Genomic DNA, 57671 nt, shown 5'->3' with positions numbered 1-57671 from the left:
CCGATCTACCTGGAGCAGACCCAGAAGATCCAGGCCGCGCTGGACGGCTTCACGGAGGTCTTCCTCGCACTCGCCGACGGCACGGTGAAGAACGCCAACGAGTACATCAACCGGCAGGAAGACGTCCTCTCCTCCATCCGGCAGGAACACAACGGGCAGTCGGGCCCCCGCGGATGAGCCCCGCGATCGACCCGGGAACCGGCCCGTGGCCGGAGTGGGCCGTCGTGCTGTGCAAGATCCTCATCGGTGAGACGCCGCCGAGCGGCATCCCGCAGATGGCCCAGGACGCCGGGCAGGTGCACGAGCGGCTCGCCCGCGATCTCGACGTCATGATGCAGATGGCGCGGGACGTCACCCTGAAGATCGGTGACGGGATGCCGGAGGAGGCCCGCAAGCAGTTCGACGAGACCGTCACCAGCTTCACCTCCGGCCGGGGCCGGACCTATCTGGACCAGTTCCAGCAGCAGTTGCGTGACGTACGGGTCGATCTGGACCAGAAGTCCCGTGATCTGTACGAGAGCTACTGGCAGATCATGGCCGCCCTGCTCCAGATGCTGGCGCTGCTCGCCTGGGTGGCGTTCCTCGCCGCGTTCGGCTTCGGCGGCCTGGGCGGCCTCCAGGGCGCCATCCTGAACCGTGCCCGGGTCACCGTCCTGGCCGCGATCATGCAGCTGATGCAGCGGATCAAGGTGCTGCCCGGAGTGTTCGAGGCGGTCGAGGAGGCGCTGCTCGCGTTCGCCGTCCAGCTCGCCAACATGGCCTTCGGCAACAAGAACTTCCGGCGCCAGGCCCTCGACTTCACGTCGATCGCCAAGGACGGCCTCTTCGGCTTCTTCGCGGGCGGGATCGGCGAGGTCTTCGGGCATGTGTTCAAGGGCGGCAAGGACTTCCTGACCAAGGTGGGCCGGAACGACAGGGATTTCGGCGACACCTGGGTGAACCCGCCGAACTGGAACCGGTTCACCAAGGAGACCTTCGGCAACGTCAACGACTTCGCGTCCGAAGGCTTCGGAGAGGGCCTCGCCGCCGGAGTGATGGCCGCCATCTTCGGCGGCCCCGGCTTCACCTGGTCCACCGTGCTCTCCGCCGGCGGCAGTTCCGTCGTCGAGCGGAACCTGGAGCAGGGCGTGGAGGGCGCGGCCCACTGGTTCAACAGGACCTGGGTGAACCCCCCGGGCGGGGTGAACAGCGGTTCCGGCGTCTGGCCGCCCCGCGGTGCCGACCGGACCGGCGATACGAACCCGACCGGTGGCGGCGGCACGGACCGGGACCCCGGCCGCGACGACCCGGGCACGCGCTCCGGGTCCGGCTCCGGCGGGACGCGCCGGCCGCCCCTCACGATCTCGTACCCCGACGGCGACAACGGCACGGGCCCGGGAAGCCCGGACCGGAACGGCGGCGGCGTCCGGGACGGCAACGGCGACCCGGGCACCAGGCCCGGCACCGTCACGCTCGGCGACCCCGGCACCCCCGCGAACGGGAGCCGGAACGGGAACGGCGACCCCGGCACCCCCGTGTACGGGAGCGGCGACGACAACCGTGGCGCGAACGGGACACCGAACGGAACGCCGGACGGCGGCGGGACCGGTCCCGGCATCCCGTCCCTCCTGTCCACCGACGTCCAGGGAGTACCCGACCCGTCCGCGTACCGACAGGGCGGTGACGCCGTCCCGGTGCCACCCGCCACCGTCCAGGACGGCCTGCGCGGCTCCACCGGCCAGGGGATGGGTCAACTCCCTTCCCAGCCACAGCAGTTCAGGTCCGACGCGATCGGCACCCCCGGGGGTACGACCACTCCCGCGGCGCAGGACGACCGCTCGGTCCCGGCGGGCCGCCCCGGACCGCAGCCCGTCGGGACCCCGCCGCCGCGGATGCCCGAGCCCACCGTCGGCGGCGACCCCGTGGACACGCCCGGCATCGCTCCCGGGACCACGCCCGGACCGGTCGCCATGCCGGAGCCCGACTACTTCCCCACCGGCGACCTCGACGTCGAGCTCCTGGACGCCCCGTCCGGGAACACCGGCACGCCCTTCCCCGGGACGCCCACGGCTGACGACACCACCGCCGGACCTTCCCTCCCCACCGTCACGACCGAGACCGTCCCCGGCACCACCACGACCGAGACCGTCCCCGGCGGCATCAGCGGTATCAGCGGCATCGACACCGGCACCGGCGCGACCGGTGTCGAGACACCCGGTCCCGCGCAAGAGGTTCCGGGCCAGCGCGAACTGACCGTCCGCCAGCAGGACGTGCTGATCGGGCAGGGCATGATCCCGCGCGTCTCCGCACCCGGTCAGGACAGCCTCGTCCTCGCGCTCGGCGCCGCCGCGCCCGATGTCGTCACCGGAACGCCGGGTGACATCCGGGCCCGACTGTCCGATGCCCTCGTGGCAGAGCTGGACGCGCCCGCCGACACCGGCAACCGCCCGCTCTGGGACGGCATCGACGCCCAGGCGCAGGCAGCGGTCGCCGAGGACCGCACGGCGGACCGGCTGCGGCAGGGGGAGACCCTGTCGTGGCGGGAGGTCTTCGCACAGGAGCTCGGGCGGGTCCACGACGCCTGGGGCGACGACGAACGGCGCTCGCTGGCGGAGGCCATGCGCACGTACACCACCGCGTCCGACGCCACGGACGACGTGCTGCCCCTGGTGGCCGGGCAGGTGTACGGACTGACCGTCAGCGTCGTCCAGCCGAACGGCGGCACCATCCTCGTGGGCGCCCAGGACGGGCATCCGGTGACGCTCGCCAGGCTGCCCAGGCCCACCGGCCGGGGCCGGAAGCGCGGGAGTGACCAAGACCGCGACCGGTGGCTCGGCGCTGCGGGCCCCGACACCGTGCCGGCGCCCCGCTCCACCGTCGAGCGGCTGTCCGACGAGGAGTTCCAGCGACACTGGGCGACACTCCCGACCGACACCCCGGGGTTCGTGCTGGCCCTCGAAGGGGCCCGGCGCGTGCTGGCCGAGCTCGGCCGGGACGCCGGCCCGCTCACCTCCACCCCGTACGCCCTGCTCAGCGCCGACGACAGGGCGTGGCGCCGCCTCGCCGTCCTGTTCTTCGAGGACCGGGGCCTGGCGGGACGCGAGGAGGAGGCGCGCGCCCACGCCCTCGACCTGCTCGGAGAGCCCGGTTCCGTACCCGGGTCCGCGCCCGCCCGCCCGGAGACGGAGTCCTCCGCGGCGCCCGGGAGAGCGGAGGGCCCCACCACGTCCAAGGTGTCCACGGTGTCCACGGTGTCCACGACGGGTCCGGACACCGCCACCGTCGTCGAGGACGAGCGGGACGACGTCGAGTCCGACGGCCGGCCCACCGCGCGCTCCGTCCAGCGCCGCTGGGACAAACTCAAGGCGGACACACCGGAGTTCGCGGCGGCGGCCGCCACCGCGCGGGCGCTGCTGGCCGATGTGGGCGCGGTCACCGACCCGCTCGCCGTCACCCCGTTCGCCGAGCTCGGGCGGGCGGACCAGGCGGCCCGCCGTCTCACCGCGATGTTCCTCGCAGACCCCGGTCTCCGTACCGACCCCACCCGACAGGGCGAAGCGCAGGCCTGGGCGTACCAGTTGCTCGACGATCCGCTGTTCCCGGTGCCGCGCCGGGACCGGACGGCAGACGGCTCCCTGGCGTACCGGGACGCCGGCGGCGACACCGTCTCCCCGACCGTCCGCTCCGCCCCGTCCGTCGTCTCCACGCTCTCCTCCGACGAGGGCTGGCAGCGGCACGACGACGACGAGGAGTCGGAGTCGGATACGGAGTCCGATACGGAGTCGGTCACGGACAGCGGCATCTCCGACGCGGAGTACGCGGAAGGGCTCGCCGCGGCGGGGACGAACCCGGCCCGCCAGGGACGTCCCGGCCGCTCGCCCGAGCTGGTCGCGGTCGTCTCCCGGCACCTGCGGACCGGCCGGGCACGCGTCGCCCGACTGCTCCGGTACGCGTGGTTCGACGTCAAGGCCACGGACCGGCTGCGCCGGGAGATCGGGCTGCGCAGGAGCACCGACATCCTCGTCCTCGCCGAGCACATCGGGCGCGTCCCCGACGACCTGCCGCGGGTCGCCGCCGACCTGGGGCTCACTCCGAAGGACCTGTTCACGATCGCCCGCCGGCTCGGCGCCGACCCGCGGCACGTGGCCGCCGTGCTCGGCCCGGCACTGCGGGACCGCGAGGCCGTCGACCCCCGCGATCTCATACTCCTCGCCCGCTGGAGCCCGGCCGACCGCGACTCCCGCGCCCAGCAGATCGCCGACGCCCGGCGCAGGGCGGGCTGGCTCATGGCGGTCGCCGCCCACCACCAGGTCGGCTGGCGGGAACTCACCGACCCCGATCGCGGACTCGCCCGCTACCTGGACGTGGAGGCCTCGCACGTACCCGGGCCGACCCGGGCCGACCACCCCGCCCTGACGGAGCTGGTGGAGGACTGGCGCGCCGAGCCGCGCTTCGAACCGAGGCGCGACGAGGCCGCGGAGCGGACGGCGCGGGCCACCCGCCAGGCCGGCCGGGTGGTGAGGGACCTCCTCGACACCCGGGGCGTCGACGTCACCCCGGCGCGGCGGCTCGTGCTCACCGAGACCGCGGCGGCCCGACTCCTGCGCGATCCGGCCGACTCGGCGGGGGCCAGGACGGCCGCCGCGCGGGTCCTCGACGCGGCGGACGCCGCGACCGAGGCCGCCCTGCGCCGCTCCGCCGCGCCCTTCGACCCGGTCGCGTTCGACACCTTGTGGGAGAGCGTCCGGCGCGAGGCCGTCGGCGGGGAACTGGCCGGGGCGCTGGCCGCCGCGCGCGGCACGGTCGGCCGGCTGCGTCGGCTCCCCACGTCGTTCGACCGGGACTCCGCGCCGTACACCCGGCTCACGCCCGAGGACCAGGTCGTACGCCGCGTGGCGCACCACATCTACGTGTGGCCCGGCGACACCGTCGGCGCCCAAACCCTGGCGGAGCACCTGGTCGGCGACCTGCCGAAGGAGATCCCGAACCCGCTCCGCCGCATCGGCGGAGCCCCGTCGAAGGGCAAGAAGAAGAAGCGGAACCCGGCCCAGAACCAGAACCCCCAGGACCGGAACGCCCCGACCCAGGACCCCCGAGGAGAGGCCTCGGCATCGGCCTCCGCCGCGACTCCCGACCCCACTTCCCCCCCGCCGTCCGGCCCGACCCCGGCCCCCGCCGCCCCGTTCCCGCGGATCACCGCCGAGGAGGCCCGGCGGTTCGCCGAGCGGGCCGTCACGCGCTGGACGGAGGAGCATCCGCCGACCGGCGACGAGGCCGGTGCCCTCCGGCGTCCCGTCGACGTGTTCGGCATCGCCGCCGCCCCCGAGCGGGCGATCACGCACGTCACCCGCCTGCTGCGGGCCCGGTCCGCGGTCGTCCCGCAGGAGGTGGGCGTCGAGACCGCCGACCTCCTCGTCGCCCTGCTGAGCACGGGGACGGCGGACGTCTCCGAGCCGACCCTGCGGGAGCTCGTCCGCCACCCGGAGGTGCTGGCGGCGGCCGCCGACTCCGGCCCGGCCGCCACCATGCTGATCTCCTTCCCGGACCTGGCGGAGCGGCTGTCGACCCGTCCCAAGCTCCTCGCCCACCTCACCGACGCGCAGGCCCCCGACGCCCCCCGCCACCTCGTCGAGGACCCGGCGGCGACCCGGCGGCTGCTGGCCGGTCCGGCCGTGCTCGACCTGCTGGAGACCGACGACGCCGTCCGCCGCCGCGTCGTGGACAACCTGTTCGTCGTGCCGGCCTTCGAGGGCCGGCTCGACATCCTGCGCGAGCTGGTCTCGGACACCAGGTCGACACCGCTGGCCGTCGCGCGGTCGGCACCGGCGTTCGGCGACTACCTGAAGACGCTGGACGACGACCTGCGACACGTGGTCCTCGCGGACATCGACGACAACATCGACCTGGTCGGCGCCATGCTCGACCACCGTGAGAACCTGCCGGACGCCGCCGCCTTCGGGACCCTCCTCGGCAATGTCGACCTCCTCAAGGAGCTGCGCGTCTTCCCGCGACAGAGCAAGACGGTCCTGGCGATCCCGGGCCTGCTCGACGCGGCGGCCGACGCCCCCGAACTCATCGGCACGCTGGACTCGAACCCTGACCTGTCCGACGTGCTGGTCGACAACCCGGCCCTGGCGATCACCCTGGCCCACTCGCCGCGGCTGCTCGAAGCGGCGTACGCGAACCCGCACCTGACAGAGGTGCTGTCAGCGGACCCGGCGGCCTTCGACAGCCTGCTGGACGACCCGGTGGGGCTGGAGGAGGCGCTGCGGGCGCGGGGCGCGTACCAGTGGCCGACGGCGGGCCGGGTCGGGGCGAACGCCGGGCCGATGCCCCGGGTGCTGGCCCACCCGCTGGCCCTCGCCGCCTACCCGACGCCGCGCGACCTCGTCGACCGGCTGGCGCGGGAGGGCGACTTCACCAGGGTGCTCGCCGACAACATGGGGGCCCTGCGCTATCCGCACGAGCTGCGCAGGCTGCTCGGCGACGCCTCCGCCGGCCTGCGTGCCGCCGTCGTGGCGGACCCGGACTTCCCGTTCGCCCTGACCGTGCGCGCCGCCGTCCGGCACGAGGCCCTGCGCGACGTGCTGCGGGACGACACGACCATGAGGCTGGCCGTGCGGCGGCTGGTCGTCGCCGGCCCGCGGACCGTCGACGTGCTCCGCGAGAACCCCGGCCTCGGCTACCTCTTCGCGGGCGGCGACGGGGTGGAGGGCGCGCTCGCCATGGCCCCGAACTCCCCGGCATGGGACGAGGCGCTGATCAACGCGCAGGTGCTCGCCGCGCTCGCCAAGGACCTGGACGCGGGCCGGCTCCTCGGGAAGCCCGACGCCCTCGCGCCGCTGCTGGCCGAGCACGGCGCCCTGCTGAGGCTGGTGCGGACCTTCCGGCACGTCGCCGTCGCGATGATCGCGAACCCGGAGACCCTGGCCGTCGCCCATGCGCACGGTGACGTCTTCCACGCCATGGCGGACGCCGCCGCGAGCGTGCGCCCGGACGAGAAGGCCGTCGGTGTCGACGTCTGGGAGCGCTTCCTGACCGACGGGGAACTGCTGGCGGCCCTCGGCGCCGACGAGACCGAGACCGTCTCGCGGGCGTTCGGAGCGGCGCCCGAACTGCTGGTCTCGGCCATGCGACGGGCCGCCTTCCGCGACGCCTTCATCGCCGACCCCCAACGATTCGTCCGGCACGACGACGACCGCGCGGCGCTCGGCGCCGAGATCGAGGGCACCGGGGAGTACACGTACACGGAGGAGGGCTGGGAGCTCGGTCCCGAGCAGCGCGAGGTGCTGAACCTCGTGCTCGCCCCGGCCGAGGAGGCCCTGGCGGAAACACACCGGAACTGGCCGGCCGACGAATGGCCCGAAAAGCACGCCCACTTGACCGACCGCATCGAGCGGGCCGCCCTCGCCTTCGCGGAGGTTCCCGGACTGCGCGAGGCCGCCGCGGAGAGCCTGTCGATCCGCATGATGCTGATGTCCCACCCCGAGTTCACCTCGACGCTGCGGATCCGGCCGGGCCTGCTGCCCCTGGTCCGCGCCGACGTCGACGTACGCAGGACCCTGGAGAACCACCCGGACTTCACGGCGGCCCTCGCGACCAACCCCCGGATGTACGAGGCGTACCTGCACGACCGGAACGTGCGCGAGCACGTGCACCGGGACGAGGCGGCCCGGCCGGGCGTGATCGGGAACCGGCACATGTGGCGGGCCGGGAGGGCGGACGAGGCCGCCCGCCGTGTCAACCACATCATGGCCCTCGTCGAGGACTCCATCCACGTGCTGGGCGCCAGCGAGCCGCTCGCCGAAGCCGCGTTCGACCTGCCCGGGGCGTCCGGGTTGCTCACCCGCGCGAACGAGGTGTTCGACCGGCTGCTCGCCCTCCTCCACGACGGTCTGGCGGAACCGGTGGCACAGCTGGGCACCGAGGGACCGGACCCGGTGGCACGGCTGGACACCGTGGTCAGGGCCGTGCTGACGCTCGGCGTCGACTCGCTCGGGGCGGCCGTCGACGACCCGAGCATCGTCACCGCCCTGTCGGCCGCGCCCACCGTGGCCGCGGCGTTGGGGGACCAGCCGGGGGTCCTGCCCTCGGCCGAGTCCTTCCGCAGGGTGCTGACCGATCTGACGCTGCTGGCCTCCCTGGAACTCGACGAGCGGACGACCCGCCAGGTCCTGGGCCGTACGGAGCTGGCCCGGGCCGCCGTCGACCACCCGCCGCTGATCTTCGCCCTGGTGGAACTGCCGGCCCTCGCGGAGCTGATCGACCACAACCCGGACGTCGTGGCGCTGCTCGCGGCGCACCCGGGCCTGCTCGACGCCCTCCGCACCCACCCGTCGGCCGTGCCCACGCTGCGCGGCCGGCCGGACCTGGTCGCCGCGCTGCTGGCGGCCCCCGCACTGGTCACCGAGATGACCGCCCGGCCCGCGCTCTGGGACCTGCTGCGTACCGTTCGCGCGCTGGTGCGGGACGCCGCGGAGCAGGCGGAGACCTGGCGGACGCTCGTGACGCAACCCGGCCTGGTGCGGGCCCTGACCGACGCCCCGCGCCGCCTGGGCCGGTTCGACCGCAGGCCGGCGCTCTGGCGGACGCTGACGGCCACCGGGACCGAGCTCACCACCGGGCAGGCCCACGACCTCCTCGCGTCCGACGGCCTCATGGCGGTCCTCGACGCCGATCCGGCCCTGGCCGCACTCGTCCTCGGCGACGCCACGCTCCTGGCGGACGCCCTCGGCGCACCCGGGTTCACCGCCGCGCTCCAGGAGCTCAGCACCCGGCGCGAGGACATCGGGCAGCTGGTCGCACGGGGCGCGGACGCCTTGCGGGAGCGGATCACCGCCCGGCTCGCGGCCGCCCCCCGTCCGACGAACGGGGCGGACGACGCCCCGGCGGCCCAGGACACGGCGGCCTTCCCGGCTCCGACCGGGCCGACGACCGGAGCCGCGGCCGATCGGACACCCGTGCGGGAGGCATCTGATCAGACACCCGGTCAGGCCGCCGAGGCCGGGCAGGACGAGGAGATCACGCGGTGGATCGAGGAGCACCCCGAGGCCGCGGCCGCCCTCACCGAGCACCCGGAACTCCGCGCCCTGCTCTTCTCCTCGCACGGACTGTTCGACGCGGTGCGCCGGCAGCCCGCGACCCTGACCTCGTACGCGCTGGCCACGTTCGCCGGGTCGGAGAGCCTGTCCTGGGACTTCGAGGCCGACTTCCGGGCGTACCAGGACGCGCTCGACCTGATGCCGACCGGCCCCGAGGGACACCGGGCCGTGAAGGACGCGGCTCAGCTGGCCTGGCGGCGCCTCGCGTCCGCCCGGCGGGAGGCCGAGGCCGCGCGGCTCTCGGAGGTGCGTGCCCGGCTCGACGGGTTCTCCCCGGTGGACCCGTCGACGTGGACGTACAGCGAGCGGGTGGTGTACGGACACCGCAAGGGCGCCGAGTACTTCGCGGACTTCGAGGGGGAGCTCGCGGCCGTCGCGGGCGGCTCGGGTGGGCGCGAGGGCGCGGTGGCGCTGCACACGGCCCTGGACGCACACGGCCTCGGCGGCTTGGGCGGCGTCTCGTTCAGCTACGTCCTCAACCCCGAGGACGGCGGGGTCGACGCGCTCGTCTACGCCCGCAGCACCCGGCGCAACCGGAACACCTACCGGTGGGACGGGCACGGGGGCACCCCTCTGCGGGGCCCGCTGCCGGTCACACAGGCCGAGGATCTGGCCGCCTTCCAGGCCTCGGTACGCCTCGTCGAGACACTGCGGGCGCCGGACGCCGTCACGACCGTGGTGGAGGGCCTGCGGCGGGTCCCGGCCGACGACGTGGCCGAGACCGCCCCCGTGCCGGATCCTCGGCCGCCCGTCGCCGAGGCCCCGGCCAAGAAGCGAAAGGGCAGGAAGAAGCGCACCCAGGCCGCTCAGCCCACCGATCCGGTCCCCACCGGCTCCGGAACGCCCCAGGACACCGCCCCGATACCGGCCGGCCCGGCGCCGACGTCGGTCCCGGTCCCGGAAACGACCAACGCCCCGGCCTCTGACATCGACCCCGGCCCCGGCCCGGTCACCACGGAGCCGGCGCCCGCGCGGGCGGGGACGGTCCCGGCGCGGCCCGGGACCGTGCCGGGCACCCCCGGTGCGGGCCGGACCACCCGACCGTTCCTCCTGCCCGCGGCGCGATCGGTCGCCGAGCGGGCCCTCACGCGCTGGACCGAGGAGCACCCGCCGGAGGAGCCCCTGAACGATTCGGCCGTCGAGGCGATCGTCGGAGGTGTCGCCCGCTTCCTCGTCGCCCACTCCGCCGACATCCCCGCCACCCTGGACATCGAGGTGGCGGACTATCTGGTCGCCCTGCGGAGCGGCACGGCCCGCGAACCGTCCCGGGAGGCCCTGCGGGCGCTCGTACGGCACCCCGAGGTGCTGGTGGCCGCGTCCGAATCGCTGACGGGGGCCCTGCTCGTGGCCGCCCAGCCCGCGCTGCCCGAGCGGCTGGCGACCCGCCCCAACCTGCGCGCCCTGCTCGCGGACCGGTCCCGCCAGGCCTTCGCCCGGCAGCTGGGCCAGTGGCCGGACGCGGCGGCGGCCGTCCTGTCCAGCCCGGAGCTCCTGGACGCCATGGAGGAGGACGACACCTTCCGGGACCGGGTGATCAGGGAGCTCCCGCTGACCGGCCACTTCCCCGGACGCACGGACATCCTGCGCGACCTGCTCCGGGACAGGACCTCGGCCGGTCTCGTCCTCAGCCGGGAGAGCGCGGCGTTCCGGACGTTCCTGAAGGGGCTGGACGCCACCTCTCGCAACCGGGTCCTGGTGGCGCTCGACGGCAACATCGACCTGACGATGGCGCTCCTCACGTACGAGCGGTTCCTGTCGCAGGACACGTACGCCACGCTCTTCGCCGACGCCGCGCTGCTGGAGGCGCTGCGCAGGAGCCCGTGGCAGACCAGAACGGTGTTCGCGATCCCCGGGATGCCGGCCGCGGCGGCCGCGAATCCCGGCATCGTACGGACGATGGACCGGAACCCCGATCTGTCCGACGTGCTGATCGAGAGCCCGCGACTGGCGCTGGAACTGGCCGGCGCGCCCGACCTGCTCGACACGGCGTACGGGAACCGGGACCTGGTGGACGTCCTGTCGGCCGATCCGCACACCTTCGACGCGCTCCTCGGCCGGTCCGGGGAACTGCGGACGGCGTTGGCGCAGGCCACGCACCAGGGGCCCGGGAACGCGCCCGCCCCGGTGGCGCGGACGGCCCCGCCGCTGACCCGGCTGTGGGCGGAGCCGCTGGTCCGCGGGGTCTTCCCCGACCAGCGGGCCATGATCGGCACGATGATGCGCGAAGGGGCCTTCACCCGGGTGCTCGCCGACCGCATCGGCGAGCTGAGCCGTCCGCACGAACTGCGCAGGCTGCTCGCCGACCACGCCCGGCCGCTGCGCGAGGCGATGGCCGCCGACGAGTCCTTCGCGGCCGACCCGCTCCTGCGGATGACGCTCCTGCACCCCGCGATGCTCAGGGCGATGGTGGACCGTCCGGCGGAGCGGGAGAAGGCCGTCCGGTTCTTCGCGGAGCTGCCGTTCGAGGCCCGGTACACCATCAGCAGCCCGGGGCTCGCGTTCCTCCTGGCCTTCCGCGCGGACGAGCGGCTGCCGCGGGCATCCCGTATCGCATCGCTCTGGGAACACGCGCGGGAGGACGCCTATCTGCTCGCGGCGGTCCACAAGGAGCAGGACCTCGTCTACGCGGCGCATGTCAACCGGCAGGTCGTGCCCGCGCTCATGGAGGACGACGGCGCGCTCGCCCACCTGACCCGGCAGTTCCGCGGCGTCGCGAGCGCACTGCGGGACGAACCGTCCGTCCTGATCAGCGCCGCCGGCCTTGGCGACACCCTGCACATCCTGGCGGCGGCCGGAGCGGAGGCCCGCCAGGACGGCTCGCAGGTGACCTCGCGGGACTGGGCCCGCCTCCTGGGCGACGAGAACCTGCTGGAGGCCCTCGCGGACGAGGAGTACATCGGCCTGGTGCGGGCGTTCGGCACCGATCCCGGGCTGCTGGCCGAGGCGATGCGGCGGCCCGCCTTCAGCGGGGCGTTCATCGAGGACCCCGAGCGCTTCGCCACGCTCGTCCCCGGGACGTCCGACAGCCCCGGCCCGGCCGGCCGGGCCGCCGGTGATCCCTTCGCCGCGCTGCGCGCCGAGATCGAATCCGTCGGGCCGCCCGGATTCACCGAGGAGGGCTGGGAGGTCGACCCGGACCTGCGGCAGTTCCACGACCTCGTCCTCCACCCCTTCGACGCGGGCCGGGCCGCTCTCGACGAGGCGCCCGCCGACGAGGACGCGGAGCCGGAGCGCGCCCAGTACCTGGACAACCTGGCGGAGACCCATCTCGCCTACGAGTCCGTCCCGGACCTGCGGCGGGCCGCCGCCGACAGCCCGTCGATCCGGCGCCTCCTCATGGAGAACCCGGCGTTCGCGCCGCTGCTGCGCCGACGCCCCGAACTGCTGCCGCTCGTCGTGCGCGAGGTACGCACCCGCGAACTGCTCAGCGACGTCGACTTCACCCGGGCCCTCGCCGCCGACGGGAAGCTGTCCGCCGCCTTCCTCGCCAGCGACTTCCTGCGCGGCATGCTGCTGCAGAACAGCGGCTTCCGGGCGAAGCTACGGGGGAACCGGCACCTCTGGCGCGTGCACGACCGTGCGGACATGGTGTCGCTCATGGCAGCTTTCGGCGATGCCTACCACGTCCTGACCACGAGCGAACCCCTCGCCGAGGCCGTCCTCGATCGCCCCGACGTCCTCCGGGTCCTCCAGGGGGCGCCCGGCCTCTTCCGGCAACTGGCCGCGCTCACTCCCCAGGGCACCCCGGAGGAGACCGAACGGCTCGACGTGACCGTCCGGGCCCTGCTGACCGTCGGACCCGACTCGCTGGCCAAGGCCGTCGAGCAACCCGGCCTCACCGACATCCTGGTGAGCGCCCCCGTGGTCGCCCAGGCGCTGGGCGACCACCCGGGCGTGCTGCCGACCGGTGACCACTTCCTGCGGCTGCTCCGCAACCGGTCCCTGGTCGCCGCCCTGTCACAGGACGCGGCCGTCGCCCGGCAGATCCTGGGCAGCGGCGAACTCGCGCGTGCCGCGGTCGACCACCCGGAACTCGTCGACGCGGTCCTCGACCTGCCCGGACTGCGCGCACTCCTCGCCCGCAACCCGGACGCGGGCGCGCTGCTCGCCCGGCACCCCGGCCTGATCCCGGCCCTCACCGCCCACCCCGACGCCGTACCCACCCTGCGCGGCCGCCCCGAACTCGTGTCGGCCCTGTTGCTCGACCCCGCCCTGCGCGACCAGCTGACCGCGCGGCCCGCCCTGTGGGACCTGCTCCGCAACCAGCGGATCCTGGTGCGGGTCGCCGCCACGCACGGGGACGCCTGGGCCGCGCTGGTCCGTCTGCCCGGCCTGGCCGAGGCCGTGTCCGCCCGAAGCGGCCCGCTGCGCGGGCTCCTGACGCGTCCCGGACTCCAGCGGGCCCTGCTGGCCACGCCGACGGACCTCACCCGGCAGCGGGCCGACGCACTCCTCGGGAACCCGGCCCTCCTGGGGGTCCTCGAACGGTACGAGCGGGTCGCCGCCGTCGTCCTCGCCGACCCCGGCCTGCTGGACTGCGCCCTGGCCACACCGGAGTTCGCCGACGAGATCCGGGGGCTCGCCGGCACCCACCGGTTCGCGACGCTGCTCGCCGAGGGCCCGGCGGCACTCCACACCGAGGTCGCCGGCCTGGTCGACGCGAAGGCGGCCACTCGCGCGGCCGGCGAAGCCCGCGACACCGCGCCCGCCCCGGAACCGGAGGCAGCCGCCCGCGAGCACGAGGAGATCGCGGACTGGGTCGCGGACGAGCCGGAGGTCCACGAGGCCCTGCAAGCCCAACCGGAGCTGCGCGCACTGCTGTTCCACGCCCCCGGCCTGTTCGAGGCGGTGCGGGACGTGCCGCGGTCCCTGACGCACTACACGTTCGCCGCGTTCGCCGCGTCGACGCCGACGCAGGGCACCTTCGAGGCCGACTTCCAGGAGTACCTGGACTCGCTGGACGCAGAGTTCTCCACCACGGAGGGCTACCAGGCGGTGAAGGACGCGACCCGGGTGACCTGGCGGCGGCTCGCCGAGATCCGCGAGAACGCCGAGGCGGCCCGCGTCTCGGTGATCCGCGAACGGCTGAGCGCCTTCTCGCCGGTGGACCCCGGGACATGGGTCCACAGCGGCGAGGTGGTGTACGGCGACCAGCGGGACGCGAACTGGTTCGCCAGGTTCGCGGGCGACGTGGACCGGGTGGCCCGGGGCACCGACGCCGAGGAGAACCGGATCCGCCTGCACGAACCGCTGCCCGTGCCCGTGGACGTGGACGGCGGTACGGGCGGGATCTCCTTCACGTACGTGCTCAACCCGAGGGACGGCAGGGTCGACGCCTTGGTGTACGGGCGCAGCTCCCGGCGCACCGGCAACGCCTACCGGTGGGACGGGCGCGGCGGTGCCACGACCCCAGGACCGCTGCCCGTCAGCCTCGTGGAGGACATGCCGGAGTTCCGGGCCTCCGAAGACCTCCTGGCCCGGCTGCGCACGGCCGAGGACCTGCCGGACCCGGCGGCCGCCACGCGCGCCGGCACCGGCGCCGGCCGTGACCGGTTCGATCCCGTCGTCCTCGGCGCGCAGTGGGACCGGTTGCTGCGCCTGCCGAGCGGCCTCGAACTGCTGCGACGAGCCACCGCGAAGGCCCGCGGGCTGGTCGGCGAGGTCCGCCGCGTACCCGTGACACCGGACGACGAGGACGTCCCCTTCGACCGGCTGTCGCCCGTGGCGCAGGTCGTGCGCCGCCTGGCGTACTCCATCGCGATCGCGGGGAACGCCGACGCCATCGGGGCCGGGGCCTACCGCGACGAGCTCGTGGCGGCCCTGCCTCCCGCCGTACCGGCCGCGGCCGACGGCGTCCGCGGGTCCAGGACCACCGGGAAGACCCCCGAGCGGCGCGGCACCGCCGACCCGGCCCCGCGGGAAAGCGTTTCCACCGGACCCGGTACGGCCGTCGCCGCCGACCCGACCGCCCCCGAAGACCCCGGGCTTCCCCCCGCGTACGACGCGGCCGTCCCCCGAGACCGCACCCCCCTCTCGCCCGAGAACGCCCGCGAACTCATCGGCGACGCCTACGACCAGTGGCGGGCGTGGAACCAGAACACCGCGCGGGACGAGCCGCAGGACCGCGAGGAGTTGCTCGACGAGGCCGTGCCGGCGCTGCTCGACTACGCCGACGAACTGGCCCGGGCCATGCCGGGATTCGTCGTCGACAGCGGTGTCATCGCGTTCCTCCTCTCCCACCAGCGGCACCCCGACCGCCCCGACAAGCTCCTCCCCGGCACCCTCATCGCGCTCGCCCAGGAACGTGCCGTCATGGACGCCGCCGGCCGCTCCGCCGACCTCGCGATGGCCGTCGACGCCCAACCCTGGCTGATCGCCCTGCTCGCCCAGCACCCCGACCTGCTCGACACGCTCGGCGACCCGGACCTCCAGGACGAGGTCGGGCCCCTGCTGCGCGACCCCGAGGCCGTCAGCCGGATCCTGGGCGACCTGGACGCCCTGGCCGCGCTGGAACGGGACCGGAACCTGCGCCACGTCGTGCTCCGCAACCACGGCAGCGTACGGGCCCTCGGCGGTGACCTCGGGCTGGCCCAGCGCGTCATGGGCCACGACCAACTGTCGCTGGTGGACACCCTCGTGGCGGACCTCCCCCGGCTCGCCGAACTCCTCGTCGCTCTCGACGCCCAGGGCCCGGACGGGAGAGCGGAACTGCTCCGGGTGCTCGGCGCCCTCAGGGACAACCTCGACCTCCAGTACGAGATGTACGACCGGCCGACGGACTTCGCCGACACGGACGAGATCCACCGGCTGCTCACCGACCGGCCACTGCTGTCCGCGATGCGGGCCCACCCGGCGCAGATCAAGACCGTGCTGCGGGTCCCCGGCATGCTGGAGGCGGCCCACCGTGACCCCGGTACGCCGGGCGTCCTCGCCGGCGACCCCGCTCTCTCCGACGTCCTCCTCGACCTGCCGGACCTGGGACGCGCCCTCGCCGCCGACCCCGCCCTCCTGCGGGCCGCGTACGCCAACCCGCGGCTCGCCGCCACGCTCTCCTACCAGCCGCGCGCCCTCGACGACGCGCTCGCCGCGCCCGACCGCGCGACCCTCGCCGCCGCGCTCAGCGCCGCGACCCCGCCCGCCGGGAGCCGCGACGGCACCGCCCTCCCGCCGGACGTCCTCACCGACCTGGCCGACCACCCCGAACTGGCCCGCGTCCTCACCCGCCACCCCGAACTGCTCGCCGCACCCCACGAGTACCGCCGCCTGCTCCACCCCGTGCACGCCAAGGACGCCCGCGACCTGCTCCTGCGCGACCCGGACACCCTGCGCGCCCCCGGCCTCCTCCCGGCGCTGCTCCGGCACCCGTGGGTCCGGCGCCTCGGCCCCCGGTTCCCCCTCCAGCTCGGCACGCTCGCCGAGCGGCTGCGGGCCCGGCCGGACACGGCCGAGACGTACACCCGCAGCGGGGCCTGGACGCTGCGGGCCCTGATCAGCCCGGACTACTACGCCGTCGCGACGGCGACGGACGGATTCGCGGCCGCCAGCGGCCACGACGCCCTGCTGCTGTCGCTCTTCAACCAGCACGACGACCTGATGCGCCTGCTGCACGCGGCGCCCGACGCCCTGGCCGCGCTGCGCGCGGGCGACACCGCGCTCCTCGAACTCGTCGCCCGCTTCCCCCTCGTCGTCAACGCACTGCTCGACACCCCCGCCACCAGGGAAGCCGGCGGCAGGCACGGCCGCGTCCTCAAGGAGATCGCGGCCGCCGCCGCCCGAACCCCCGAGGACGCCCCCACGTCCGACACCCCGACCGCCACCCGCACCGAAGGCCACTGGACCCGCCTGCTGCTCGACACCGAACTCCTCGACGCCCTCGGCACCGAACGCGCCGCGCCGCTGCTGCCGCTCCTCGCCTCCGACGCGACGTTCTTCAACGCCGTCGTGGCACGCCCGGCCGTCGCCGCGATCATCCGGGACACCCCCGAACGCCTCACCGCCCTCGCCGACGACCCCACTGCCCTCCTGGCCGAGGTCACCGCCGCCGGTACCCCCACCCTGAGCGGGACCGGCCTCGACATCTCCCCGCGCGACGCCGCCCGCATGCGCACCCTCGACCTGTCCCAGGACGCCGCCCGGAACGTGCTGCGCGCCGCCCGGGACGAGACCGGCCTGCGGACCCTCGACGCCCTCCACGAGGCGTACGAGACCATCCCCGGACTGCGGGACGCCGTCACCGCCGACGAAGGCCTGCGCCACCTGCTGTTCGCCAACGAGGAACTGCTCCCGACCCTGCGCCGGCTGCCCGACCTGCTCCCCGTCCTCACCGACCCCTCCAAGCGCGCCCAGCGGGCACTGCACCTCAACACCGGACTGACGAGGGCGCTGCGCACCAACGCCCCGTTCCACCGCGCCTTCGTCGAGGACCCGTTCCTCGTCGACGAACTGGCCCGGGACCGCGACGCCGGGCTGCGGATCGCCCACAACCGCAACCTGTTCCGGTACATCCGCATCCCGCACCTGGCCGTGGCCTTCGGCTACGGCTCCCCGGGCAGCCGCTTCGTCGAACACAGCGAGGCCATGACCGACGCGCTCCTGGGCGACGGCTTCCGGCTCCTGCCGGTGCTGCGGGACGGCGACGCACTCTTCGAAGAGCTCCTCGCGCTCCGCGGCGACGGCGACCCGGAGCGGCACCATCGTGTCGAGACGGTCGTGCGCGCCCTGACCGCCGGCGCCGAAAGCCCGCTCCTCGGGGTCGTCGTCCGCACCCCCGGCCTCGCCCGCACCCTGTACGAGGCGCCCGTCCTGACGGCCGCCCTCGCCGCGCACCCGAACGCCTTCCAGCACGCAGAGGAAGCCCACGGCGTCCTGTCCGACGCCCGCCTCGTGGCCGGCCTCGACCAGGCGCACACCGTGACCGAACAGATCCTCGCCTCCCGCGACCTGCTGTCCGCGTTCATCGACGAACCACGGCTGGCCGAGGCCCTGCGAACCGTTCCCGGCTTCGCCGACCTGCTCGCCGGCCATCCCGCACTGCACCCCCTCGGCGCCATGGGCCTGGCCGCCGACGTCCTCGCCGACCGTGACCTGGTGCCCGCCCTGCACGGCCTCGAAGGCCTCGCCGAAGCCCTGATCGCCGTCCCCGACCTCTCCGGCCAGCTGCGCCGCCCCGGCGTCCTCGCCCTGGTCCGCGCCCACCGGGTCCTCGTCCACCACGCCCACCAGCAGAGCCGTCTCTGGCGGGCCCTCCACCGGCTCCCCGGCCTCGTCGCCGCGATCACCACCGACCGCGCGCTGCTGCCGAAGGCCGCCGGGCGCGCCATGCTCCTCGACAGCATGGCCGGAGCCTCCCCCGATCTGACCGGCGACGACCTCCGGCGCCTCTTCGCCGACGACGCCCTCACCACCTTCGTCAACAACCAGCCGCTGCTCGCCCGCGCGGTCCTCGGCGACCCCGAACTCCTGCGGTACGCCCTCACCCGGCCCCATTTCGAGGCCGCCCTGCTCGCGCTCGGCACCGGAAAGGGCGGCAGGCTCGGCAAGGCCGCGAAGGCCGGCTCCGCCCGGATCCGGGGGGTCGTCGACGCGTACGGCGCGCAGCACGCCGCGCTCCCCGCCCCCGCCGACCCGGAGGCACCCCGGCCGGACTCCGAGCCGGACCCCGGCTCCACGAGCACGCCGGACCCCACGACCGGTCCGGCTCCCGCGTCCGGCTCGCTCCCCGGACCGGCCACCGGCCCCGGCCAGGACTCCGCCCCCCGCCCGGACTCCACTGTCCGCCCGGCCACCGGCCAGGCCCCGGCCCGGCCGGCGCACGACCGGCCGGGACCCGACGCGGTCGCAGGCCTCGCGGCCCTGGCCGAGGCCGATCCCGCGGTCGCCGCGCTCCTCGCCCAGGACGAGGAACTGACCGGCTGGCTCACGGACCGCCCCGCGATCCTGAACCGCCTGCCCGACCAGCCCGAACTGGCCGCGCTGCTGCTCCTGCGGAGCGACCTCGTCGAACTGCTCACCGAGCAGCCCGAGGACGCGGCCACCCTCACCTTCGCCCACCACCTCGCACGACAGCCCGTCACCGGAGACCTCGACCGGGACCTGGACCGCTACCTCGAAGGCATCGACGTGGCCCTGACGGACGCCAACCGGGTGCTCGTCCGCGACGCCGTCCGGCCCGCCTGGCGGCGCGCCGACGACGCCCGCCACGCGGCGGTGGAGGAGCGCGTCACCCGGGTCCGGGCGCGGTTCACCGCACTCGCCGCGGGCGATCGGCGGGGCTGGGAGTTCAGCGGCCGCGTCCACTACGCGAACCGCACCCACGAGGGCCTGTTCGCCGGGCACGAGGGCCTGCTGGCCCGGCTGGCGTCGGGCGAGAAGAAGCCCAGGGAGGGCAAGATCCGCCTCGGTGTCGACCTGCACCAGCACCTCGGCACCGGCTGGGGCGGCGTCACCTACACCTATGTCGCCAACCCCGAGGACGGCACCGTCGACCTGTTGGTCTACGGGCGGGCCACCCATCGCGGCGGGCGCACCGGAAACGCCTACCGGTGGGAGAACGGCGACGGCGGCTTCACCGACGGCCCGCTGTCCCTCGACTACGTCCAGGACGCCCCCGAGTGGGCCCGCTCCATCGACGTCTTCGAACGGATCGAGCGCCGTGCCGGCATCGACACGCTCGTCGACGCCTACCGCACCCGCCAGGGCCCGACCGGGCCCCGCCCCTCCCAGGCGCCGGCCTCCGACCGGGTCAGCGAAGGCGTCCAGCAACCCGTCCCGGCCCCGGCCGCCACGCCCCCCGACGCCGCCTGGGCGGCCCGCCGCGCCGACGCCCCGGTGGCGACCCTCAGCACCGAGCGGTTCGACCCCGCGCGGACCTGGGGCGAGAGCCGGACCACCCTGATCCGCTCCCGGATCCGGCGGATCCAGGCCACCCCCGACCTGTGGGTCCGCGACATCACCCTCGACCTGCCCGTCATCGGCCTGGGCAGCGACGCCCGCGAAGCCTTCCAGCACCGCCTCCAGGGCATCCTGGACCGGGCCCTGAACACCCACGGGCGCGGACTGCCGACGTCCGGCGACCGCCTGCACGTACGCGTCGAGCTGCGGCACGGCAACACCGACGACGAGGCGGTCGTCGTCTCCTCCACCCCGCTCGGCGAGCCCCTGCCACGCCCCGACCAGCTGCGCCTCGACCTCGGCGACACCGACCCGTACCTCCTCCACGAACTGCTGCACTACCTGGGCGCGCCCGACCGCTACACCGAGGAGAGGACCCTGTTCCGCGCCTCGGCCGACGCCCCCGGGGCGGCGACGGACGGGATCATGGCCGACCCCTCCGCCGAGCTCCTCGTCACCGACGACGTCCTCGCCGCCATCGAGACCGCGCACGCCTCCGGGCCCGTGCTCCACGACCACCCGCTGCCCACGCCGCGCCCGGCCCCGCGGGACGAGACCCACCGCGTCCTGTTCACCGAGGGCATCCGGATCAGCGCCGCGCAGACCGAGGCGCTGCGCCCGCTCGCACGGCGGCTCGCGGAGTTCGCGCACCGCCAGGACTCCGCCGGGGGCGGCCCCGTGCCGCACATCCGGATCGTCGGACACGGCAACGGGCAACGTCTCGCCCTGTCCTCGGACGCCGCGCGCGGCAAGGGCGCGCGGCGGGCCGAGGCCGCGGGAACCACCCTGCTGCGCCTCGTCGCGCAGGAGCTCGGCACGCTCGGCGCGCGGCCGGGTGCCGCGGACCGCTTCGGCCTCACCACGGCCGGCGCGCCCGCCACGACCGGTGCGCACCTGTTCGCCGGGCCCGGAGCGCGTGCCAGCGGCCGCAGCGCCGTCATCACGGTCAGCTACCCGGCACCGGCCGACCCCGAGCGGGACCCGGAGACCGAGCACGCGCCGCGGCGGCCGGGCACCACCGACCCGCTCGACCCGCGCGGGCCCGCACCGGCGGCGGAGCCCGGTCCGGGCACGGAGCCCGCTCGGGGCACGGAGCCCGCCGATCCGAGCCCGTGGGGCCTGCTGCGCGCCCTGGAGGCCCACGACGCCCTGGAGCCCGCCGGGCCGGACGGCACCGACGCCCGGCTCTCCCCGGACGACCTGCGCCGGTGGCTCGCCGAGGCGTTCACCGACGCCGACCTGCCCGCCGGGCCCGTCGACCGCACCGGACCGGCCCTGACCGCGGCCGAACTCCAGCGGTCCGGCGTGCGCCTGACCGCGAGCCAGAGCGCCCGCGTCCTCCTCGCCGGCTCCCTGCGCCGCGAGGCCCTGGACGCCGCCCAGCTGGTCCGCCACGCCCTGCGTACGGAGCCGGAGTGGTCCGAGCCCGTCTCCCGGGCCGCGTTCGCCACGGCCGCCCGCGTCCGGGCCATCCCCCTGGGCGACCTCCACCGCCTCTCCGCCCCGCCGGAGCCGGAGCCCACGCCCGAACCCGTGCCCGGCCCCTCCCGGAGCGGGTGGTCCACCGTCACCGGCGCGGACCCGCTCGGCGGGTCGGCACCCGGGCCCGCCCCGGACCCCGCCGACCCCGCCGAACCGCACGCCGCCGGGCACGAGCCCGTCGACCGGGTCGCCGAACAGGACGCCATCGACGACCTGCTGGTGTTCGCGCCGCCCGGTCACCTCACCGACGGTGACTTCCGGCTCGCCACCGGCAGCGAGGGGTTCGAGCTCGTCGACGACACGGTCCGTACGGTGCGGGAGGAGACGCTCCGGCTGCTGCCCCGGCACCTGCGCGCGCAGGCCCGTCCCGCTCTCGACCGAGGTCTGGACGGCCTCGCCTCCGGCAGCGATCTGCGTGCCGCCATCAGCGACGCGCTCATCCTCCCCGTCGGCCGTGGCGAGGACGCCTTCACGCTCATCGTGCGGGCCCGCCCGGCGGGCTGGACCCAGCTGACCAACCCGCGCGGTGAAGTCCTGCCCGGACCCGAGGTGTTCGACCCGGCCCGTGTCGAACTCCGTGAGGACCACGGCGAACGCCAGGCCCGGGTGCACGGGATGACCGACCGGCGCGCCACCCAGTTCGCCGGCCGGACCCGTACCGGAACGGCCGAGCAGGACGCCTCCGTGTCCGGCGCCGTCACCCTGGGCGGCCGGCTGAGCGGCCTCGGTGGTCTGCTGCGCGGCCCGTGGACGCTGAGGAACACCGCCGAGACCACCTACGCCGGCTCCACCGTCCTCGACCACCAGGGCGTCAAGCACTCCTCGTACCGGGCCGTGACCTTCCTCGCCGGCCTCGGCCTGGACCTCGTCGTGCTGCGTCCCGGCGGCGAGCGCGGCCAGTGGCAGGGCTTCCGCGAGAAGGCGCTGTACATCAACGTGGGCCGTGAGGCGGCCCGTTCGCAGCCTCGCGGCGAGGGCGAACCCCTCTACGCGACCTCCGAGAGCTGGAGCCGCCGGACCGGGGCCCGCGAAGCCGACCCCGACGTGCTGCGCACCGTGCTCGACACGGTCGCCCGCGGACGGGACGGGAACACGGCGGCCGGTCAGCTCGAATGGCAGGCCTGGGGGCAGGCCGACACCCCGGTGGCGGGCCCGCTGGACCCGGAGCCGCCGGTGCGCCTGGGCAACCGTGCCCACTTCGAGGTGCTCCGGGGCGCCGCCGGCTTCCGGGCCGCCGTGTTCCAGCTCGCCGGGGCCGAGTTCACCGACGTCGGACACCCCAGCCACGCCGTCCTCATGGACTTCGCCTCGTTCGACACCCTGATCGCCGGCATGCACGACGCCACCGACGGGTTCTTCCGCTCGCCGGAGTACTTCTCCGCCGACGGCCGACGGCACGGCACGATCAGTGTGTCGGCCCGCCATCACAACCCGACCGTGCTGGGCGACGACGACTTCAGCCGTACCGAGTTCGAGCGGGCGCACATCACGACCTCCGGACGCCAGCTCACCGGGACGGACCGGCTCCAGGTGGGCGGCTCGGTCAACTTCACCGCCGGGACCGCGGCGGCCCGGGTCACCGCCAACTTCGGGCTGACCGGCACCCGCACCGTCCGGACGAGTACGCCGGGTGACCAGGTCACCGGGCTCGACACGTCCAAGCTGATGCTCCACGAACGCTCCACCCTGGTCCGGTTCGACACCGTGCTGACCCTCACCGACGAGCAGGACCGGGTGCGGACCGTCCCGCTGGTCAGTCACGTCCGGATGCTCGCCGCCGAGGTTCCGCCCGGCTGGCGCACCACCCCCGTCGAGGAGCCGGAGCCGCACGGTGCCGAGCAGCTGGCCCGCACCGCGCGCGAGCGGAGGCTCGCGGTGCCCGCCCGGTTCCGCGACTACCTGCCGGGCGTGGTCTGGATCGGCGACCTCGACCCGGCGGGGCCCGCACGCGTCCTGAGCGAGACCCTGGCGCTCGTACGCGCCGAGTTCCCCGGCTTCCTGCCGCCGCTGGGCACCCGCGGGCCGGGCCCGCGCGCCGACGCGGACACCCTGCGCCGGCACGGCAACCTGACGAAGCTGACGGCCTTCCTCGGCGGCCAGCAGCTGCGCGGCCGGCTCCCCGCCATGCTGAACGTCGGCGAGTCCATCGTCCTGACCGGATACGACGACGAACACCAGATCCATGTCACCGCGACCGCCGGCTACGACCAGGCGGGCTCGGTGAAGGTACGCACTCTCAGCGGCGAGATGGAGATCATCAGCGGATACGGCCACGACCTGACGACGACCGCGACCCGCGCGGGCGCGCTCACCGGCGCCGCCGACGCGTCCGTGAACGTCGCCGCCGCCCGCTTCGGGCCGCTCGACGCGGTGGTGCCCCGGGGCAACCTCTCCCGGGGCGGGGCGCGTACGCGGATCACCCAGAGCGGTGTCACCGTGCGCGCGGGCACGGGCGTCCTCGCCGAGTGGATGACCGAGTTCAGCACCGAGTTCACGGTCCGGGTCAGCGTGGAGCAGCGGCTGCCGGCACCCACGCCGGCCCCCGGCCCGGTGGATGCCGCCACCCGCCCGAACACCACCGGGACCATGCCCGGCGCCTTCCCGGACGACGACCCGGCGGACCCGGCCGACGCCGCCCACCAGGCCGGGAGCCACGCGGCCGACCCCGCCGACGCGGCCGGTACGGGGGAGGGCCCCGCCGCCGACGACGCCGCCGGGGCCGGGCTGCCGCGTTCCGTCACCGCCGGACCCGCCGTCACGCCCCGCGCCCTCAGGACGCGGCCGGTCACCTTCACCGGCAGCTTCGTCCTGCCCGACGAACTCCTCGAGGAGACACCGGCCTACGGGACCCGACCGGTCCCGGTCACCTCCCTCGCCTCCGAGGAGGAGCCCGACGGCACGGCCGTCCGCATCCCCACGGGCCACACCGACAGCGGCCTGGTGGGCAACCCCGACCCGGCCGGGCGGCTGCCCGTCGACACCCTCGCCTACCTGCACACCGGTCCCGCGCTCGACGCCATCGAGAGGGGCCTCGCGGACCTCGGAGTCGCCCGGCTGCACGCCGTCGACCACGCGGCCCTGCGCTCGGTCCTGCACACCCTCGGCCAGCGTCTGCCGGACTTCGCCGGGGGCCCACAGACGCTGTTCCAGCGCGAGGTCGGCACCCACTGGACCGGCGCCCGCACGATGGCGTCCGTCACCCTGCACGCCCAGGTCACCGGGCTCACCTCCATCGGCCCCAGCACCTCCCTCGGCTTCGCCCTGTACGGGCACGGCGCGCGCTCCGTGGTCACCGGGATCCGGAGCAACGTCCTCACCGGCGCGGGCGGCGGCGTGGAGCTGCCCTGGGGCCTGCCCGACGCGCAGACGCTGCGCACCCGAGGCGCCTACCAGTTCACCGAGGACGCCCCCGAGACCTCCCTGGAGGGACTGATCGGGCGCACGGACACCCTCGACGCCGACATCGGCGCCCAGGTGTGGAGCGACGCACGGGTGCACCTGCGGCTCGGCTTCTCCCGGTGGCAGGAGAGCGGCCTGCCCGACGCGGTCGGCGGCGCGCTCGGCGTCGGCCGCTTCGACGAGCGCGGCGGGGACGCCGACGTGACCGTCGACGGCGTGATGATGTTCAACGCGGCCGAGGCGGTGGCCATGGGCCTGCTGCCCGGCGACCACCCGCTCGCCGCCCTGCCCGCGGCCCCCGAGGCCGCCGACGACCCCGACGCCACCGACGGGCCCGCCGAACTCCTGGTCGCGCCCGTCCAGGACGACGGCTCCGTCGGCATCTCCCTGGTCCGCGAGGTGCCCGACCTGCGGGCGTTCCTCGCCGACCGGGTGATGCCGTGGCTGCGGACCAGCCTCGGCCGGGAGCACGCCGCCGCCGTGGAGCGGGAGTTCGTCAAGCTGTCCTCCCGCACCGGGCTGCGCTCCTCGATGGACGCCCTCCTCGCCGGCCTCACCCTGCACGTCCCCGGCCGGGACCCCCTCAGCACCTCCGTGGCCGAGATCGCGCTCAAGGCGAGCGTCGACCGCGGCGAACCGCTGGGCACCACGACCGAGCTGCGCCTGTGGGACCGCTCCGCCCTCACGACCCGGCTGCGGCAGACCGCGACCGACGTCGTGGTCTCGCACGGTCTCCAGGGCAACCTGGCCGTGGCCAGCGCGAACTTCGCCCCCTGGGACATCAACCGGGACGCGACGACCACCCTCCAGGCCACCGGCACCCGCACCGGCGGCTTCCGGCAGACCTCCGCCATCGAACACACCGTCCTCGGCTCGCTGCGCGGCATGGACGTGCTGCGGCTCAGCGGACACACCGTCACCATGACCGTCGACATCCGCGTACACCGCGCCCTGACGGCCGGTCTGCCGGGTGTGGGCACCCTCGTCCCGTCCATGGTGGTCCCGGTGCTCGCGCCCGCCGTCGGCCGGGTCGTCAGCCACCGGATCGGCCCGGCCGACCTGCCGGGCCGACTGCGGCTCGCGTTCCCGAAGGAGATCGGCGTACGGTCCGCCCCGGCGCCCCGCAGGCCGCTCGCCGCCCCCCTGATCACGCCCGTCGACGCGCCCCCGGCCCGCACCGGACTGCCCCTCACACCGGTGCTGCTCAGGGACACCCTGGTCTCCTCGGTGTCCGGGCTCGGCACGCTGCGGATCGCCGCCCACGACCTGCTGCGGGACCTCTCCCCGGCGGCGCACTCGTGGTACGGCATGCCGCTCTCCGTCACCGAGACCCTCGAAGCGGTCTTCGGCCCCGCGTCGATGCCGGGCCGCTTCCTGCCGATCGCCCTGGAGGGCCTGGAGATCGAGCTCACCCTCCCCGGGGTGCTCGGCGACACGACCGGCGTGCTCACCGTGTCGGCGGACGTCCAGAGCGTGTACGCCGTACGCCCCGGCGACGTCACGATCTCGGGCGCGACCAGCCGCGCCTACATCCGGGCGGGCAAGAAGGCGTGGAGCAACCAGTACCACGCGTCCTCGGTCCGCGGTGACCTGTCGCTCCGTCTCAACCAGCGCGTCTCCGGCCCGCGTACGACCCCGCCGACCGGCAACACGCACGAGGGCCTCACCGGTATCGGCACCCTCACGACGACCTGGAACGCGGAGACCGCCGGCGACCGCAACACCTCGGACACCGGCGAGAAGCGCAGCCGCCGCACCTACCGGCTGCTGCGCGCCGGCGACGTCGTGTGGACCCTCGGCTGGCGGCCCGCGACAGGCACCCCCGGCACGGTGCGGGTCGTGGTCCCGGACGGCGCCGTCCTGTACAGCCCGACCGCGGCGGCCCGCGTCCTGACCGGCCTCCAGCCGATCCTCCCGGCCCCGCGGCCGTACGACCTGACGCCGCTCACCCCGGCCGGCCCTGGCACCACCTCGACCGACGGCCGGCGGGCCCTGGAGACGATCCCGGAGGACCCCCGGTCGGAGGAGCCACGGCCCGAGGAGCTCCGGACCGCCACCCCGACGGACCAGGCGACCGCGCCCTACGACACCGCCCCGGACGACACCGCCCCTGGCGAAGAGCCGGCACGCCAGGACGCCCGCGCCGAGGAGCCGCCGCCCGCCCCGGCGCGGATCGCCGCGTCCGTGCTGCCCGGGCCGCCGCCCGAGGTCGTGCCCCCGGCCTTCGTGCGCGGCGGCGCCGTCGGGTCCATGACCGTCGAGACCGTACCTGTCTGGACCGAACAGCGCGCCCGGCTGTGGGCCGCCGTCGTCAGCCACGAACTGGACCCGTCGCTGCGGCCGGAGACCGAGGACGCGATGGCCCGCCTCCTCCTCGAACACAGCCCCGAGGCATGGTCCGTGCTGTTCCGCGACGGTGTCCGGCTGGCCGTCGGGGACAAGCTGGTCTGGCTGCTCCCCACACCGGCCGACCTCGCGGCGCCGCTGCCCGGCTCCGCCCCCGCGCCGGGCGCCCTGAGCCGCTACCGCATCGCGTTCGGCTCCACCAGCGACAGCGGTGAACGTACCGCGGAGACCACCACCGGCCTGGAGTCGATGCTCCAGTTCGGCTTCCAGCTCGCCACCTCCGCCGCCCTCGCCGCCTCGGCCGCCACCGTCGGCGTGCCCCATCTCGGCCTGTCCTTCGGACGCGGCCGGGCCCGTGCCTGGGAGCAGGAGGTCGTCTCCGGTCTGAAGCCGCTGACCAAGGGCACGGCGGGCTTCGTCGGCAGCCTCAGGATGCGGGTCTACGTGGACGGAGTCCCGCAGCGCACCACCGCCGTGGTGCCCCGGGGCATCGGGGTCGAGTTCCCGAGGATCTTCTCCGCGCCGCCCGTGCCGCTCCGCCTCGACAGGACCGCGTCGCCCGCGGACATCCCGCCGGGCCGGGAGAACGCCACCGACCACACCCAGGGCACGCTGCACGCCCTGGACGTCGTGCCCGTCGTCGCCGAGGTCCAGGGCAGGCTGCGCGCCGCGGGCCTGCGGCCGGACGCCGTCGCCGCGGTGTCGGGCGAGATCCAGCAGGTCCTGAGCGAGGCCGCCGCCCTGGACCGGGGCCGCTTCTGGTTCACCGTCGGCGACCGCACCCCGCCGATCCGCCGCAGGCTGACGAGGTTCGGCGAGTTCCGGGGCCGCCTGGTGATCCGGGCCGAGGTCGCCGACGCCACCCTGCGCGAGGTGACCGACGCCCTGCGCACCCGGGCCGACCTCGGCCTCGGCGCGACCCGGGGGCAGACCCGCTCCGGTTCCAGCGGTGCGTCCCTCGCCTTCGGCAACTCCGTCCTCGGACTCACCCACCTGCCGTCCGAGGAGCGGGCGCGCGGCGTGCTGCCGCTGGTGGCCCTCACCTTCGGCGCGACCCGCGACGACAGCTTCTCGACCACCGCGAAGACCGCGAGCCACACCGTCCTCAACACCGCTCCGCAGGAGTACGCGCGGTACGACGCGGACATCCGGCTCACCGTCGCCATCGAGTCCGACAGCCACCCGGACATCACGCCCGTCGTCCGGACGACGTACGGCGAGATCGGGGTGCCCTGGCGGTACGGGCAGGGCGCGGCCGACTGGGAGACGCGCACCCTGGGCGCGGTCCGCACCCCGGGACTCGACACCCACGCCGACCCCGGCCCCGGCGACGACGGCGCCGCCCTCGGGTCCGTCGCCGACCCTGGTGACACGTCCGCGCTCCCGGAACTCCTGGCGACCGCCGGCCTGCCGAGCCGCGGCGCCGCCCCGGGCTCGCCGCACCCCTCCGAGCCGCTGGCCCTCGCGGCCCGGCGCGAGCACGCCCAGGGCCTCGGCTTCGGAACGCTCCTCGCGCTGCCGGGCTCGGAGGCCGTGCTCGACGGGTTCGCCGACGCCCTGCGGACCCTGGCGGGTGCCGACCAGGTCACCGCCCCCGTCCTGCGCCGTCTGTCCGTGTTCTACGGCACACCCGCCCTGGAGGCATCGCTGTCCGACCTGCTGGTCGGCCGGAACCACGTACTGCACCTGAACGGCCGGCAGTACCGGCTCGGTCTGCGCGCGACGCTCGGCCGCCGCCTCGGCGGCGCCGACTACCCGATGTCCGTCAACACGCGGGCCACCGCCGCCTGGGGGCTCACCGGAGCCACCGGCACCGGATGGAGCGTCTCCGGCAGCCTGGGCGCCGCCCTGCGGGTCCCCGTCGGCTCCCTGGTCCGCCTCCAGCTCGGCGCCTTCCGTCTGGGCTCGCGCTATGGGCGGGAGCGCGGCGACGCGTTCACCGGAACGGTCAAGGAGACCAACCGGCACGAGACGAACGGCCTCGTCCACCAGGGCAACTACGAGCTCCGCTGGGAGCTGGCGGTGCACCGGATGTCCTCCACGGGCACCGTCCGCCGCAGCCGTGTGTGGGAGCTGGACCGTCCGGGCGGGACCTCCGCTCAGCTCCTGCTGCCGAAGGTGTTCGCCCCGACTTCCCCCCATCCGCCCACCGCGCTGGCGACGGTCGGGACGGTCACCGCCCACCGGGAGCGACCGGCGGAGGAACCCGGCCAGGTCAGCGCCGACTTCACGACCAGCGGCTCCTCCGGCGTGCGCCCGGTGTTCCTCGGCGTGCGGGCGCTCGGCCGGCACCTCGCGGAGGTCTACCAGGGGCTGCACGCGCTGCCGGGGACCTGGCTCGTCGATTCCGCCCTGTGGCCCGAGGAGTTCCTCGCGGCGACCGGTCCCGACACGCTCGCGGCCGTCTTCGGGGCGCTGACCTCCGCCGAGGGCCACCAGGTCGCCCTGCCCGACCGCGACGGCTGGCGGCAGCGCCTGACACTGCGCATGGACGCGTACAACACCCGTACCGAAGGCATCACTTCGGAGCCCGTGGAGATCGAGCAGTACACCCAGCTCACCTCGCGCCGCACGGTCGACGACGGGACGGAGTTCACCGCGTCGCTGGCCTTCCAGGCGGGACCGCAGGGCAGTTGGACGGGCCCCGGTCAGAGCGCCGCGCCGGAGGACGAGGAGAGTGCCGCCACGGAGCACCGGCAGCACGGCGGCGCACCGAAGAACCGGGTCGCCGGAGTGGCCCAGGTGTCGGGCGACGCGCTGCGCGGGCTGTCCCGCAAGACGGCCGAGGGCATGATGGGCATCAGCCGCGCCACGTACGCGGGCCCGAAGGAGCGGCTGACGGCCGACCCGGTGTTCCACGTCCGGATCGAACGCCGCAAGGGCACCCGCACCGAGCACGGGGAACGGTGGCTGCGGGTCCAGGACGGCCTCGGCCTGCTGATGCCCGCGCACCGGGCCGCCGAGATCCTGCGGCGGCCCGCCCCGGCGCCGGGCCGGCCGCCGGCCCCGACGCACACCTACGCCGGGCAGCTGCTGCGGGTCGGTGTCGCGCACCCGGAGGTGTTCCGCGCGGACGGCGTGCTCGGCGCGATCGAGCGCCTGCTGGCCGCCCGCCGCGTCACCTCCCCGGGCGTCCTCGACGCCGTCCGCGTCGCGTTCTCACCGCGCGCGCTGGCCGCGCAGGTCCCGGCGCTGCTCGGCTCCGGCGTGCTGCGGGTGATCCCGAAGCCCTCGCCGTTCGGCGCGACCGAGTACCTGGCCGTCCAGGTACGCATGGAGTCCGTGGCGGCCCCGCGCGCGCAGACCGACCACGACGACGTCGAACTGACCGGACGTACCCAGGGGGCGTTCGAGAGCGCGGAGACCGGGACGGCCGGCCGCTCCCTCGGCGTCGAGACCGGCGCCCGGCTGCGGCTCGCCGCCGCCGACGCCGGGGTGAACCAGGGGCACGCCGGGTTCGAGGCGATCGTCGGCTACTCGCGCACCCGGGCCGCCGGTACGACGCGTTCGGCGACCGAGCTCGACATCCACCGGATGACGCTGGGCGGAGCCACGGCCTTCACCCACGACTTCACCCTGCGGGTGGACGTCAGCATGTCGAAGCAGCCGATGGAGCTGGTCTCGGCGCCGATCCGGCTGGCGACGGGGGCGTTCGGCGCGGCGCTGGACCTGCCCGTGCTCGCGAAGGGCCTGCGGGTGCCGTTCGATCCGGCCCTCGGCAGCGGGCTCGGCCGGTACGCGGAATGGCACGCTTCGGCGGACGTCTCCGGGTCGATGCGCCTCCTGGTCCCCACCCGGTTCACCGTTCCCCACCGGGCACCGGCGGCTGCTCCGGCATCGGCACCGGAGCCGCTGATCTCGCGTCCGAGGGGCGCCGACCCGCGCTGGGTCGTGCCCGCACCGCGCCCCGTCGCGGACACCGCCGTGTCGGACGAGCCCGTCGACCTGGCCGCCCTCCTCGCCGACCACGTCCTCCCGCTCGACGTGCCCGCCGCGCACGCGGTACGGCGCTGGGCCCGGTACGCGCCCGCACGCGAGGGCCGCCGTCCCGACCTGGCGGCCCTCGCGGCGGCCGAGGACTCCGGGCCGACGCCGTCCGAGCTGACCACCCCGGCCGGCCAGCGCTACGCGCACGCCACCAGCGCCGACGTGATGCGGCCGCGCCTGGAGGACCTGCTGCGCGGCAGCTACGTGGTGCCGGTGGGGAACACCTCGCCCACCGTCCGCTTCGAACTCTCCCGGGTACGACGGTTCGGACCGGCCGAGGGCACGCCGCTCACGGCCCGGCGCTACCAGCAGTCCGACAGCTCCACCGAGGCGTCCACCCACTCCTCCTCCGGAGTCGAGACCTCGTTCGGGCCCGACGGAGGCGCCGACGACGACGGCGTACGGGTCTTCGAACGGTTCGTCGGCTCGTACGGCCGGTCGACCGGTGACGACACCACCGGCGGGCAGAGCCGCACCGAGGAGGTCAACGCGGTCTCCCAGGCCGTCTACGGCGGCCTTGAGGCGGACGTCACGGTCACGGTCGGAGGCGTGCTCCGCTTCGACGTCCCCGCCGGACTGCACCTGCTGATCCGGCTGGACCCGGAGGGCCGGATGGTCGACGAGCACGTCGACCGCCTGCTCTCCGCCCTGTCGGGCGAGCCCGGCGACGACACCGGGACCGACCCGGACGGTTCGTCCCGGCCACCGTCCGAGAAGTCCCTCGGCAAGCGCCGCGCGACGGACGCGCCGGGCACCACGGACCCCGCAACCGCCATGGACCCCGGGACCGGAGGGGACGCCCGCGCGCGCGGGGGCACCCGGACGAGCGAGGACGCCCGCACGGACGAGCACGCCCAGCCGACCGTCGAGCCGTCGGACGAGCCGACCGGGGCAGAGTTGGCGGCCGGGCTGAGCCGGCCGGTCGCCGACGCCTTCGCCCGGCTGCGGCGCGCGCTGCCGGACAGCTGGCGGGACCAGGTACACGACGCCGTGGCCCTCCTCGCGCTACCGCTGGCCGACACGGACGCGGGCCGGACGGCACATCGGGAGGCGGTGGTCCTGACCGCCGTCGGCCTGCACGAATCGCCGCACGAAACCCTGGCCCTGCTCGCCCACCACGACCCGCGGAAACGGAACGACAGCCCACTGCCGCCCCGTGACACCCCCTTGCTGGCCGACCTGCACCGGACGCTCGGCGATCTCCCCGTCGGGCGGGTTCCCAGCGCGTCCGGTACCCGGCGTTACGCGGAGCCGGAGCCGAACCTGTCCACCCCCGGCGCCTCCGGCTCCGGCGTGCGCCTGGACTCGGGACGCCCGGAAGCCGCCCGGGACGCCGCCCGGGCCGCGGGGCCGCTCACCGGCCCGTTCGCCGTCCTGAACCCGGCCCTGGACCCGGCGGGCCAGGACCCGGTCCCGGTTCCGGACCTGTCCCCGACGGACTGGGTCCGCGCCCGGGACGCCGAGGACGAGGAACTGCTGTTCGCCCCGCCGGCCGCGTTCACCGCCCCGAGCCTGCGGCAGTACGCCGGGGCGGGCACCTTCGACCTGCCCGACGGGCGGCTGCACCAGGAGATCCGCGACGCCATCCTCCGAGGCGCCCCCGAGGGCGTACGGGAGGGTGTGCGGCGTGTCCTCGACGACCGGTTCTCGGCGGAGAGCTTCATCAGCGAACTGCCGCAGGCCATCGGCGACCGGCTCGTCATCGGACTGCACGTGGACGGCGAGCACTTCGAGGCGGTGGTACGGGTGCGGGTGGGGGACTGGCGCCAGCTCACCGATCCGCACGGCCGCCGCCTCCCCGGAACCGAGCGGCATCTCCCGCTGACGGCCTCCGCGAAGCGGGAGCCGCGCACCCGCCAGCTCCTGGAGTCGGGCGAGTCGGTCGCCAGCAGCCGGACCCGGTCGCACGGCGTGGCCCTGCCCGCGTCCCTGGTGCTCAACTTCGCCCTCGACGCGACGCCGCACCTCAGCTCCGCGGCGGCCCTGTTCAGTTCGGTGCTGGCCGGCTACGGCGCGGCGTCGACGAGCACGGTGTCCTCGGGAGCGACGACCGCCCGCTACACCAAGGGCACGTACCGGGCCGTCGACTTCCTCTACGACGTGCTGTACGACGTGACCGTGCAGGGCACCGGCCGGTCGACGCGGCCGGGGCAGCACCAGGCCGTCCTCCAGGGCGCGCTGGTGGGCCGGCACGACCGACGGCTGCTGCGCACCATGCCCCGCCCGTCGGGGGACGTCACCCACGCGACCTCCGAGTGGTGGCAGGCCGCCGCCACGCCGGACGCGCCCGGCGGCACGGGCCTGTTGACGGACGCCCTGGGAAGCCTGGGCCGGCACCGGGCGCACACCGCCCGCGACGCCCTCGCCTACCAGGAGTGGTCCTTGCTCGCCGCCCCGGCGGACGCACCGCCGGGAACGACGGACCGGGACACGCCGCATGCGGACACAACGCATCAGGGCGCAACGGATCAGGGCGCCACGGACCGGGACGCGGCGGACCAGGACCTCGTACGGCCGCTGCGGGTGCCGCGTACCTCGGTCGTCGAGTCCTTCGACCACACCGAGCAGGTGCGCCGGGCCGTGTTCTCCGTGCTGCCCGCGTCGATGTCCCGGGTCGGGACGCCGGAGAAGAGCGCGGTCGACGCGTTCACGGCGGTCCACTCCATCGCCGGAGCCCTGCACCGGGCGATGGCGGGCGGCTATCTCTCCGTCCCCTTCAACACGGGGGGCGGGACGGTCGAGTTCGTCGAACTGAGCACCGTCTTCCACGACGTGGAGCTGGTGACCGACGACGACGGCACGCCGCGGGTCGACTGGACGGTCCACATCGACACCGAGGACGTGAACGTCGACAACGTCGCCCACCGGATCGGCGCCAGTGACGTGCTGTCGCTCTCGGCGGCGGGCCTGTGGGGCGCGGGCACCGGGCAGTTCGGTTCCACGGTGTCCGCCCCGGCGCTCGGCGGCAGCCGCTCGGTGGGGGTGTCCGACCCGGGCCAGCAGGCGGGTTCGGTGACCCTGCACAAGGTCAAGCTGGAGGAGCCCACCGTGGTCCTCGCCGGGCGCACCAGCACCACGGTCCAGGGCGGCGGCCGGGCGCGGACCGTGGCGGGCACCGCCCGGCTGCGGGTCCTCCTCCAGGACGCCGTCCGGCTGGGCCTGCTGGACGGCCTCCCCGTGCCCCGGGCCACCGTCGACGGACCGCAGGCCGGCAACGTCGAACTGCACGCCCGGACCGCGCCCGACCGGCGGCTGCGGCTCGCGCCCGCGCTCGGCAGCTGGCTGCCGCAGCTCAGCCGGGTCGATTCGGTGGCGGACGACGACGCCCGCCACCTGATGGACCGGGTTCTGGGCGCCGTCCGCGCGGCGGCGCCGGACCTGCTGCCACCGGCCGACCAGCGGCGCGGAGCGCGGCCCCACGAGCACACGAATCTCATGACCGTGACCAACCTGGTGCGCCCGGAACCCCTCGCGGCCCGTCTGCACGACATCCTCAACGGCGGGATCTCCGTCGTCCTGAGCGGACCCGGGGCGACGGGGCCGCGGGAGATGGTCCTGACCCTCTCCGGGACGCTGGAGCCGGGCGGCTTCACCCGGAGCGGCATGTGGGACGGCAACAGCGAGACGTACTACGGCGGTTTCTACGAGCTGCAGGGCGACCGGTCGACGTCGACGTCCCTGGAGGGCGGTTTCGACTTCCCCCTGAACTACAGCTCGACACCCGACCAGTTCAGGTTCCGCGGCGTGGGCGGCCGCCTCGCGCCCCGAGTGGGGACCAGCTGGGTCGCGAGCACGGGCGGCGGGTTCTCCGTGGGCGGGGCCTCGGGCGGCGGCTCGCGGTTCATGACCGGATTCGAAGGCACGGTCGGCATCCACGTCACCGTGTCCCGCACCGGCCGCCCCACGCCCCCGCCCGTCACCCCGCAGGACGTCCCCGGCCGGGTCACGGACGGCGGCGACGTCATGGAACTGACCGCCACCCGGTCCACGACCGCCGCCCCGGCGCCCGGCTCGGAGCTGACCGAGGCAGAGGAGGGCCGGGCCGGCGCGGCCCCCGGCGCGCCCGTCCCGCTGCACGTGCGCCTGATGGTCGCCGACGACCTGCTGGAGGAGCGGGGGCCGGACGGGCGGTGGCACGAATCCGTCGCGATGCGTTCCCACCTCGACCCGGACACCCGGATCGCCGCCCGCGTGCTCGACCCGGACCGGCCTCCGCGGCCCGTCGTCCACCGGCCCGCCATGAACGAGCGCCCGCCACTGCACACCTTGTTCATGGCGGACACCAGCCGCATGCACACGGCCGCCGAGGAACTCCTCACCGAACTCGACGTGGACCTCGAGCCCGCCGACCGGGTGGCCCTGCACACGGCTCTCAACGCGATGGGGTCCCGGGTGGAGGACTTCATCGGCGGCAGTCACCCGTTCTGGACCCGCTGGGTCGGCCGGGACAGCCTCGCCATGCCGGTCCGTGTCGAACTGAGTCTCCGAGCGGTCGTCAAGGAGCTGACGACCCGGGGCGTCAGCCAGACCTCGTACCAGTACGACCACACACTGACCACGGCGTCCGTCAGCGACAGCGCGACCCGCGACCTGGTCGGCTGGAGCGGATCCGTCGGCTTCAACGCCTCGTTCACCTCCGACCCCCGCCCTCCCCAGTACGCGGGAACGGCCGACGAGCGGGCCGCCGCCACCGCCAACTCGCACACCCCGACGGCCGGTTACCGCTACGGGGAAGGCACGCCGTCCACGGTGACGACGAGCGCCGAGGGACAGAGCGACCGCGTCGACATCGTCCTCGGCGCCCAGGAGCACCTGCACGCCCGGATGGAGTACCGGCTCGTCGCCACCCGGTCCTCACGCAGCCCCGTACCGCTGGGGACCGACCCGGCCACCGCCCACGGCTACAGCGGGCGCACCGCCCGGCGGACGATCGAGAACGCCCACGCCCTGCTGGTGATGCCGGCCGGGCTCGCCCAGCGGATGCGCGACCAGGGGCCGGGCCGGGGGCGCGGCTCCGCCGAGTCCGACGACACACCCGCCCAGGCCGGACCCTCGCGGCTCTCCCCGGTACCCGAACGGCTCTCCCCGGTGCCCGACGGCACGGGCGCCGACGGACCGCACCCCGCCACCCACCCGGCCGACGGCCTGGGCCACGCCGTCCTGCACGACATCCCCGACCTGCGGCCCGCCGTCCAACAGGCCCGCCGGACGCTCTTCCGCGAATTGGACGTCGAGCACGCGGAGCTCGTCCTGACACGGCTGTACGCCGCGCTGGGCACCCGACAGGGCGCCAAGGCCGCGATGGAGCCGATGGTCTCGGGCGTGCTGCGGCTCGTGGTGCCCTACCGGGGGGCCCTGTCCACGGCGCTCGCCGCCGTCACCGCCAAGGTCGAGCTGACCGCCCCCCGGTACACCGGCGACAGCGACACCCTCCACGTCCTGGAGGGCAAGAACGTGCGTCGTGAGGACACCGCGTACGCCACCTCGTACGCCTGGTCGCACTCCGGCAACGTCGGCTGGAACTACGGGCGGACGCCGCACGACCCGACCCAACCGGTCGTGGACGGCGGTGGCGGTGTCGGCGCGGGCGCCGCCTACGCGCGCGGCCGGTCGCTGAACTCCTCGTACGGGCAGACGCGCAGCTCCGGCCTGCTGCACGTGGACACCCCCGCCCTCGTCGCCTACGACGTCCGTGTCACGATCACCCTCGACCACCACTGGGCGGCGACCGCGTCGACCGGCATGATCGGCCCGGTCCTCTCCCTGGTCGGCAAGCAGCGCCGGCACACCCTCGTCGACACCCGCCTCGACGAACCGCTGGTCCTGGCCCACGCACAGCACGCGATGCGGCCCGAACCCGCCACGGGCCCCGGCCGACCCGCGCCGACCTCGGTCCCCGCGCACCGGGCCGGGCCCCGCAGCGGGCTGCGACCCGCCCCCGAAGACCTCACCGAGGCGTTCATCGGCACCATCGCGGGCCTCCGCGACCTGCTGACCCACGCGGAGAACCTGCTGGCGGAGAACACCGCCCCCGCACTCGGGAGCACCAGCTGGCACGGAGCCCGTGCCCACCTGGAGAGCCGGCTCGCCGCCGTTTTCAGCATGGCCTTCCTGCACCAGCGCGCCGTACACCTGCTCGGCGGCGGCACCGTCCGCGTCCCCCTGACCGTCCCCGGCATGTTCGTCAACGAAGGCGTCACCCTCGTCCTGTCCCTGGACCACGACGACCTGACGCCCACGCACGGCCCCGGTGCCGACCCCCTCACCGGCACCATCGTGAAGGACTTCAGGCGCTCGCACCGCTCCGTCGGCGGCGCCGTCGACGCCGCCCTGCGCCTCACCGGTTCCCTGGGCCTGCGCGCCGGCCTGGCCAGCGAGGGCCCCGACGTCCTGCGTCCCGGCGCCGGCCCGGACCTCACCCGGGGCCGGGGGACCGGGCAGAGCGGCGGCGGTCTCTCCACCATGATGGAGAGCGGTGACAAGTCGATGGGCACCGTCGGCGAGGAACTGGCCGACCCGGACCAGCGCAGGTTCGCCCAGCTGTCCGTGGGCCGCGCCCGCTGGAACATCGGCCTGGAGTGGTCCGACGGCCCCGGGGTCGGCGTCCAGGTCACCGTGGAGCGGGACGCCCTCACCTTCTTCGCCCCCGAGGAACGCGCCCAGCGACTCCTCCGGCTCGCCCCGACTCCCGGCACGGCTGCCACACAGGCCACACAGGCCACACAGGACGCCGAGGACACAGAGGACACAGAGGGCGCCCAGGACACGGGGGACGCGGGGGAGCGTCCCACGCGGGCCGTCCGGAGTGTGATGCCCGGCAGCTGGCTCTCGGGCCGGCCGAGGACGGACCGACGGCAGGGTGCCGCACCGCTCCCCGAAACCGGCTTCACCGGTGCCGGCTCGCCCCGTCCCGAGGCCGAGGCACTGACCGATCTGCGCCCGGACCGGAACCGGCGGCCGGGCACCCGGGTCGACACCCGCCACACCTACCCGGGGGCGGGACGCCCCGAGCCGGTCCCGGCACCTTGGGCGGGCGAACGCGTCCGCTTCCTCGCCGTCGACACCGACGGCGACTCCGTGTCGCTGCGCGGCGAGGACGGCGTCGTGGAGCAGTACGCCCCCGACCAGGCGGCGGACCGCATCATGGCGGCGGTCCGGCCCGCCCACGCGGCCCGACCGGCCCCCGAGGCGTTCGTCCTGATCGGGACCGGGGGAGCGGAGGGGCTCGACGACCTCGCCGACCACCTCTCGTACCTGACCGACACGGCGGTCTGGGTCGCCACCGGACGCTCCCACCTGGAGACGGGCCAGGACGGGACCGTCCGCGTCCACACCGGACCGGAGACCGCATGGACCCGTGTCACGCTCCCACGGTCCGACGACGCCCCCGGGCCGGGGACGGAGGTACCCGCACCCGACGAAGCCGCCGGGGCCGCCGGCACATGGACGCGCCCGACGCAGGACGACGTCGTCGACTTCGCCATGCGCACGATCACCGAGCACGCCCAGAACCGCCCCGCGGCGGCGCTCCACGCGAGGACGGCTCTGGAACGCGCGGCGGCGGAGGGACCGGCCGCACGGGAGGCGCTGGCGCTCCGCCTCGCGGCGGAGACCCCGCCGCGCGATCTCGCGGAGGAGGGACTGGCGGATCTCCACCTCACGCCCGAAGGGCTGGCGGAGCTGCGGACACGCGTCCGCGAGGCGCTCGCCCAGGAACCGGTGTGGGAGCGGGTCGGTGCGGAGCGGCAGGACGCCGCGGTGCAACTGGTGACCCACGAACTCTGGTTCCACGGAGCCGGGCCGGCGGAGAAGCTGGCCGCCCAGCTTCGGGACGAGGAGGAACTGCGGACGTCGCTGCCGGACACCGAACAGCTCAGGGAGGCACTGGAGGAAGCCTACGAACTCATCGACGACACCTATGCGCAATGGACTGCGTACCGCCTCAGCGACTCCGAGCGGCACCAGAAGCTCATGTCGGTCGCCCACGCGCTGCACGGGCCCGAAGGCGATCCGGACGCGGCCGAGGACCGGGTGGCGGACTGGGCCGCGGAGCACCCCGGTTCGCTGACGACGGAGACGTTCCAGATACGGGTGATGGACACCGCCGTCCGGCACGCCAAGGTGTTCTCGATGCTCGCGCACGACGACTACTTCAACCGGGTGACACCCGCCCGATGGAAGCGGCACAATCCGGACCGGGCCGGCCTCCTGCTGCACATCACCTCGCGGCACCCGGAGACGGGCGAGCAGGAACACGTCGGGCCGAAGAACCACCAGTGGCGCGGCCCCACGGCCTATCTCGAACTGCACGCGACTCCGGACAGCTTCATGCCCGCCACCCGCGAACACGGAACGGTCGAGGTACCGCCCGAGACGATCACGAACCTGCTGCGGCGGATGCCGGAGTTCAGGGAGTTCATGATGTCCTGGCGACTTCGCGGCACCGAACCCAACATCGTCATCGCCGGCTGCTCGGCCGGCGAGGAGACGCTCCTGGCGACCCAGGCCGCGCAAGCGGTCGCCGACGCACTGGACAGCGACGCCACCTACGCCGCGCCGTACCTGCTGGCCGTACTGTCGGGAGGTGAACTGGCCGTCATCTCGGACGACCCGGACATCCCCGATGAGCCCTTCATGCGTTTCTCGGCTGCTGTGCCGGGGCGGAAGCGGGTGGGGGTGGGGTCGTCGTTGTTCTCGGGGGCGATCTCGTTGGACGGGCCGGGGGATGCGCGGATGCGTTTTCCGTTCGTGCCGGATCGTGTGCTGGCGGGGTTGATCGAGGATCGGACTCCTGGTGGGCGGCCGTTCGTGGTGCATGCGGGGGGTTTTGGTCCGCATGTGAGGATGTACGACCCGGTGGCCAGGGCCTTTGGTGCGGACGTGGACGCGCGGGAGTTGGCGGGGTGGGTGCGTGGGACGCCGGATGCCGAGGGGCGTTCGTATGGGGAGGGTCAGCCGGTGGTGCTGGTCTGGGACAACGCGGGTGTGGGTGATGTGGCGGAGGTGGCGCCGAGGGGTGCTGTGGACGCGGGGGAGGTGTTGTCGCGGACGCCGAGCATGGCGGAGCTTCTGGCGGGTGAGTTGGGCGCGTATGTGTTCGCTCCGATGGGCCGGGTGCACCAGGGTGCGGATGACGGCGGGTTCTGGCCGGTCCTCGGGGTGGATCGTCCGGGGGACGTGGTGCGGACCGGGGACGAGTCCTGGCAGCCCTGGCAGGCGTTCCCGCCGGCCCGTGACACCCGGGCGGGTGCGGCGCCGTCGCCCGCGCCGGTGTCCAGCGCGTTCACTCCTCCGGAGGGCCCGCTGTCGGTCGATCCCCGGTCGGCCCGGTGGCTGCGGCACCGGAACGTGCACCTCCAGGGGAACGCGGCGCCGCCGCTCCTCTTCGTCCCGCCGACCGGCCCCCGCTCCGCGCACCCCCGGTTCAACCCCCTGTCCGCCGAAGCGCCGCTGAGAGAGGTCGACTTCACGACGATCCGGGCCAACCCGGAGGGCACCGTCGTACCCGTGTACCGCCACGACGACGGCCTGCTCTTCGTCGACCTGGACACCGACGACCCGGGGCTCCTGGACCACCTCTTCACCAACGGCTTCCCGTCGCCCGAGGAAGAGGACGCCCTCCCGGACCTGGAGACGTATCTGCTCGACCCCGACGCCGTGGGCTACATCGCCACCACCCGTTTCGAAAGCCTCCGCGACATGCCGCAGGACGCCGCCGTCCGCCTGCTCGTCGACGCCCCCGGCGGATTCGACGTCCTGGCGACCTTCCCCGGAACGGAGTCGACGGAGAACGAGCACGCCGTGCTCCACCCGGACAGCATCGCGCCCCGGTTCATCGTCGGCGCGGAGATCGTGAACGGCGCGGAGCCGGACCCCGGGACGGGCGGGTACACGACGCCGGTCGTCTTCGTACCCAACCCGCACTACTGGCCCTCGCACCGCCCGGCGATCACCACCACGGCGCTGCCCGTGGAGCACGTACGCGGGGCACTGCGCCGACTGCGGGACGCGTCGCCCGACGCCTTCACCGAGACGTGGGCCGCCGCCGAGCACATCCTCCGCGACCACTTCCCGGACGGGCCGACGGCGGCCGCCCGACGCGACTGGGCGCGCCCATGGGTGGCCCACGCCCTGCACACCCACGGTACCCAGGGCCCGGACATCGCCGAGCAGGTGGCGGCACGGCTGAAGGACCGCCTGGACCTCGCCGCCCCCGCCACCTCCCCCGAGCAGACCCCCGCACCGCCACGGATCCGGCCGCAGACGTCCGCTTCGCTCCCGCAGGCGGCCGAGCGGCGGGCGGAGATCGTGGCGGAGGTGCGGCGGAAGGTCGCGCCGCGCGTCGCCCGGGTGCTGGACCCGCAGGGTCTGGAGCGGACGGTCGCGGAGGTGCTGGCCGCGCACCGGGACGGGGAGTCGGGGCCCGGGCGGCCGTCCCCCACCGGACTCTCCGAGCAGGAGTGCCTGATCCTCCTGCACGCGTTCCGTGACCGCCTCTTCCCGCAGGGCGTGGCCCCCGCCGGACCGCGGGCCGTGGACGACGGCGTGCTGGACGTCCGCCCGCAGGAAGGCCCGTTGGCGCTCGGCGAGGGCTGGCGGCGGGTCGGCTCCTGGACGTCGGTGGCGAAGGCGGTGGCGGACACGGGCCCCGGCAGCGTGGCGTTCGTGCTCGCCCGACGCGTCGACGGCAGGGGACACGCGTTCGCCGCGTACGCGCTGCCCGCCGCCGACGCCTCAGGGACGCCCACCATCGTCTGGGTCGACGTCCAGGCCTCCCGGGTCGGCGACGCGCCGCCGGCCATCGCGCCCACCGAGGCGCGAGCGGTGGTCGTCGACGGAGCGGCCCGGGTCAGGCCCGGCGCGCTCGCGGAGCATGTCGAGTCCGCCGCACCCGCGCACGCCCTGATCGACCCCGCCCGCGACCGCGAGATGGGGAAGATCGGCTGGGAGACCGAGTTCGAGTACGTCCTCGAAGGAGAGGGTCTGGTCGCCAAGCAGGTCGTGGCCGTACACCCTGACACCCAGTTCGAACTCCTCGCCGAAGAACGCGAGTTCTTCCGGGGTCAGGACGGCGTCCTCTACCGGACGCGGGAGGAGGCCGTCGCGCAAGCGGGGGGCGAACCGCGCTCGGAGGTCCGGCTGATCACCGAGCTGGTCACCTCGCCGCTGGCCGTGCTGGAGCAGGACGGCCGATGGGTGGAGGGCGACGTGGGAGTCCGCCTGCATGTGCGCACCCGACAGCTCCTGGAGCGGGCCGACCGGGAAGGCGCCCTGCCGCTCGCCGAGGTCCTCACCCCGGAGGAGGGCTGGGAGATGACGCGGGAGACGCCGGTGCGGGTCCTGCCCTCTCCCGCGGGTCCCGGCCACGGCGCCTACACCCAGTTCACCGTCGGTGTGCCCGACGCAGGGCTGAGCCTCCTGCTCCGGCAGGTACGGTCCCACCTGGAGGAGCCGTGGCTGGGCCGGCTGATGGACGGAGGGCGCGACTTCGCGGACCGCGTGGCCGCGCGGTACGCGCAGCGGACGCTCGACCGGCCGGTGACACCGGTCCAGGCCCTGTTCCTGACCGATCTCCCCGGTCTGGAGGCGCTGCACGGCTACGCCTGGCTGGCCTTCAACCACGTCGCCGCGCTCGGCCAGTGGAAGAGGAGCGGGCGCGGGAGGCTGGTCAAGAACATGCTTCCGGCGGCGTCCCGGACCCCGCTCGACGTCCTGCGCGATTCACTGGACGGAAAGGTGAAGGCATTTCTGTCGGACGACGAAGCTGCCCTCACGGCCCTGTTCGAGAGCCAGGCGCACGAGCTCGGCGACGTGACGCGGGAGTTCTTCCCCGAGCACGCGCACGCCACGCGGCACATCCTGCGGGAGAGGTGGAACGGCGGAACGGTCTCGACCAAGGACTACTGGGAGACGGTCCTCCTCGGAGCCGCCCGCTCCGGGGTCCGCGTCACCCAGTTCGCCATGATCGGAATGGAGGACTACCCCGATCTGGACACCAACGGCGGCGAGAACGCCGATGTCCCGATGGCGTTGATCGAACTCCGCTACTACAGCGTGGACCGCGTCCACTTCGATCCCGCCACGGCCCACCCGGGGGACAGCCGTGTGTACTTGACGGACAGCGCTCTGCGAGCGGCCTTCGACGAACTGGGCGAGCTCGCGGTCACGGCCTACGAACGGGCCGGACGCCACCGCCTGTCGCCCGCGTCGGCCGTGGACATTCTGGACCATCGCCTGGTCGCCGGGATGGCGGAGGTCTTCTCCCGCACGGACGGCCTGGTCATGCCCGGCTCCGATGGTGCCCCGCGCGCCGTTCTGCCCGCCCCCGACAAGGCACTGCTGGCCGCCGACGTCTCCGCCCATCTCATGTCCGCGCCGCTCCGGACACCGGAGATCAGCCGACGGCTGGAAGAGCTCTACAGCGACCTCGCGTACGGGAAGGCCGCCCTTCCCGCCGCGGCCGCCGACGGCCGGGCCGCTTTCCAGCAGGCCGCACGCACCGTGCGCGAAGCCCTCCGCGACTACCAGCGGCCGGGGTCGGCCGCGGAGCCGGGCTCGCCCGGCACGGTCTCGATCCGGTCCGAGGACTCGGCCTCGGACGGCGAGGCCGCAGTGGTCGCCCACCTGGAGCGGCTGTGGAGCGCGGAGTTCGAAGGCACCCTGGACCTGGACTTCGTGGCTGGTGTCGTGCTGCACCTGCCGCCCGGCGGCGAGGTGACCGAAACCCACCGCATCGCCGTGCTGGACCTGGTCGAGTCGGTCGTCGTCGAGGGCCGGGCGGCCGAGCTGACCTCCCTCGCGGACCTGGCCCTGGAGCACCTCATACCCGTGCTCGGGACGGGCTCGCTGTTCCTCGACGCCCACGGCAGGCCCGGCCGGAACTGGGAGCGCGAGGACACCCCGGCGGACCTGAGCACACTGGTCACCGACGAGGTCCTGGTCCCCGACACCACCGTCGACATGCTCCGGTACGACGTGCTGGCGCCCGCGCCCTGGGTCCGCGCGAACGGCCACGCCTACCCGGTCATGCTGCGAAGGGACGCGTCCGGACTTCTGCTGCACCACGAGGGCGTCGACCACCACCTGGGCGACCAGGAACTGGCGCGGCTTCTCGCCCTCGACCCCGAACTGGCACGGCAGCCCGACGACGTGCACGTGGTGCTGGCCGGATCCGGCACCGGCGGCGGTCCGTTGGTGGCCCCCCGCGCGGTCGCCCACGCCGTGGGCCGGCCCACCTGGTCGTACACGAGCACGCTCTTCCGGCGCGAGGTCGTCCAGCAGGGCGCGGACGGCGTGGAAAGCACCCGACTGCACCTCGGGGCGCACCGCGAGGACCGCCGGACGGTGCCGGCCGGCACGTGGGCCAGGTCCGACGCCGGCGACAGCGGACTCTTCCCCCTCGCCACCGGGCCCGACCCCATGATCAGTGAGACGGTCGTCGACCGCGACGGGCGGGCCATCGGCCGGACGTCGCTGGAACCGGAGTTCTGGGCCGGGACCCAGCGCTTCTTCGCCACGCTGAACTCCGTGCGCACGTACGGTGTCATCAACGCCGCCGGCGACGAGATCACCGACACCGGCCGTCCGCTGCCCTGGGCCCAGAGGGGAGAGCGGCCGTACTTCTTCAGCGCCCACTCCAGCAACCAGACGGTGCGGATCCGGCGCGTCGACGGCCGCGCGAACCCGGTCGACCGAGGCGACTTCGCGCAGGTGCTGCGCCGTCGGCCCAGCCTGTCCGGACGCCCGCCGGCCGACCCCGTCGTGCTGCTCGCCTGCGACGCCGAGCGTCCGCGCCCCGAAGAGGATCCGCTCACCCACCTCACCATCGGCGGAGAGCTCGCCAACGAGCTCGGGCGCCGGGTCTACGGTGCCAACACCCGGGTGTCGATCCTGACGGAGGGGCGGACTCCGGACGGCGGCGCCCGCGAGGCGACCCTCAACCTGCGCGGCGACGTCCCCGAACCCCAGTGGATCGAACGGCGACCGGAACCCGGCGCGGCGGAGCTGCGACCGCTGGTCGGCAAGCGGGGGATCCCCGACCTGGACACCGCGCTCCGCCTGGTCCGGCTGGTGCGGCACGTCCACGGGGTCGCCATGGAGGACCAGCCGCAGCTCCACAGCGGCCTGATCGACGTCTACGGGGTCCTGAACGAGGCGCGGAGGGCGGCACCGGACTTCGACGGCCGGCCGCTGACCGCCGCGGCCATGCACGCGTACGCGGTCTCCGTGCTGGCCCGGGACACCGCCGCGCCCGGGTCGGTTCACCCGATGCGGCTGGTGCTGGAGCGCCTCGTGGCCGCCACCCGGCCGGCGCCCGTCCCGGCACGGCCGGAGACCGCCCCCGCCGCCACCGGGGCCCTGCCTCCGATCGTGGACCTGTCCGCGCCCGGGGAGCCCGGGGAGCCGGGGGAGTCCGGGCCGGGCCGGGCCGGGCAGCGGGACATCACCGAGCGCGCCGAACTCCTGGACGCCGCCCTCGCTCCCTTGGACGCCACCGTGACGGAGCTCGTACCCGTCGACTCGGTCACGGACCGGGACCACCTGCGGGAGGCGATCGGCGAGCAGGCCGAGGCGCTGGAGCGGGCGGTCACCCCGGCGGATCTGGACGCCGTCGAATCGCGCCTCGGGCAGCTGTACGCCACGGTGGAGGCGTGGCGGGAGGCACGCAGGGCGCGGCCGGCGCAGTCGGCGGGGCAGACGGCGCTCTCCGGCGAGCTGCTGGACCGGCCCGAGTGGTACACGGATCTGACGGCCCGCGTCGTCGAGACGTTCACCGGTCTGACGTCGCTGCCGACCAGGGCGCACGCCGGGACGGCCGACGCGGACGGTGCCCCGCGCTGGTACCGGGCCCCCGCCCGGGCGGCGCTGAACCTGGCGGTGAACAAGGTCGCCGCCACTTACGCGCAGGCCGCGGCACAGGTCGCCCTCGCCACGGGCAGCGGCCACCTCACCTCCGCGGACCCGCTGGGGCAGGACATCGCCGCACTCGCCCCGGACTCCGGGACGCGCGCCTCGTTCGAGCGTGCCGTCGAGCACCTGAGGGACGCGAAGGAGGCGCTGGAGGGACTGCTCGCGGAGGTCGGCGCGCAGATCGGCGCCCGCGGGGGACGCACCGCGTGGGACGAGGGGGGCGTTCGGGACGGCTGGACACCCGAAGCGGCGTACGCGCCGCCGCGCCACCTGACGGGCGACAACCCCGTCCTGGGGACCGAGGTGCCGCAATGGATCAGGGCGGACACGGTCGACGCGATCCGGGCCGAGATCTGGCGGACGTTGCCCCAGCACCTGCGGAGCGACGCCGACCGGGAGCTGATCGACCGGCACACCACGTCCGAGACGCTGACCCGCAACGCCACGTCGCTGGTCAACGACAGCCACTCCTTCACCGTGCGGGGCCACCGGATCCACGTGCACCTGGGTCTGCGCGGCTGGCGGCAGCTGTCGGACGCGATCGAGATCCGGCTGCGGCAGACCGCCCAGCGGCGCGGAGCCGCCGGACGCGCCTACGGCCACGGCTACTTCGCGGACGCCAACCTCAACGTCGCCTGGGCGATCGAGGAGATGGCGGGCCGCGAGCCGTTCCGGATGGACGCGGTCGAGGACTACTCCGGCTTCCTGACCGTCGTCACCGGCGAGCACGTCGAGACCACCAACATGCTGGTGACGGCCACCGAGGAGCGGACCGTCAAGAACTCCTCGTACCAGTCGCTGCTGTTCACCTACGACGCCGTGGTCGACGTGCGGGTGGAGGAGCCGGCCCGGCGACTCTGGCCGGCGGGGCTGCTCGGCGGCGACCCGGAGCCGCGCGTGTGGCGGGGCGAAAACCCGCCGACGGTGTCCGAGGCGATCAACATCTTCTCGTCGGTGGAGAGCGCCCGCCCCCTCGACGACGCGGCGGCGGCCGGACAGCGGGCCCGCCACGTCGGGGAGCGGAACGCACCGGTGCGGGTACGGGCCCCGTACACCCCGGATGCGGTCACGGGCGCGCTTCCCACCGTGCCGCTGCCGTCGAACTCTGCCGTCGAGGCGTTCCCCGGGGCGCGCGAACTACGGAAGCGGGTCCTGGACCTGGCGGGTGACCTGGCGAAGCCCGGCAGCGCGGCCCGCCGCCGCCTGGAGGCGCAGCTCGGCTACACCGGGCTGCGGAACCTCGTGCACCTGGCCGCGCGCGAGCAGGGCCACGACCTCACCTTCGGCGATCATGACGGGCGCACGCCGGTCTCCATCAACATCCGGCTGAGGCCGCACCGGCCGCGGGTGGTGATCGAGAGCGACACGGCCACCTGGATGGACGTCGACGACCGGGTGACGCGCCTGGTGGAGTGGGCGCTGGCCCACGAGGACTCCATGGACATCCCGCCGAGCCTGACCCTGTTCGCCCTCGACGTCCAGGTGATGTCCACCGACTCGCTCACCCCCTGGCTGTGGTTCTGGGCCAGCCTGGACGCCGAGGCGGCGCACAGCGGCATGGGCATGGCCACGACCGCGATGCACGGCATCCGGTACACCGGCGAGCCGACCGCCGTCACCGAGTTCGCCGTCGACGCCCGGCTCAGCCGCAGCGACCGGCCCCAGGACATCCCGGTCGACGCGGCGGTCGGTCCGCTGTGGCTGCGCACCCTGCGCAAGGACGCGCACCGCTGGGCCGAGCTCCCCGGCCCCGGGACCGCGGACGGCCGGGACGGTCCGGAGCTGCGCCTCGACGAGGGTGTCGGCCTGGAGTTCGGCGCCCTGCACCGCTTCTCCGAACTGGACGGAGCGGACGCCCTGCTGGACGCGGCCACCACCCTGCTGCGGGACCGGTTCCCCGGCATCCTGCCGGACCCGGCGAGCGCACGGGAGGGCTGGACGGAGGGCGCCGTCGGGCGCCTGGTGGCGAACAAGTTCGCGGGGACCAACGAGCGCCAGCTGAAGCGGAAGCTGCACCCGGAGACGCTGCGCATCCACCAGCACGAGCTGTTCTCCTCCGACGGCTACTCCTTCCCGCTGTCGAAGCAGAACGCCTTCGGGCGGTTCGGTGAGGACGTCACGGTCCGTGTGCGCGCGGTCCGGACCGGCGTTCCGGAGATGTCCGCCTGGCTGCCCGACTCCGAGCTGGACGTCAACCACACCGAGGAGCAGGACAACCTGCTCAGCGTCTCGACCGTCCTCGGCGTCTGGGCCGGTCCCCAGGCCACGTACCGCTTCGGGAAGGCCGCCGCAGGCCCCCTGAAGGGCTTCGACACGAGGCCGATGCTGCACGGGCGGTACGTCGACGCCAAGGGCGTCACCGCGGGCCAGGCCACCTACGGCCTCCAGGGGTTCGCCATGGACGGGCTCGCCGAGTTCACCGGCGACAGCGTCCTCCTCCTCACCGTCGAGGGCGTACGCCCGCCGGCCGACGAACCCGCACCGGCCGACCCGGCCGCGACCCCCGCCGACGACACCGCGGCCCCGGAGGGCGACGGCATCGCGATGCGGACCATGCCGGGCACCTGGCCGGGCGGCGAGGACGTCTACAAGCCGCTGCCGCCCGCGCTGCCGGAGGAGCACCACGCCCCGCCGGTCCAGGCTTCCTACAAGGTCATCGTGCCCGTCGACATCACCCACAAGAAGGTGATCGACCCGCTCACCCACGAACCGGTGTGGGTGCCCTACGGTGCCGAGGAGCTGCGGGCCGAGCGACTGGTGTGGTCGGCGGCCGACAGCACCCCGGACGAGGACGCGGCGGCGCCCGCGCCGGACTTCGCGGCACCGCACGCGGCACCGCCCCCGGCTCAGTCCGTGGCGGGGTCCGCCACGGAGCCTCCGGCGGAGTTCCCGCCGGAGATCTTCGTGGAGGCCGCCGGCGACGGTGTCACCGCCGAGATCGTCTCCCTCTTCCAGGCCCTGGGCCAGGACTTCGGTCTGCGCCTGTCGCCGCACACCCGCACCGGCATCGAGCAGGCCGTGGCGGCCGCGGTCGTGGCCATGCCCACCCTTCGGCAGCGCCCGACCAGGATCTGGAAGGGCGAACTCGCCCACCAGCACACCCTGGAATGGGCCACCACCGGACACAAGGTGCACGGCACCGTCGAACTGCGGGCCGCCGTCGAGCGGGTGGAGACCGTCGCCGTACCGAAGGGCTTCGGCACCTACAGCGACGCGGGCGTGAGCACCGCCGCCGAACTCGCGAAGGAGACCACCACCGGCTTCTTCGCCGGGCTGCGCCTGCGCCTGCCGCTGTCGCTCGGCGCACCGGTCCTGCCCCACCAGGAGCCCGGCGGGCACGCCGAGCGCCGCGCCGGGGCGGCGGAGGAGACCGAGCCCGCCGCGCCGGAGCCGTACCAGCCGTGGCAGGTGATGCCGCAACCGCAGCTCACCTACCGGCGGGAGAACACCACCGGACAGTTCACGGGCCGGGGCGGAAACATCGGCCGGGGCACCATCGAGGCCGACACCCTGGCCGTCGGGCGGGCCACGGTCCGCTTCACGGCCACGGTCACGCTCTGGCACACCGACCGGCTGCGGACCTACGGGCGACGTTCGACCACCGGCGACGTCGTCGGCCACGGCCGGACCGTGATGACCGCGCTCCAGGCCACCGGACTCGGCCTGATGCCCGAGCACCTGGAAGTACGGCGTGACACCTCCGTCGCCTACGAACTGCCCCAGGAGCAGATCGGCTCGCTCCAGGCCGAGTCGATCTACCGGGCCCCGGACATCGGCGTGCTCACCGACGCCGTGCACGACCGGATCAGGGCGGAGTACGACGAGGCGACCGCCGACGCCGTCCTCGACGAAGTCGGCAAGGTCCTCGGCCCGTTGAACACCGCGGCCGCCATGGAACTGCTGCCCGACGGACACACCGTCTCCGTCCCGGTCACCCACCGGGCGCGCCTCGTCGTCGAACGCGCCGGCGTCGACGTACCGACCTTCCTGCCCGTCAACCGCACGTTCCACGTCGAGCTGAGGGCCGAGCTGTCCGACCCGGTGTTCACCGGCCTGGTGCCCCGCAGCCGGCACGGCCTGCGATACGGGGCCGAGACCTGGCGCGGCGAGAACAGCAAGCGGGCCGCCCGGCACGGCGTGGACCTCGCACGGGGCTGGTACGGCTACATGCCGTACTCCAGGGCCCTCAACAGCTGGTGGAACAACTTCAACCTCACCCACTACGGCCAGACCGCCCGCAAGGCCGCCCTGACGGAGAGCGAGGAGGCCGCCCTCGGCACCACTCTCGACCGGGCCGCCCACCAGACCGGCGAGTTCGCCCGCACCGTCACCTGGTCCGCCCGCATCACCGAGGAGAGCGCCCCGAGCGCCATGATCGACGCCGCGACCCTCGGCACCCTCCAGGGCGTCCGCGTCCACGACGTCACCCCTGCCCGGACGGGAACGCTGATCACCCGTCACGACGTGTCCATGCTTCGGCTCCAGGGCGCCCCCGGGCCCGCCACGGCCCCCGAGCCGGGTCCCGCCACCGTCAGCGGTACACCCGGAGCCGACCGTCGGACGCCCGAACAGGACGTGCCCGAACGGGACGTGTCCGACCGGGACGTGTCCGACCGGGACGTGCCCGACCTCGAATCCGGGCTCTCCGAAGCCACCCCCGACCCGGTGCGGAACCCCGGCCCGGCCGACGCGCCCGGCATCCCGGAGACTCCCGGCACCCCCGCGTCCCGTGGGCTCGTCCCGCCCCACTGGGATTCCGAGCTGCCCCGGATCACCACCAGGCCGCTCGCCGTGGACGTGCCGCTGTCCTCCGTACGCGAAGGGCTGGACTTCGCCCGCGCCGAGGCGCTCCGGCCGGGGCTGCTCGCGTCGGTCCAGCCGCTCGGCTTCTCCGGCCTGTCGGACCTGCGCGCGAAGGTCTCCCGGCTGGTCCTGCCGGCCGCGGCGCCCTACCCCGCGAGGGTCCAGGGCGCGGGGGACCTCGCCGCGTACGCCTCCGCCCTGTGGCAGAACCACGTCTCCGACCCGCCGCCGGGGTCGGGCTGGTTCAACCCGCGGATGAACCTGCTCCGGCAGGCCGCGGCGGTCGTCAACAAGCCCTTCCTCGGTGCGCACTTCGGCCGACTGGTCACCGACGGCGTCGCCGTGGAGATCGAGGTGCCCGGCCGATTCTCCAGCCTCCGGGCCGACCTGGAACTGATGATGGACGTCACGGAGGTGCGCGAGGGCGGCCGCAGCGTCGACGAGGCGATGCTGAAGAACACCTTCACCCGCTCCACCAGGGCCGGATTCAACACGGAGGTCCTCGAAGGCTTCTTCGCCGGCAGTTGGCTCCAGCTCGCGACACAGCTCGTGCCGTTCGGCTCGCACGACAACGTCGGCCCCATGCTGGGCCTCGACCACCTCACCTGGGACACGGAGGAGGCGCCCTTCAGCGCCCGCGACGCCGAGACCACCGGCCTCAAGACCACCGGCCGCGACCTCACGCTCCTGCACCTCGACGTCGACTGGAAGGCCGCGCTCACGCCGCACAACCCCACTGCCTGGTGGAACCCCGGAAACTGGCTCAACCCGGCGACCTACCGGCCCAAGAGCCGCGAACTCTTCGAGAACGACCTGCCGCGCCGGGTCAGTGTCTGGGTGCCCACCGAACTCAAGCGGCACTTCCTCGACCTCGGCCCCACCCGCCACGGGGACGGAGCGGGGGACGGGTCCGGTGCCGGGGACTGAACGGCCCGAAACGGGCCTTCCGCAACACCCTTCAGGTCCGCGCCGTGGAACCGCGCCCGTTCGGGCGGGCCCGGTGCCCCTCGGGGCATGGTTCGGGCCGGGCGGGAGACCGGCGCGGTGGTCCGTGTTTCCCTCCCCTCAACGGACGATTCCTGGAGGACGTCATGGGGAGAGTGCTGCTCGCCGCGCCCAGCGGATTCTGTGCCGGGGTCGCCCGTGCCGTCGAGACCGTCGAACTCGCCCTCGCCCGGCACGGGGCACCCGTCTACGTGCGCCGTCAGATCGTGCACAACCGGCGGGTCGTGGAGCGGCTGCGGGACCTGGGCGCGGTGTTCGTCGAGGAGGTCGACGAGGTCCCGTCGGGCGGGGTGCTCGTCCTCGCCGCCCATGGCGTCGCTCCGGCGGTACGGGACGCGGCGGCGGGCCGTGGCCTGCGGACCGTCGACGCCACCTGCCCGCTGGTGACCAAGGTGCACCGCGAGGCCCGGCGGTACGCGGGCCTCGGCTACGACATCCTGCTGATCGGGGACCCGGGCCACGACGAGGTCGTCGGCACCGTCGGAGCGGCGCCCGGACGCACCCACGTCGTGCACGGTCTCGAAGGCGCCCGCACGCTGGAGCTCGCGCACCCGGGGCGGCTCGTGTGGCTCGCGCAGACCACGCTCGCCGTGGCGGACACCGCACGGGTCGTGGCGGAACTGCGCGGGCGCTTCCCCGGGCTCCAGGACCCGCCGAGCGACGACATCTGCTACGCCGCGCAGAACCGGCAGGCGGGCGCGCGGAAGCTGGCCGAGGCGACCGACCTCGTGCTGGTCGTGGGCGACGTGAACTCCCACAACTCGGGGCGCCTGGTGGAGGTGGCGCGGGCCGGTGGCACCCCGGCCCACCTGGTCGACGATCCGGCGGCGATCGACGACCGGTGGCTGGCGGGCGTCGACGTCGTCGGGGTGACGGCGGGTGCCTCGGCGCCCGCCGAGTCTGTCGAGGCCGTGCTCGCGGAGCTGGCCGCGCGCGGCTACCCGGAGGTGAGCACGGTGCGGGTCGCGCGCGAGGGCCTGCGGTTCTCGCTCCCGCGCGAACTGACGGAGTTCGACGCCTGACCGCACCCCGCGCGTGCTCGGCCCGGCGCGTCCAGCGTCGTGTGCGGAACGCGGCCAAGCCGTACGCGAAGCGCTCGTCGAAGGAGTCGCGGCCCAGGTGGCCGAGGGCGCGGTGCAGGGGGCGCCTCGCCTGCTCGCCGGCGAACGGGTCGGCGGCCCACGTGCTCACGGGCACCCGACGAGGACGGCATCCGGCTCGCGCCGGCCGCCGGGGCGACCCTCTCCCGGGCCGTGAGTCAGGCGCCCGCGGCGGCGCGGGCGGCACCACGCGTCCCCGGACAAGCGGCGTGCGCCGGGGCGAAAGCCGCCCCGGCCACGGCTCCCCGAGAGTGGACCGCGTCACCGTTCCAGCGGACCGGGCCGCGGGATCCTCGGGCTCGGCCACGAGCAGACCGAAGGACCCACCATGGCACCCGCCGCCCCCTCCGGCCCCACCATCCCCACCGTCCGGGGGCCCGTGGCCCTCGCCGACCTCGGCACCGTCCTCATGCACGAGCACGTCTTCGTCCTCAGCGAGGAGTTCCGGCGCAGCATGCCGGAGACCTGGGACGAGGAGGAGCGCGTCGCCGACGCCGTGACCCGGCTGAAGGCCCTGGCCGCGACCGGCGTCACCACCCTCGTCGACCCCACCGTCATCGGCCTGGGGCGGGACGTGCGCCGGGTCGCCCGGGTGAACGAACAGGTGGACCTGAACATCGTCGCCGCCACCGGGGTGTACACCCTCGGCGACATCCCGGACTTCTTCCGCTACCACGGGCCCGGGACCCTGCTCGGCGGCCCCGACGGCATGACCGAGCTCTTCGTCCGCGAGCTCGAAGAGGGCATCGCCGGCACCGGCATCCGCGCCGCCTTCCTCAAATGCGCCATCGAGGCCGAACTCACCCCGGGTGTCGAACGGGTCATGCGGGCCGTCGCCCAGGCCCATCTGCGGACCGGAGCACCGATCACCGTCCACACCGCCGCGGCCGCCCGCACCGGACTCACCGCGCAGGAGGTGCTGCGCCGGGAGGGCGTGGACCTCGGCGCGGTCGTCATCGGACACAGCGGCGACACCGCCGACCTGGACTACCTGCACCGGCTCGTCGACAACGGCTCGTACCTCGGCATGGACCGCTTCGGCCTCGACCTGCTGCTCCCCGGCGACCAGCGGGTGGCGACCGTCGCCGCCCTCGCCGGGGAGGGCCTGGCCGACCGGATGGTCCTCTCGCACGACGCCTCGTGCCACATCGACTGGTTCCCGCCGGGCGTCCGCGAGGCCGTCGCCCCGGACTGGCACCACACCCACCTGCACGACCAGGTGCTCCCCGCGCTGCGCCGGGCGGGCGTCACCGAGGAGCAGCTCACGACGATGCTGGTCGACAACCCGCGCCGCTACTTCACCCCGACCGGCACGTGACCGCCCGCCGCGCGCCCGACCGGCTCCCCGTCCCGCTCCGTCGGCGCGAGGGCCGCCCGCCTGGCCTCGCGCGGTGTCAGGCCGAACTCCCGCCGGAACGCCGTGCTGAACGCGGCGTGGCTGCCGAAGCCGCAGGCGTGGGCGATGTCCGCGACCGACCGGTCGGCCCAGCCCGGAGCCGACAGCCGGGTCCGGGCCAGGAGCAGCCGCTCACGGCGGACCAGATCGCGCGCGGTCGTCCCCCCGTCCCGGAGCACCTGCTGGATGTACCGGGTCGACCAGCCGAGGGCGCTTGCGATGCCCCCGACGTCCAGACCGGCGTCGGCGGCGTGGCGGCGGACGTGGCGGCGGATCGCGGCCTCGGTCCTGGCCCGTTCCCCGGTCGGAGCCGTGTCGGTGGCCCCGTCCGCCGCCAGGCACACCAGATCCAGCAGCCGTTCGCAGGCGAGGTCGAAGAGCGTGTCGGTGAGCGCGTCCCGCTCCTCGTGCAGCGTGGTGACCATGGACCGCACCACCCGGCCGAGTCCCGCGTCCGCGCCGAACAGCCGGGGCGCCCGCGCGACGGCGGGGCTGCGGGCGACGACCTCGCGGCCCGGCACGATCAGCGACACCGAGCGGAATCCCGCGTCGTGCGCGAAGACCAGCGGCCGGTCCACCGGACAAAGGGCCATGACACCGGGCGTGACCTTGCCCGAGGCGCTGCCCTGCTCGACCTGGGCCGCCCCGGCCAGCGGCACGAGCAGTTCGTACGTGCCGCGCGGATCGCGCTCGATGTGCCGGGCGCTCCGGGTCACCGTCTGTCGGCCGCCGGCGCACAGCGCGAGGGCGTAGCCCGGTGACCGCCGCCAGTCGAGCCGCCCGGTCCACGGGGCGGCCCGGTCGGGCACCCACACCCGGCTGGCCCCGTGCAGGGCGGTGAACGCCTCGTGCCAGTCGCCCGCCGAGGCGGCGGGGGTCAGCGCCGTCACCTTGTCCATGCGCCCATCCTCGCGGACGGTACCGGCGGAACTCGGCACGTCCGGGCAGAGGCCCCGTGCGAACGGGCAGCGTGGGCCGGTGACGCGTTCCCGGCGCCGGACGCCCGCGGCGAACATGAACGTCACGGAAGGCCACCGCGAAGGCGGGCGGGCCCCGGGCCCGTCTCACGAGCGCCCGTCCGGCCCTCGGGGGGATTCACCGCAACGCGCCCGAAGGGACGACTTGCTCATGCACGGTGACCCACCCCCAGAGCCCGCACCGGACTCCTCGTACGTCTTCGCGGGCGCGGGGGAGGCCGAACGTGCCCGCCTTGACCTGCTGGCCCGCCTGACGGACCCCCTGCACCGGCGCGCCCTGTCCCAAGCGGGCCTCCGTGCCGGACTGCGCTGTCTCGAACTCGGCGCGGGGACGGGCACGGTCGCCGCGTGGCTGGCCGGACGGACGGGGCCCGAGGGGCAGGTCCTGGCCACCGACATCGACCTGAGCTTCCTCGACGGGCCTGCCCGCCCCCCGCTGGAGATCCGACGGGTCGACGCCGTCAAGGACGAACTCCCGCCCGCCGCCTTCGACGTCGTCACGGCCTCCGCGCTCCTGCACCATCTGCCGCAGTGGGAGTCCGTCGTCGACAGGATGGCGGCCGCCCTGGCGCCGGGCGGTGCCCTGGTCCTGGTCGAACCCGACGTGGGCGCCGCCCTCCTCGGCCGGCCGGAACACCGCCGCTTCTGGGCCGACTGGTGCCGCTGGGGCAGATCCCAGGGCATCGACTACGGCCTCGGCCGCAAACTTCCCGACGCCGTGCGGCGAGCGGGCCTCGACGTCCAGGACGTCACCATGGAGGTGCCGTTCTACGACGAGGGCTCGCCCTGGGACACCCTGTACCGGGCCACACTCCAGGCGATCCGCCCCCGCCTGGCGGGGTGGGACGGCCCCGACCTCGTCGCCGCGTACGACCGCCTGCCCACCGGCCCCGGCCGCCCGGCCTGTGGCCTGGGCTGGACCGCCGTCGTCGGGCGCGCCCCGGGCACGCCGTGAACGCCCCCAGGATCACCGTCGTCGGAGCGGCGGGCGGCGTCGGCTCCGCCCTCGCCCACCTCCTCCTGACCGCCCCCGACCCCTACGAACTCGCGCTCATCGGCCGCCACCCCGACTCCGTCAGCGGCCTGCTGATGGACGCCGAATCCCTCGCCCCGCTGGGCCGAACCCGGCTCGTGACCCGCGGCGGCGCGGCCGACCTGCACGACGCGGACGTCGTCGTCATGGCCGCCGCCGCCCCGTTCGTGCCCCGGACGGCCCGCGTCGAGGCACTGGACCTCAACGCGGAGGTCGTCCACCCCTACTTCCGCGAGCTCGCCAAACTCCCCCCGGACTGGCCCGGGCACGTCATCGTCGTGACGAACCCCGTCGACGTGTTCGCGGGGTGGCTGTGCCGGTGCGGGCGGATCGACCGCCGGCGCGTCCTGGGCTATGCCTGGAACGACACCCTGCGGCTGCGCGCCGCCGTCGCCCGCGCCCTCGACGAGGATCCGGCGGACGTCACGGCCTGGGTGGTCGGCGAGCACGGCGACGCCTTCGTCGCGCTCTTCGACCGTATCCTCGTGCGCGGCGCGCCCGTCCGGCTCCCCGCCGCGGCGCGGGCGCGGATCCTCGCCGAACTGCGCGGCTTCTACACCCGATGGGGCCGCCTGGGGGTGACCCGTACCACCGAGTGGACCACGGCCGGCGGAGTCGCCCGCATGATCCACGACCTCGTCCACGGGCACCCGGCGAGCTGGCCCGCCTCCGTCGGCCTCGACGGCGAGTACGGCCTGCGCGACGTCCACGTCGGGGTCCCCGTCGCCGTCGGCGCGCGGGGACTCCCCGAGGTCGTCGAATGGGAGCTCGCACCGGACGAGTACGCCGTGCTGCACCACGCGGCGGCCCTCGTCCGGGACCGTGTGGCGGCCCTGGGCCGGCTGTGAGCACTCCCGCCGCCCACGACCGGCCCTGAGCACCGCCCCGTCGTTACGCCCCGGCCAGCGCCGCCGCCGCGACCCGTGCCGCCTGCTCCAGGGCCTCGCGGGCCCCGTGGGCGGTCACGGCGGCCGCACCACCGGTCCGCAGCGTCCCCTCGCGCAGCAGTGCCGCCAGGGCCGCCGCCGTGAACGCGTCGCCCGCCCCGATGGTGTCGGCCACGGCCACCGGCACGGCCGGTACGGAGACCTGGGACCCGCCCGGCAGGAAGGCCGTGCTGCCCCGCGCGCCCCGGGTCAGCAGGACCAGTCGGCCCCCCGCGGCCAGTGCCCGGCAGGACGTCTCCGGCGGATCGCCGGGCCACAGCAGGGCGGCGTCCTCGTCGCTGACCTTCACGACGTGCCCGAGCACGCACAGCTCGCG

At 74.8% G+C, this 57671-nt stretch carries 8 protein-coding genes (2 of these 8 running past the window's edge); 6 read left to right on the top strand and 2 right to left on the bottom strand.

What is annotated here, in order from left to right; all coding sequences use genetic code 11:
* The 4 genes from ACIPXM_RS20635 to ACIPXM_RS20620 all read left to right on the top strand — a co-directional run.
* Positions 1-177, top strand: the 3' portion of a protein-coding gene (locus ACIPXM_RS20635) for a hypothetical protein (protein ID WP_401657335.1). The gene continues 168 nt to the left of window position 1, outside the view; 177 of the gene's 345 nt are visible here — the last part of the coding sequence; its start codon lies off the left edge, out of view; the stop codon is at positions 175-177.
* Positions 174-51824, top strand: a complete 51651-nt coding sequence (locus tag ACIPXM_RS20630; protein WP_401657333.1) for a hypothetical protein — start codon at positions 174-176, stop codon at positions 51822-51824. Before ACIPXM_RS20635 ends, ACIPXM_RS20630 begins: the two co-directional genes overlap by 4 nt.
* Positions 51825-51988: 164 nt before the next feature.
* Positions 51989-52924, top strand: a complete 936-nt coding sequence (gene ispH, locus ACIPXM_RS20625) for a 4-hydroxy-3-methylbut-2-enyl diphosphate reductase (protein ID WP_401657331.1) — start codon at positions 51989-51991, stop codon at positions 52922-52924.
* A 406-nt stretch (positions 52925-53330) separates the two neighbouring features.
* A complete protein-coding gene (locus ACIPXM_RS20620; protein WP_401657329.1) occupies positions 53331-54320 on the top strand; it encodes a phosphotriesterase in 990 nt (329 codons plus the stop codon).
* Here ACIPXM_RS20620 and ACIPXM_RS20615 read toward each other — a convergent pair.
* Positions 54296-55297: an AraC family transcriptional regulator gene (locus tag ACIPXM_RS20615; RefSeq protein ID WP_401657327.1), complete on the bottom strand. Its 1002-nt coding sequence runs from the start codon at positions 55295-55297 to the stop codon at positions 54296-54298. The genes ACIPXM_RS20620 and ACIPXM_RS20615 overlap by 25 nt on opposite strands.
* A 229-nt stretch (positions 55298-55526) precedes the next feature.
* Here ACIPXM_RS20615 and ACIPXM_RS20610 point away from each other — a divergent pair, with 229 nt between their 5' ends.
* Both ACIPXM_RS20610 and ACIPXM_RS20605 read left to right on the top strand, forming a co-directional pair.
* The gene (locus tag ACIPXM_RS20610; RefSeq protein ID WP_401657325.1) at positions 55527-56330 is read left to right on the top strand and encodes a methyltransferase domain-containing protein; all 804 of its coding nucleotides are present in this window, start codon (positions 55527-55529) and stop codon (positions 56328-56330) included.
* Entirely contained in the window at positions 56327-57256 is a 930-nt protein-coding gene (locus ACIPXM_RS20605) for a hypothetical protein (protein WP_401657323.1), read from the top strand. Before ACIPXM_RS20610 ends, ACIPXM_RS20605 begins: the two co-directional genes overlap by 4 nt.
* Positions 57257-57299: 43 nt before the next feature.
* Here ACIPXM_RS20605 and ACIPXM_RS20600 read toward each other — a convergent pair whose 3' ends face one another.
* Positions 57300-57671: the final stretch of a PfkB family carbohydrate kinase gene (locus ACIPXM_RS20600; RefSeq protein ID WP_401657321.1), read on the bottom strand. The gene runs 537 nt beyond the window's last position; only the last 372 of its 909 coding nucleotides appear in the window; its start codon lies off the right edge, out of view — the gene reads right to left on this strand; its stop codon occupies positions 57300-57302.

Origin of the sequence: Streptomyces sp. NPDC090025 (assembly GCF_044748125.1) — a bacterium.
In the GTDB taxonomy this organism is placed as follows: domain Bacteria; phylum Actinomycetota; class Actinomycetes; order Streptomycetales; family Streptomycetaceae; genus Streptomyces.
Note: the sequence above shows the minus strand (reverse complement) of the source record. Positions and strands in the feature narration are given on the sequence as shown.

Bases quoted from the DNA above. Each gene is read 5' to 3' on its own strand.
- ACIPXM_RS20630 (WP_401657333.1), top strand. From the start codon at position 174: ATGAGCCCCGCGATCGACCCGGGAACCGGCCCGTGGCCGGAGTGGGCC.
- ACIPXM_RS20620 (WP_401657329.1), top strand. From the start codon at position 53,331: ATGGCACCCGCCGCCCCCTCCGGCCCCACCATCCCCACCGTCCGGGGG.
- ispH (WP_401657331.1), top strand. From the start codon at position 51,989: ATGGGGAGAGTGCTGCTCGCCGCGCCCAGCGGATTCTGTGCCGGGGTC.
- ACIPXM_RS20615 (WP_401657327.1), bottom strand. From the start codon at position 55,297: ATGGACAAGGTGACGGCGCTGACCCCCGCCGCCTCGGCGGGCGACTGG.
- ACIPXM_RS20610 (WP_401657325.1), top strand. From the start codon at position 55,527: ATGCACGGTGACCCACCCCCAGAGCCCGCACCGGACTCCTCGTACGTC.